Annotated in this window: 58 protein-coding genes and 3 pseudogenes (1 of these 61 only partly in view); 24 read left to right on the top strand and 37 right to left on the bottom strand. The window is 70.0% G+C overall.

Annotated elements, in window-relative coordinates; translation table 11 throughout:
• The first annotated feature begins 576 nt into the window (after positions 1–576).
• Positions 577–1362, top strand: coding sequence for a hypothetical protein (locus AC069T_RS08710; protein WP_478782034.1), 786 nt, complete (start codon positions 577–579; stop codon positions 1360–1362).
• On the opposite strand, the gene AC069T_RS08705 is transcribed toward AC069T_RS08710, so the two are convergent.
• Positions 1359–5180 (bottom strand): nSTAND1 domain-containing NTPase, encoded by a 3822-nt coding sequence (locus tag AC069T_RS08705; RefSeq protein WP_478782033.1) that lies wholly within the window; start codon positions 5178–5180, stop codon positions 1359–1361. The genes AC069T_RS08710 and AC069T_RS08705 overlap by 4 nt on opposite strands.
• Before the next feature lie 271 nt (positions 5181–5451).
• Between AC069T_RS08705 and AC069T_RS08700 the strand changes: the two genes are divergently transcribed.
• From AC069T_RS08700 to AC069T_RS08690, 3 genes are read left to right on the top strand one after another with little or no spacing between them, the layout of a single operon-like run.
• Complete coding sequence (locus tag AC069T_RS08700; protein WP_478782032.1) at positions 5452–5574, top strand: hypothetical protein; 123 nt, start codon at positions 5452–5454, stop codon at positions 5572–5574.
• Positions 5575–5579: 5 nt separating this feature from the next.
• On the top strand, positions 5580–6032 hold the full coding sequence (locus AC069T_RS08695; protein WP_478782031.1) for a hypothetical protein: 453 nt from the start codon (positions 5580–5582) through the stop codon (positions 6030–6032).
• Complete coding sequence (locus tag AC069T_RS08690; RefSeq protein ID WP_478782030.1) at positions 6029–7456, top strand: hypothetical protein; 1428 nt, start codon at positions 6029–6031, stop codon at positions 7454–7456. The genes AC069T_RS08695 and AC069T_RS08690 overlap by 4 nt, the downstream gene beginning before the upstream one ends.
• A gap of 307 nt (positions 7457–7763) precedes the next feature.
• On the opposite strand, the gene AC069T_RS08685 is transcribed toward AC069T_RS08690, so the two are convergent.
• Positions 7764–8546 carry an MBL fold metallo-hydrolase gene (locus AC069T_RS08685; protein WP_478782029.1) on the bottom strand — a complete coding sequence of 261 codons (783 nt, stop codon included), beginning with the start codon at positions 8544–8546 and terminating at the stop codon, positions 7764–7766.
• Positions 8547–8616: 70 nt separating this feature from the next.
• On the opposite strand from AC069T_RS08685, the gene AC069T_RS08680 reads away from it, so the two are divergent.
• The gene (locus AC069T_RS08680) at positions 8617–9267 is read left to right on the top strand and encodes a TetR/AcrR family transcriptional regulator (protein ID WP_478782028.1); all 651 of its coding nucleotides are present in this window, start codon (positions 8617–8619) and stop codon (positions 9265–9267) included.
• A 74-nt stretch (positions 9268–9341) separates the two neighbouring features.
• Here AC069T_RS08680 and AC069T_RS08675 read toward each other — a convergent pair whose 3' ends face one another.
• Entirely contained in the window at positions 9342–10199 is an 858-nt protein-coding gene (locus AC069T_RS08675; protein ID WP_478782027.1) for an oxidoreductase, read from the bottom strand.
• Positions 10196–10489, bottom strand: a complete 294-nt coding sequence (locus tag AC069T_RS08670) for an Atu4866 domain-containing protein (protein ID WP_478782094.1) — start codon at positions 10487–10489, stop codon at positions 10196–10198. Before AC069T_RS08670 ends, AC069T_RS08675 begins: the two co-directional genes overlap by 4 nt.
• Positions 10490–10614: 125 nt before the next feature.
• Between AC069T_RS08670 and AC069T_RS08665 the strand changes: the two genes are divergently transcribed.
• The gene (locus AC069T_RS08665) at positions 10615–11457 is read left to right on the top strand and encodes a helix-turn-helix transcriptional regulator (protein ID WP_478782026.1); all 843 of its coding nucleotides are present in this window, start codon (positions 10615–10617) and stop codon (positions 11455–11457) included.
• A 55-nt stretch (positions 11458–11512) separates the two neighbouring features.
• Here the strand turns inward: AC069T_RS08665 and AC069T_RS08660 are convergent, their stop codons facing one another.
• The 5 genes from AC069T_RS08660 to AC069T_RS08640 form a co-directional block, all read right to left on the bottom strand.
• Positions 11513–11929, bottom strand: coding sequence for a MerR family transcriptional regulator (locus tag AC069T_RS08660; protein WP_478782025.1), 417 nt, complete (start codon positions 11927–11929; stop codon positions 11513–11515).
• Between the two features lie 52 nt (positions 11930–11981).
• Positions 11982–12848: a helix-turn-helix domain-containing protein gene (locus AC069T_RS08655; RefSeq protein WP_478782024.1), complete on the bottom strand. Its 867-nt coding sequence runs from the start codon at positions 12846–12848 to the stop codon at positions 11982–11984.
• A 116-nt stretch (positions 12849–12964) separates the two neighbouring features.
• Positions 12965–13813, bottom strand: a complete 849-nt coding sequence (locus AC069T_RS08650; protein ID WP_478782023.1) for an oxidoreductase — start codon at positions 13811–13813, stop codon at positions 12965–12967.
• Between the two features lie 129 nt (positions 13814–13942).
• Positions 13943–15370, bottom strand: coding sequence for an aldehyde dehydrogenase family protein (locus tag AC069T_RS08645; protein WP_478782022.1), 1428 nt, complete (start codon positions 15368–15370; stop codon positions 13943–13945).
• Positions 15371–16087: 717 nt separating this feature from the next.
• Complete coding sequence (locus tag AC069T_RS08640; RefSeq protein ID WP_478782021.1) at positions 16088–16738, bottom strand: TetR/AcrR family transcriptional regulator; 651 nt, start codon at positions 16736–16738, stop codon at positions 16088–16090.
• A gap of 118 nt (positions 16739–16856) precedes the next feature.
• Between AC069T_RS08640 and AC069T_RS08635 the strand changes: the two genes are divergently transcribed.
• Both AC069T_RS08635 and AC069T_RS08630 read left to right on the top strand, forming a co-directional pair.
• Positions 16857–17552: a hypothetical protein gene (locus AC069T_RS08635; RefSeq protein ID WP_478782020.1), complete on the top strand. Its 696-nt coding sequence runs from the start codon at positions 16857–16859 to the stop codon at positions 17550–17552.
• Between the two features lie 167 nt (positions 17553–17719).
• Positions 17720–18073, top strand: a complete 354-nt coding sequence (locus tag AC069T_RS08630) for a hypothetical protein (protein ID WP_478782019.1) — start codon at positions 17720–17722, stop codon at positions 18071–18073.
• A gap of 64 nt (positions 18074–18137) precedes the next feature.
• Here AC069T_RS08630 and AC069T_RS08625 read toward each other — a convergent pair whose 3' ends face one another.
• Complete coding sequence (locus AC069T_RS08625; RefSeq protein WP_478782018.1) at positions 18138–18950, bottom strand: S1 family peptidase; 813 nt, start codon at positions 18948–18950, stop codon at positions 18138–18140.
• Positions 18951–19617: 667 nt separating this feature from the next.
• Here AC069T_RS08625 and AC069T_RS08620 point away from each other — a divergent pair.
• The 3 genes and pseudogenes from AC069T_RS08620 (at position 19618) to AC069T_RS08610 (ending at position 21976) form a co-directional block, all read left to right on the top strand.
• Positions 19618–19812 carry a hypothetical protein gene (locus tag AC069T_RS08620; protein WP_478782017.1) on the top strand — a complete coding sequence of 65 codons (195 nt, stop codon included), beginning with the start codon at positions 19618–19620 and terminating at the stop codon, positions 19810–19812.
• A 163-nt stretch (positions 19813–19975) separates the two neighbouring features.
• Positions 19976–20574: pseudogene (locus AC069T_RS08615) on the top strand (restriction endonuclease).
• A 193-nt stretch (positions 20575–20767) separates the two neighbouring features.
• Positions 20768–21976, top strand: a complete 1209-nt coding sequence (locus AC069T_RS08610; protein ID WP_478782016.1) for an IS701 family transposase — start codon at positions 20768–20770, stop codon at positions 21974–21976.
• A gap of 318 nt (positions 21977–22294) precedes the next feature.
• Here AC069T_RS08610 and AC069T_RS08605 read toward each other — a convergent pair whose 3' ends face one another.
• Positions 22295–23311 (bottom strand): hypothetical protein, encoded by a 1017-nt coding sequence (locus tag AC069T_RS08605; protein ID WP_478782015.1) that lies wholly within the window; start codon positions 23309–23311, stop codon positions 22295–22297.
• Between the two features lie 84 nt (positions 23312–23395).
• Positions 23396–23716, bottom strand: a complete 321-nt coding sequence (locus tag AC069T_RS08600) for a hypothetical protein (RefSeq protein WP_478782014.1) — start codon at positions 23714–23716, stop codon at positions 23396–23398.
• Positions 23717–24414: 698 nt separating this feature from the next.
• On the opposite strand from AC069T_RS08600, the gene AC069T_RS08595 reads away from it, so the two are divergent.
• Positions 24415–24654: an XRE family transcriptional regulator gene (locus AC069T_RS08595; protein WP_478782013.1), complete on the top strand. Its 240-nt coding sequence runs from the start codon at positions 24415–24417 to the stop codon at positions 24652–24654.
• 516 nt (positions 24655–25170) lie between these two features.
• On the opposite strand, the pseudogene AC069T_RS08590 reads toward AC069T_RS08595, so the two are convergent.
• The 7 genes and pseudogenes from AC069T_RS08590 to dnaK all read right to left on the bottom strand — a co-directional run.
• Positions 25171–25695, bottom strand: a pseudogene (locus tag AC069T_RS08590) (PP2C family protein-serine/threonine phosphatase); the annotation flags it as partial.
• A 57-nt stretch (positions 25696–25752) separates the two neighbouring features.
• Positions 25753–26193 (bottom strand): thioredoxin, encoded by a 441-nt coding sequence (gene trxA, locus AC069T_RS08585; RefSeq protein ID WP_478782012.1) that lies wholly within the window; start codon positions 26191–26193, stop codon positions 25753–25755.
• On the bottom strand, positions 26190–28838 hold the full coding sequence (clpB, locus tag AC069T_RS08580) for an ATP-dependent chaperone ClpB (RefSeq protein WP_478782011.1): 2649 nt from the start codon (positions 28836–28838) through the stop codon (positions 26190–26192). Before clpB ends, trxA begins: the two co-directional genes overlap by 4 nt.
• 15 nt (positions 28839–28853) lie before the next feature.
• The gene (locus tag AC069T_RS08575; RefSeq protein ID WP_478782010.1) at positions 28854–29207 is read right to left on the bottom strand and encodes a chaperone modulator CbpM; all 354 of its coding nucleotides are present in this window, start codon (positions 29205–29207) and stop codon (positions 28854–28856) included.
• Positions 29208–29213: 6 nt separating this feature from the next.
• A complete protein-coding gene (locus tag AC069T_RS08570; RefSeq protein WP_478782009.1) occupies positions 29214–30197 on the bottom strand; it encodes a DnaJ C-terminal domain-containing protein in 984 nt (327 codons plus the stop codon).
• Between the two features lie 36 nt (positions 30198–30233).
• Positions 30234–30845: a nucleotide exchange factor GrpE gene (locus AC069T_RS08565; RefSeq protein ID WP_478782008.1), complete on the bottom strand. Its 612-nt coding sequence runs from the start codon at positions 30843–30845 to the stop codon at positions 30234–30236.
• Between the two features lie 50 nt (positions 30846–30895).
• Positions 30896–32803, bottom strand: a complete 1908-nt coding sequence (gene dnaK, locus AC069T_RS08560) for a molecular chaperone DnaK (RefSeq protein ID WP_478782007.1) — start codon at positions 32801–32803, stop codon at positions 30896–30898.
• Positions 32804–33398: 595 nt separating this feature from the next.
• On the opposite strand from dnaK, the gene AC069T_RS08555 reads away from it, so the two are divergent.
• The gene (locus AC069T_RS08555; RefSeq protein ID WP_478782006.1) at positions 33399–33599 is read left to right on the top strand and encodes a cold-shock protein; all 201 of its coding nucleotides are present in this window, start codon (positions 33399–33401) and stop codon (positions 33597–33599) included.
• Between the two features lie 122 nt (positions 33600–33721).
• Positions 33722–33919, top strand: a pseudogene (locus tag AC069T_RS08550) (transposase); the annotation flags it as partial.
• A 192-nt stretch (positions 33920–34111) separates the two neighbouring features.
• Here the strand turns inward: AC069T_RS08550 and AC069T_RS08545 are convergent.
• The 6 genes from AC069T_RS08545 to AC069T_RS08520 all read right to left on the bottom strand — a co-directional run bounded on the left by AC069T_RS08545 (position 34112) and on the right by AC069T_RS08520 (position 39114).
• On the bottom strand, positions 34112–34375 hold the full coding sequence (locus AC069T_RS08545) for a hypothetical protein (RefSeq protein ID WP_478782005.1): 264 nt from the start codon (positions 34373–34375) through the stop codon (positions 34112–34114).
• A 66-nt stretch (positions 34376–34441) separates the two neighbouring features.
• Positions 34442–34903 (bottom strand): OB-fold protein, encoded by a 462-nt coding sequence (locus tag AC069T_RS08540; RefSeq protein ID WP_478782004.1) that lies wholly within the window; start codon positions 34901–34903, stop codon positions 34442–34444.
• A gap of 378 nt (positions 34904–35281) precedes the next feature.
• Entirely contained in the window at positions 35282–36151 is an 870-nt protein-coding gene (locus AC069T_RS08535) for an SDR family oxidoreductase (protein WP_478782003.1), read from the bottom strand.
• A 32-nt stretch (positions 36152–36183) separates the two neighbouring features.
• Positions 36184–36711 carry a hypothetical protein gene (locus AC069T_RS08530; protein ID WP_478782002.1) on the bottom strand — a complete coding sequence of 176 codons (528 nt, stop codon included), beginning with the start codon at positions 36709–36711 and terminating at the stop codon, positions 36184–36186.
• A 143-nt stretch (positions 36712–36854) separates the two neighbouring features.
• Positions 36855–37556: an SDR family NAD(P)-dependent oxidoreductase gene (locus AC069T_RS08525; protein WP_478782001.1), complete on the bottom strand. Its 702-nt coding sequence runs from the start codon at positions 37554–37556 to the stop codon at positions 36855–36857.
• Positions 37557–37743: 187 nt separating this feature from the next.
• Entirely contained in the window at positions 37744–39114 is a 1371-nt protein-coding gene (locus AC069T_RS08520; RefSeq protein ID WP_478782093.1) for a metallophosphoesterase, read from the bottom strand.
• Between the two features lie 210 nt (positions 39115–39324).
• Between AC069T_RS08520 and AC069T_RS08515 the strand changes: the two genes are divergently transcribed.
• Positions 39325–40176 carry a helix-turn-helix transcriptional regulator gene (locus AC069T_RS08515; protein WP_478782000.1) on the top strand — a complete coding sequence of 284 codons (852 nt, stop codon included), beginning with the start codon at positions 39325–39327 and terminating at the stop codon, positions 40174–40176.
• Between the two features lie 247 nt (positions 40177–40423).
• The gene (locus AC069T_RS08510) at positions 40424–40735 is read left to right on the top strand and encodes a hypothetical protein (RefSeq protein WP_478781999.1); all 312 of its coding nucleotides are present in this window, start codon (positions 40424–40426) and stop codon (positions 40733–40735) included.
• A gap of 428 nt (positions 40736–41163) precedes the next feature.
• Here AC069T_RS08510 and AC069T_RS08505 read toward each other — a convergent pair whose 3' ends face one another.
• The 7 genes from AC069T_RS08505 to AC069T_RS08475 all read right to left on the bottom strand — a co-directional run bounded on the left by AC069T_RS08505 (position 41164) and on the right by AC069T_RS08475 (position 44789).
• The gene (locus AC069T_RS08505) at positions 41164–41397 is read right to left on the bottom strand and encodes a hypothetical protein (RefSeq protein WP_478781998.1); all 234 of its coding nucleotides are present in this window, start codon (positions 41395–41397) and stop codon (positions 41164–41166) included.
• Complete coding sequence (locus AC069T_RS08500; RefSeq protein WP_478781997.1) at positions 41394–41558, bottom strand: hypothetical protein; 165 nt, start codon at positions 41556–41558, stop codon at positions 41394–41396. The genes AC069T_RS08505 and AC069T_RS08500 overlap by 4 nt, the downstream gene beginning before the upstream one ends.
• A 173-nt stretch (positions 41559–41731) precedes the next feature.
• Positions 41732–41998 carry a DUF4235 domain-containing protein gene (locus tag AC069T_RS08495; RefSeq protein ID WP_478782092.1) on the bottom strand — a complete coding sequence of 89 codons (267 nt, stop codon included), beginning with the start codon at positions 41996–41998 and terminating at the stop codon, positions 41732–41734.
• A 5-nt stretch (positions 41999–42003) separates the two neighbouring features.
• The gene (locus AC069T_RS08490; protein ID WP_478781996.1) at positions 42004–42453 is read right to left on the bottom strand and encodes a DUF3618 domain-containing protein; all 450 of its coding nucleotides are present in this window, start codon (positions 42451–42453) and stop codon (positions 42004–42006) included.
• Positions 42450–42869 (bottom strand): phage holin family protein, encoded by a 420-nt coding sequence (locus tag AC069T_RS08485; RefSeq protein WP_478782091.1) that lies wholly within the window; start codon positions 42867–42869, stop codon positions 42450–42452. The genes AC069T_RS08490 and AC069T_RS08485 overlap by 4 nt, the downstream gene beginning before the upstream one ends.
• Positions 42870–43132: 263 nt before the next feature.
• Positions 43133–43681, bottom strand: coding sequence for a phosphatase PAP2 family protein (locus tag AC069T_RS08480; protein WP_478781995.1), 549 nt, complete (start codon positions 43679–43681; stop codon positions 43133–43135).
• A gap of 58 nt (positions 43682–43739) precedes the next feature.
• On the bottom strand, positions 43740–44789 hold the full coding sequence (locus AC069T_RS08475) for a YihY/virulence factor BrkB family protein (RefSeq protein ID WP_478781994.1): 1050 nt from the start codon (positions 44787–44789) through the stop codon (positions 43740–43742).
• Positions 44790–44936: 147 nt separating this feature from the next.
• Here AC069T_RS08475 and AC069T_RS08470 point away from each other — a divergent pair, with 147 nt between their 5' ends.
• Positions 44937–45416, top strand: coding sequence for a hypothetical protein (locus AC069T_RS08470; RefSeq protein WP_478781993.1), 480 nt, complete (start codon positions 44937–44939; stop codon positions 45414–45416).
• Positions 45417–45548: 132 nt separating this feature from the next.
• Here AC069T_RS08470 and AC069T_RS08465 read toward each other — a convergent pair whose 3' ends face one another.
• The gene (locus AC069T_RS08465) at positions 45549–45710 is read right to left on the bottom strand and encodes a hypothetical protein (RefSeq protein ID WP_478781992.1); all 162 of its coding nucleotides are present in this window, start codon (positions 45708–45710) and stop codon (positions 45549–45551) included.
• Positions 45711–45745: 35 nt separating this feature from the next.
• Positions 45746–46159: an Hsp20/alpha crystallin family protein gene (locus AC069T_RS08460; RefSeq protein WP_478781991.1), complete on the bottom strand. Its 414-nt coding sequence runs from the start codon at positions 46157–46159 to the stop codon at positions 45746–45748.
• Between the two features lie 226 nt (positions 46160–46385).
• Here AC069T_RS08460 and AC069T_RS08455 point away from each other — a divergent pair, with 226 nt between their 5' ends.
• Positions 46386–46973 (top strand): HdeD family acid-resistance protein, encoded by a 588-nt coding sequence (locus AC069T_RS08455; protein WP_478781990.1) that lies wholly within the window; start codon positions 46386–46388, stop codon positions 46971–46973.
• 565 nt (positions 46974–47538) lie between these two features.
• Positions 47539–47961: an Hsp20/alpha crystallin family protein gene (locus AC069T_RS08450; protein ID WP_478781989.1), complete on the top strand. Its 423-nt coding sequence runs from the start codon at positions 47539–47541 to the stop codon at positions 47959–47961.
• 793 nt (positions 47962–48754) lie between these two features.
• Here AC069T_RS08450 and AC069T_RS08445 read toward each other — a convergent pair.
• On the bottom strand, positions 48755–50056 hold the full coding sequence (locus AC069T_RS08445) for a PP2C family protein-serine/threonine phosphatase (protein ID WP_478781988.1): 1302 nt from the start codon (positions 50054–50056) through the stop codon (positions 48755–48757).
• Between the two features lie 226 nt (positions 50057–50282).
• On the opposite strand from AC069T_RS08445, the gene AC069T_RS08440 reads away from it, so the two are divergent.
• From AC069T_RS08440 to AC069T_RS08420, 5 genes are all read left to right on the top strand, one after another.
• Positions 50283–50822, top strand: a complete 540-nt coding sequence (locus tag AC069T_RS08440; RefSeq protein ID WP_478781987.1) for a TerD family protein — start codon at positions 50283–50285, stop codon at positions 50820–50822.
• A 209-nt stretch (positions 50823–51031) separates the two neighbouring features.
• Positions 51032–51388 carry a PRC-barrel domain-containing protein gene (locus tag AC069T_RS08435; protein WP_478781986.1) on the top strand — a complete coding sequence of 119 codons (357 nt, stop codon included), beginning with the start codon at positions 51032–51034 and terminating at the stop codon, positions 51386–51388.
• 27 nt (positions 51389–51415) lie between these two features.
• On the top strand, positions 51416–51589 hold the full coding sequence (locus AC069T_RS08430) for a hypothetical protein (RefSeq protein ID WP_478781985.1): 174 nt from the start codon (positions 51416–51418) through the stop codon (positions 51587–51589).
• Between the two features lie 222 nt (positions 51590–51811).
• The gene (locus AC069T_RS08425; RefSeq protein ID WP_478781984.1) at positions 51812–52084 is read left to right on the top strand and encodes a hypothetical protein; all 273 of its coding nucleotides are present in this window, start codon (positions 51812–51814) and stop codon (positions 52082–52084) included.
• A gap of 153 nt (positions 52085–52237) precedes the next feature.
• Positions 52238–52600, top strand: a complete 363-nt coding sequence (locus AC069T_RS08420; protein ID WP_478781983.1) for an STAS domain-containing protein — start codon at positions 52238–52240, stop codon at positions 52598–52600.
• A gap of 88 nt (positions 52601–52688) precedes the next feature.
• On the opposite strand, the gene AC069T_RS08415 is transcribed toward AC069T_RS08420, so the two are convergent.
• On the bottom strand, positions 52689–54215 hold the full coding sequence (locus tag AC069T_RS08415; RefSeq protein ID WP_478781982.1) for an ISL3 family transposase: 1527 nt from the start codon (positions 54213–54215) through the stop codon (positions 52689–52691).
• 122 nt (positions 54216–54337) lie between these two features.
• Positions 54338–54465 carry the 3' end of an IS110 family RNA-guided transposase gene (locus AC069T_RS08410; protein ID WP_478781981.1) on the bottom strand. The gene runs 946 nt beyond the window's last position, so 128 of the gene's 1074 nt are visible here — the last part of the coding sequence; its start codon lies off the right edge, out of view; the stop codon is at positions 54338–54340.

Below are 54465 nucleotides of genomic sequence, written 5' to 3'. Positions count from 1 at the left end.
TTCGGATCCCCGTTGATGGTCCGGAGGTTGACCTGGGCCGGGACGGGGCGCTCCGTCACGCCGTCCAAACGCCCGGCTTCCGACCCGCCGCGCCGTCGCGTTCGGTGTCCCGCGGACATCGTCTAACGCCCACCTCCGCCTGATCGAAGACGCGGCAGGGCTTCACCGTGTTCAACCACCGCAAACGCCCCGTACCCACAACCCGGAAGGGCTAGCAGCTCCTCACCGAGGCCCGCTGGCTCCTGCAGCTCCTCGATGAGTGGCAGCGCGAAGGCGGCCCAGCCGATCCGTTACCGGGTGACGGAAAGGCTTGTGCCGGTTGCGTGAAAGGGAAGCGGATCGGGCGCGTTTCGATCCGGGATTGTTCGGGTCGCAGAACGGGTGGCCGAACAACCCGCCCGCGGGTTGGACTGGAGCCTCGCGGTACCGGTTGGTCGCGGCACGGAGAGGGGTCGTCGGATGGGCGGGAGTGGGGGCGTCGTGGTGGTGGTCGCCGGGTTGGTGCTGGCCGTTGCAGGATGCACAAGTGCGGCGGACGAGACGAAGCAGGCGCACGGGCCAGCCGGAAAGGGGACGATGTCCCCGGCGCCAGCGTGGTCGCCGTCCGGGAAGTTGGTGACATGGGTCGGCGGCCTGTGCGAGTCCACGGTCGCGCTGAAGCACGTGCGGGCGAAAAGCGCCGCCAACGTGAAGGAGATCCGGGACGCAGGCAAGGGGGATCTCGCCGCCCGGGCCGACGCCATCAGCTATCTTTCTTCGACCCCGTCGGCGGTCGACAGTGTGCGCAGCAACTTGGACGAACTCGGCTCGTCGGGTGTTCCCGCGGCCGACCGGCTGCTCGGCGCCCTGCGGAAGAAGGTCAGCGAGGTCGCCGCGGAACTCGACGATGTGTCACCGGCCACGGCTCTCGGCGACGCGGTGAGCGGTACTGAGGACGTCGACAAGCTCGTCCAGTCCCTCACCCCGCCGAAACCGGACCTGCCCGAGCTCGCCGCGAAGGACCCCCGGCTTAAGGCCGCGTACGAGCGGGCCGAGCAGTGCGCCCCGGGCTGGCAGCCCTCCAGCGGGGAGACGTCTTCGTCCGCGCCGGGCGGTCCCCTGCCGAAGACGGCGGACGGCAAGGACTACCGGGCTTGTGCGGACGGTGCGTGCGAGGTGCTGGTGACGTCCAGGGCCGACATCACCGCGCACGGCACACGCGTGCACATCCTTGTGGCGGACGACTACGTCACCTTCCAGTCGGACGGCACCCTGATGCAGCTCGGCGGCGTGGGCGGCGAGGCCGGTTTCGGCGACGCCCTGAAGGCGACCATCGTGGCGCACACCAAGGACGGCGCCGTACTGAAGTTCGCCCCGCCCTAACGTTCCTGACAGGCTTCCCGGTAGGCGAGCTGGGGCAGGTGCTCCCGCCAGTTCGACCGGGTCAGCATGTTGCCGGTGTGCGCACAGACGTACTGCGCCGCGCGGTCCGCGTCCAGTGTCCACACCCGGGCCGTGAGGTCGTAGCCGGCGGAGGCGAGGGTGTCGCCGCGCGGGCTGAACGCGACGGTCGTGACGGTGTCGAGGTGGCCGGTGAGTTCCTGTCCGGTCGGCTCGGCCCTGGCCGGGTCGGACACGTCCCAAAGGCGGACCGTGTGGTCGCCGCTGCCGGTCGCCAGCGTGCGGCCGTCCGGGGCGAAGGACAGGGCCCGCACCGCGGCGCGGTGTCCGGTCAGCTCCTTTCCCAACAGGCGTGCGGGGCCGCCTCGTTCGACGTTGCGCACGTCCCACAGGCGCACCGTACGGTCGTCGCTGCCGGTTGCCAGGGTCCTGCCGTCCGGGGTGAACGCCACCGTCTCGACCGATTCGTCGTGTCCGGTGAGGGCGGCGTCCGCGGGCCGGGCCCGCGCCTCGCCGCTGTCCACGTGCCACAGGCGGGCCGTGGCGTCCTCCGCGCCGCTGGCCAGGAGGCGGCCGTCGGGGGTGAAAGCTACGGAGGTGACGGTGTCCGTGTGGCCGCGCAAGGCTGCACCGAGCCTCCGTGGGCGGCCTGGTCGCCGTACGTCCCACAGTCGGACCGTGTCGTCCGCGCCGCCGGTGGCCAGGGTGCGGCCGTTAGGCGCGAAGGCGGCGGCGTGGACTTCCCCGTCGTGGGCGCGCCAGGGTGCGCCGAGCGGGGCCGGGTGGCCGGGCGTGGAGAGGTCCCACAGGCGTACGGTGCCGTCCGCCGAGCCGCTGGCCGCTGTACGGCCGTCCGGTGCGAAGGCGACGGCCAGCACTTGGTCCTTGTGGACGAGCGGGCGCGGCAGCCGGTGAGGGTGGTCGGGTTGGCGTACGTCCCATAGGCGGACCAGCCCGTCGTCGGTGCTGGCGGCGGCGAGCAGGCGGCCGTCGGGGCTGTAGGCGACGGCGGTCACCGGGTTGGTGAAGTCGGTGAGGACGGTTGGTGGCCGGTGCCAGAGCAGCACGTCGCCGTCGGCGGCGGTGCTGGCCAGCGCGTGGCCGTCGGGGCTGAAGGCCACCTCCCGCACGGGCTCGGTGTGCCCGGTCAGCGGCTCGGCGAGCCGCTGCGGATAGGCCGGGTTGGCCACGTTCCACAGCAGCGGCGCGTCGTCCTCGCCGGCGCTCGCCAGGGTCTTTCCGTCGGGGCTGAAGGTGACCGACAGGACGGGCGCGGTGTGCCCGGTGAGCGGTTCGCCCAGGGATGTGAGCTGGCCCGCGCCGGACACTTTCCACAGCCGGACGGTCTCGTCGAAGCCGGCGGTGGCCAGCGTGCGGCCGTCGGGCGAGAAGGCCAGGGTCCAGACCGGCTCGGTGTGGGCGCGCAGGGGCTTGCCCAGGGGTGCGATCCCGCCGCTCCTGTCGTTCCCGCCGTAGCGCCACATCCGGACGGTGCCGTCGTAGGCGGCCGTCGCCAGGGTGTTTCCGTCCGGGGCGAAGGCGACCGCGCGGACGCTGCGGTGCTGCGAGTCGTCGGCTATGGCGGGCTTGCCGAGGGGTGTGGGGTGGGCCGGGTCGGCCAGGTCCCACATCCGGACGGTGCCGTCGTCGCCGGCCGTGGCCAGGGTGCGGCCGTTGGGGGCGAAGGCGGCGGAGACGATGTTCTGCCCGCCGTGGCTCACCAGCGGGCGGCTAAGGGCGCGGGGGTGTTCCCGGTTGCGTACGTCCCACAGGCGGATGAGGCCGCCCTCGCCGGTGGCGGCCAGCAGGTCGCGGCCCGCCGGGGCGAAGGCGACCGCGCCGACCTGGTCCGTCCCCAGTCGCAGCGGTTGGCCCGGCGCCCTGCTGCCGCCGGTGTCCCACAGCCGTACGGTGCCGTCGTCGCCGCCACTGGCCAGGGTGCGGCCGTCAGGGGCGTACGCCACACAGCTGCCGACCCCGCCGTGGCCGGGCAGCCGCGTGGCCAGGACCCGGCCCGCGTCCGAGACCAGACGGGTCCGTAGGTCCGCCGTGGCGCGCATGCGGTGGGCGGCCACGTCGAGTCGGGCGGCCAGCCCGGCGTCGGTGCCGCGGGCCCGGTCGGCCTCGGAGGTGAGAGCACCGAACACGGCGTCGTCCCGTTCGGCTTGGGCGGTGGCGCGGGCCTGGAGGGCCACGACGGCGGTGCCGGTGGCGAGCAGGGCGAGCGCGGCGAGTAGGGCCACGACCGTGCGGCGCAGGAGCACGGCTCGCTGCCGGCGGCGCAGCGAGGCGGTGACAAACTGCCTCTCCAGCACGGTCAGTTCGTCACTGCCGGGCGCGGCGCCGGCCGCCGGGAAGGCGTCGCGGGCGGCGGACAGCCGGGAGCCGGCGTAGAGCGCGGCGTTCTCCTGGCCGAGGTCCTGCCAGGTGCGGGCCGCCTGGGACAGTGCGCGGTGGACGCGCAGCCGGTCGCGTTCGGCGTCGATCCAGGCGCGCAGCCGGGGCCAGGCGGTGATGAGCGCCTCGTGGGCAAGGTCGGCGGTGCCGTCGTCGAAGGTGATCAGGCGAGCCCGGGCCAGCCGTTCCAGCACCAGCCGGGTGCCGGCCCGGTCGCCGAAGTCCAGCTCCGCGTGGTCGGCGGGGCGGCGGGTGTCGGCACTCCCGTCACCGGGCGCGATGAGGCGCAGCAGAATCCGGCGCGCCAACTCCGCCTGCTCCGGTGTCAGTTTTCCGTACGCCTGCTCGGCCGTCCGTACGACGGCGCCGTGCAGTGCGCCGGCCGCCTCGTACGCCGCCTCGGTCAGGGTCCGGCCGCTGCGGTGGCGCCAGGTCTCCAGCAGGGCGTGAGACATCAGCGGCAGTCCGCCGGGGGCGCCCTCGACCTCGTCCAGGAGCCGGTCGGTCAGGGCGCGTTCGACGATCAGCCCGGCCGCGGCGGCCGGGCGGACGATGGCCTCCCGCAGTTCCGCCCGGCTCATCGGCCCGGCAAGCAGCGTGGCGTCCTGCAACGCGGCGGTGAGAGCTGGGTGTTCGGCGCACCGGCCGAGGAAGTCGGCCCGTACGGCGATGACGACGCGCAGCCCGCTGTCGGCGGCGGTGGCGGCGACGAGCCGGTCGATGAAGGCGTCGCGGTCGGCCGGGTCGGCGCCGAGGGTGTACAGCTCCTCGAACTGGTCGACGATCACCCAGGTGTCGGCGTCGGTGCCTGGTACGGGCTTCAGCCGCTCGGCGTGCGTGCGCAGCGGGTCCGCGCCCGGGGTGAGGATCCGTACGGCCGCGGGCGGCGCCTCATCACCGCCGGCCGCCCGCAGCCGGGGGATCAGGCCCGCCCTCAGCAGCGACGACTTGCCGCTGCCGGAGGGACCGAAGACGGCGGTGAAGCGGTGCTTGCGGTTCAGCTCGACGAGCCGCTCCACGAGCCGGCCGCGGCCGAAGAACAGATCGGCGTCACCCGGTTCGAACCGGGTCAGACCGCGGTACGGCGGACGGGCAGTATCCTCGGCGGCACTCTCGGCGGCCACTTCCTCAAACGCCTCGCGCCAGCGCCGCTCCCACTCGGCGACGTCGCCCCCGCACGCCGTGACGTAGGCGAGCGTCACCGCCCGGGTGGGCAGCTGCTTGCCCGCCGCCGCCTGCGACAGCGTGGTCACCCCGTACCCCGCGCGCCGGGCCATCTCCCGGTAGGTGGGCCTGCCCGCGGACTCGCGCAGCGCGCGCAGCCCGGCCGCGAACCGCTGCACCGGCCCGCCCTGCGGATCCAGCTCGCCCTCGGCGCGCCCCGGCCCTGCCTGTCCCAGCACGTGCCCGCCCCCTCACCTCGTACGCCCTCCCCCGACTTTCGGCCGTATCGGCGTGCGTGACACGGGCGTTCACGTGATCCTCACGTTTGCAGGCCACACGGCCCGGTTCACGCCCCCCGGGTTGTTCGGTGCTGGTGAGGGGCCAGCCGAACAACCGGGCACGGCGGTCGAATGACCGAAGGACGGCCCTGGGCGGCGGTCGGAGCCCTGCGAGGGGAGGGTTCGGGCTGCCCCGCGTCCACACATACCCGCGACATGCCGGAGGAGAGCCATGCACCAAATGCACCAGAGCATCCACCCCGACCACTTCCACGGCGACGGCCTGCCAAGCGCGGCCCTCGAAGTGGACTGGGCGCGGGTCCACGACCTGCTGGACGAGCAGGGCGCGAGGTGAGCGTCATGCCGGACTTCACGACGACGCGTATGCCGAAGTCTCTGATCTTCGTCCTGGTCCTGGCCGGCGGACACGCGCTCGGCTACGTCTTCGGCGGCTGGGCGGTCATCGACGAGAACCAGAGCAAACTGGACCACGGGCAGGACCTGCTGATGCCGATGACCATGGCCTGGGTCCTGGCGCTGATCTGCTGGGGCCTGGCAGCACTCCAGGCCGCCTGCGTCATCCTGGCGCGAGGCCGCCGACGCTGGGTCCGTGTGACGCTCATCGTGTGCCTGTCCATCGCGGCCCTGGCGATGGCTTTCGCCTCCCTCGGCTCGCTGGCCGCCGGGGCACCCAGCCTCGCCGCCTTCCTGATCACCTTCGCGGACGTGGCGGCCCTGTGGACCGTGAGCGGCCAGGCGGGCCGCCGGTACTTCTCGGCACACGCCCCGGCTGCGGGGGTAGCCACGACATGACCCACCCCGCGTATGACCCGCCACGGCCCCCGGCCCCCGCCGAGCCGCCCCAGTCCCCGGCCGACCCGTGGGCGATGGCCCTCGGCAACGCCACGCTGCTCGGCATCGGCTACCTGCTGCTGCGCCAGTGGCGGCTCGCGGCCGTCGCCGCGCTCGGCACAGCCGTGCTCCTCGACCTCACCGCCTCCACCGCCGAGACCTGGTACGAGATCCTGCTGCTGCTGTGGTGGGCGGCCGGCATCGCCCACGGCTGGTTCCTGGCGCGTCGCCGCCCGGAGCGGGCCGTACGACGAGGGCAGCGCGCGGGCGCACTCGCCCTGGTGCTCGCGGTCGTGCTGACCGCCGCACTGCTGCGCGCCGACGCGTACGGCATCGAGGAGCGGGTGACCGAGGCCCGCGAGGACGGCGACTGCGAGACGGCCGTCGCCGCGCAGGGCGAGGTGGGGTGGGGCCACCGCCTGGCGGGCGCGCCGGTGGTGGAGCCCGGCGACGCGGTGGTGGAGGCGTGTCACCGGTTGGACGCGGCGGCGGCCACCCTGGCCCGCGCCGCGCACACGGGCAGCACCGAAACTCTGGGGCGCGGCTTCAACACGCTCGCCGGCGTCCTCAACGAACCCGGAAACGAACAGACCGTCAGGACGGTCCTGGACGCCTTCCTCGACGGCCTGCCCACCGACGATGCCTGCGACACCGCCGCCCTCACCGCCTGGCTGCGCGACCGCAGCCCCACCCACGACGTCCTGGACCGCTCCACCAGCCCGGCGGCACGCACGGAACCCGCCGCCCTGGTGGGCTGCGGCGACCACCTGATGACCGGGGACGCCTGGCAGCGGGCGCGGACCCACTACCAGCGGCTCCTCGACACTTACCCCGACGACGCCCGCGCCGGCAAAGCCCGGGACGGCGTCCGCAAGGCCACCCTGGCGATCGAACTGGACCACGTCCGCAGCCTGGTCGACACCACCCACGGCGCCGACGCTGGCTACTGCTCCAACCCGGCGAAGTACAGTGGAGCCCCGCCCTACCGCAAGGGCACCCACCGCGCCCTGTTCCTCGGCGACGCCGAGTACACCGGCAAACTCCCCGGCTCCTGGCGCACCGGCGACCCGGCCAAGGCCGCGCTCATAATCTGCGCTGGCGCGGCGGAGCACGGAACCGCCGTGCAAACCTGCTCCTACGAGAACAAAACGTCGAAGTACCTGCCCCACCAAGTGACCTTCTACAAGGTCAAGATCCCCCTGAAGGTCTACGAACTGCGCACCGGCAAACGCCTCGACCCGCACTCGGTCCAGATCGGCGGCGGCAGCTGCCCGAGCGTGCTCCACTACGAGTACTACATGTATGACCTCGGTCCGGGCGACCAGTTCGTCTCGACCACCAAGTTCGGGATACGGGAGGCGTTCGGGCCGGTCGTCCGACGATGACCATCCAGGCTCCTGTGGGCCGTCACTGTGTACGGCCCATGGGCCGTACACGGGGGCATGCGGGAGTGCGGGGAACTCGGGCGGTGGGCCGCCCACCGCTGAGCGGCCGCGAGGTTCTTGTGGGACGTAGGGGCCTCCAGGCTGGCCTGTCGTGGAGGCTGACGTTTTCGCCTAGCTCCGTAGCGGCGAACTGCCAGACCGCGCAAATCGAGGCACACCACCCGCAGACCTCCCTTGGCCCGCTGACCTTGGCCGCGCGCACCAGGGCAGACGAATCGCTTCGCTGAGGGCCGCGCCCCTTCACGGTTCACTTCAGGCCGGCCTGTCGTGCCTGACGCGTGGCGCCGCAAGGGGCACCGGTGAGGGGCCGGCCGTGGCCGGGTAGGAGCATGGTCGCGCCGGTCAGCTCATCCAGCCGGTCGAGGGAGGCCAGGGCCGTGCGGCTGTCGTGAGTGAAGCCGCCGCAGACCAGCGTTGGGCCGCTGTGTCCGGTCAGGCCGTCGTAGGTGACCAGGGCGTCGCCCGTGAACAGCAGCCCGCGCTCGGGAAACAGGTATCCGGCGCTGCCCGGGGTGTGGCCGGGCAGGAGGATGGCCCGTGGTGTGCCGGGGACCTCTTCCAGCGGCCGGTCGGTGTCGAAGACGCGCACCTCGGCGGTGGCGGGGGCGGTGAAGGCCCGGTTGCGGGCGAGGTGCAGCGGGGTGGCGATCGCGGCGGGCCTGCGCAGCAGGTAGGGCAGCATGGAGCGTTCCGGTTTGGCGTGGCGCAGGGCGCTGCGCGGGCCGTCGCGCAGGATCGCGGCGTCCTGCCGGTGGACCCAGATATCGGCGCCGGCCCGGTGAAGAACATGGGCCAGGCCGGTGTGGTCGGGGTGGCCGTGGGTCAGGAGTACGGCCCGGATGTCGGCCGGGGAGCGGCCGGAGCCGGCCAGGTGTTCGCGCAGCTGTCCGAGGTGGCCCGGCAGCCCGGCGTCGATCAGGACCAGGCCGTCGGGCTCCTCGACCAGGTAGAAGTTGACGATGTCGTCTCCGAGGCGGTCCACGCCGTCAGCGATACGCCGGTCGGGGCGGGGGTGGGTGGAGCGGGGCATGCGTTCCTCCGGCATCGGCACAGGCAAATATTCGATACAGTCGACTGTAATGGATGGGGAGGTAACCGGGATGTCCGAAGGAGTTTCACGTCGGCCGTATGACTCGGTGCGCCGGCAGCAGGCCGCGCGCCGTAACCGCGCTGCGGTGCTGGAGGCGTGCCGGGAGCTGCTGTTCCGCGACGGCTATCAGGCCACCACCGTCCGCGCGGTGGCGGAGCGCGCGGGAGTCTCTCCCGAGACCGTCTACAAGGTGTTCGGCGGTAAGCCGGGGCTGGTCAAGGCGCTCTGGGACGTCACGCTGGCCGGAGACGACGAACCCGTGGCCATGGCCCAGCGGCCCCAGTTGCAACAGGTGTGGGAGACCCGCGACGTGCAGGCCAAGCTGCGCTTGTACGCCGCGTTCGTCCGCGGTGTCCACGAACGGCTCGCCGCCCTGTTCACCCTCCTCATCCAGGCCGGTCCCGATGTTGGGCAGGTCCTCGCCGTCAGCGAGGAGGAACGGAGGGTCGGCGTGACCGCCTTTGTCGCCCACCTCGCCGCCCAAGGCGCCTTGCCCGCGAGCGTCAACACCGCCCGCCTAGCGGACTCCTGCTGGGCCCTGACCGGGCCGCACCTGTTCACCCAGCTGACCGCCGGCCGCGGCTGGAGCGGGGAAGCCTACGAGAACTGGCTGGCCGGCATGCTCGCTGCGGACCTGTTGGGCGGCGGCCACGCTGGGTGAAGCACGCCCGGCCGGCGTCGGCTGGCCCCAGCTGCTGGACCTGGAACTCGGCCGACCCTCCGGTGTGCCGCCAACTACGGCGCGTCGTCGGATGAGGTGAAGTCGGTGGAGAGGGTGAGGTCTTCCCAGGTGTTCAGATCATGGTCGACGGCGTCGCGTCCGGCGCGGATTAGACGCAGCGCGTCGGAGCCGAGGGCGAGGTGAGCGGGCGGGTTCGGTGCGTCGAGGATGTGCAGGACAGCCGCAGCTGCCCTGTCCGGATCGCCGAGTTGCCGGCCGCTGGCCTGCTGGCGGGCGGCGCGGATGGGCTCGAACAGATCGTCGTAGTCGGAGATGCCGCGCGGTGCGCGGATCATCGAGCGTCCCGCCCAGTCGGTGCGGAAGGATCCGGGCTCGATGGCGGTGACGTGGATGTTGAAGGGGGCGACTTCCTTGCCGATGGCTTCGAGGATGCCTTCGAGGGCGTATTTGCTGCCGCAGTAGGCGGAGACGCCGGGGAAGGAAGCCAGGCCGCCCATGGAGGTGACGGCCAGGATGTGCCCGCGGCGGCGTGCGCGCATGAAGGGCAGGACGGCCTGGATGGTGGCGGCGGCGCCGAAGACGTTGACGTCGAACTGGGCGCGCAGGTCGGCCAGGGAAGTTTCCTCGAAGGTGCCTTCCAGGCCGTAGCCGGCGTTCGCGATCAGCACGTCGATGGGGCCGACGGCCCTCTCCACCTCGCCCACCACGGCGAATACTGCTTCGTCGTCGGTGACGTCGAGGATGCGGGCGTAAGCGCGTTCCGGGTGCAGGGCGGTGAAGGCGGTCGCGTCGGTGTCCTTGCGGACGGTGCCGACGACGGTGTGGCCGGCGTCCAGCGCGGCGGTGGCGAAGGCGCGGCCCAGGCCGCTGCTGACGCCGGTGACCAGGAAGGTCTGGGCCGTGTCGGTCATGCCTGATGCTCCTTGTGCAGGACGAGGTGCTCGTGGAAGAGCACGCCGTCGCGGATGTCGCCGGTGGCGGTGAAGCCGGTGTCGTCGACGTAGTCGAGGTGGCTGCCGGCCACGGTGTAGCGGCCGGTGTAGGCGCTGGGGCGGGTGCCGCGCGATTCGTCGTAGCGGCCGTCGGCGCGCAGTTCCTGGCGGATGTGTCCGTCTGCGGTCACCCACATCCCGACCACGTCCACGTCACCCGTCCTGCGTCCGGCAGATCCCGGCGGCAGGCCCGACTGGTTTTTCACCATGCGCTCCTTCTCGATCGGGGGTGTGGCCACCAGCCTGTTCGGTACCGGGGACGGGTGCCAGGACGAGTCGTGCCTGGTTACGGCGCACCCAGGCACGCGCCTGAGCAGCGGCTTAGCCTGGTGGGGTGACCAGCAACGAGCTCGGAGATTTCCTGCGTGCCCACCGTGCCCGCCTACGGCCGGACGACGTGGGGCTGGCCTCCTACGGTGCTCGGCGGGTGGCGGGGCTGCGACGGGAGGAGGTTGCCGTCCTGGCCGGCATGAACAGCGACTACTACGCCCGCTTGGAGCAGGGCCGCGAGCGCAGCCCTTCACCGCAGATCCTCGAAGCGATCAGCAGCGCGCTGTTGATGGACGATGCGGCACGGGAGCACATGTTCCGTCTGGCGGGTACCGCGCCGGAAGGTGAGCGGCCGCAGCCGAGGGAGGCGGTGAGTAACGCGCTGCGGCAGATGCTGGACGGATACGCGAACGCCGCGGCGTTCGTCCTGAACCCGGCCAACGACTTCCTGGCCTCCAACGCGCTGGCCGACGCCCTGTTCGCACCGTTCGAGACCATGGACAACATGGCCCGCATGACCTTCCTCGACCCCGCTGCCCGCACCTTCTTCACCCAGTGGGAGCGGGCAGCGAAGGCAGTGGTCGCCGGACTGCGCCACGCCACGGGCCTCGACCCGCACTATGCGCGCCTGCACGACCTCGTCGGCACCTTGACCGAGGAGAGCGAGGAGTTCGCCGCTCTGTGGTCCTCGCACACCGTCCACGGCAAGTCCCGGGACGGCAAGGAACTCCTCCACCCCGACGTCGGACACCTCGATCTCACCTACCAGACCTTTGACGTCCGCGGAGCGCCGGGACAGCAGCTGGTGATCTACCACGCCGCACCGGGAAGCCCCAGCGCCCAGGCGCTGTCCCTGCTCGGCAGTCTCCACGCCACCCGGAACCGGGAGCCCCCGCCCGAGCGGTAGCACAGCTGTCGGACTGGTGTTCATCGTCCGCTCCGGGGCGCTGGACGGGAGTTTCTCAGCGCAGGTGTTCCTGGGCGAAGGCGACGGCGTCGGCGAGGGCCTTGTCCGCGGCCGGGAGGCGGCCGGTGAAGAGGTGCCAGACACGGGCCATGTCGGGGGCGATGTCGAGGCGGGTGGCAACGGCGGTTTCCGCGAGCCGGGCCGCGAGGCGGATCGCGTCGCTGAGCATGACCTCGCGTTCCCCGATCTGGATCCCGGTTCCGTGCGGACACGGCATGACATCACGGATGACCCGGGTCGGCAGGCCGGAACGCAGCAGGTCACGTATACGCAGCACGTCCTCGACCGCCCGGTCCGGATAGTCGCGGTAGCCGTTCGCCAGGCGCTCGGGATGGATCAGTCCCTGTTCCTCGTAATACCGGAGCAAACGGGGCGTGACTCCCGTGCGCCGGGAGAGTTCACCGATCCTCATGTTCCTGCCGCCTCTCCGCACCAGCGGACGCACACACATCTTCCGGAGAAAGTCAGATGGACGGATCTGCCGGAGGGCCGTGCTCGGTGGTGGCCCAGCCGGCCAGGAAGGCCAGGGCCTGTACGGAGCGGGAATAGGGTTCAGCCGTGTAGACGAGGAGGGTCTGATCCCCGGTGCCGCGGACGTCCATCACCTGGAAGTCCAGACTGATATCACCCACCAGGGGGTGGAGGAAGTCCTTGCGGCCCGAGCGCTGGGCGCGGACGCGGTGGGTGGACCACCACTGGCGGAAGTCGGCGTCCTTCATCGACAGCTCCCCGATGAGGCGGGCCAGGGCCGCGTCCTCGGGGTAGCGGCCGGCATCCATCCGGAGGTAGGACACGCACTCGCGGGCCACCTTCTCCCAGTCCGTGTACAGGGCGCGGACCTGAGGGTCGAGGAAGGACAGCCAGATGTGGTTGCGGCGCGGGGCCGGCACCTGGCCGAAGTCGGTGATCAGGGCGGCGCCAAGGGTGTTCCACGCGAGGATGTCCATCCGCCGGCCCAGTACGAGCGCGGGCACTCCCGGCATGCTGTCCAGCAGCACCCGGGTGGCCTGTGACACCCGCTGCGCGCGGGGCGCGTGGGAGCCGGCTTTGACGGTGAGGCCGGTGGAGTCGGCCGCGCAGCGCAGCAGGTACTCCTGTTCATCCGCGTTCAGGTCCAGGGCCTGTGCGAGCGCTACGAGGATTTCTGGCGAAGCCGACTTCGCCCGGCCCTGCTCCAGGCGGACGATGTAGTCCACACTGACACCGGCCAGCGTGGCGAGCTCCTCGCGGCGCAGGCCCGGTACCCGGCGATGGCCGGAAGAGGGGATCCCGGCCTGCTCCGCGCTCACCCGGGCCCGGCAGGCACGCAGGTACTCACCCAGTTCGGTCACAGCCGTCCTCGTCTCATGGTTATCTCTCCGCCATCAACACGGGCAGACCCCTGCACCTTCCCCCGGTGGGCGGCCGGACGGCCGCACCACCAGGGGAAAGAACCGCGGGGCACCGGTCAGGCCGGGGCGAGGGTGTCGTCGTGGTCGGTGGACAGGGCCAGACCACGCCAGGTGGCGGACTCCTGTTGGAGCTGTCCGATCTTCCGGTCGAGCTCGGCCAGACAGTCGCTGCCCAGCTGCGCACGCACCGGCGGCTTCTCGGCATCAGCGAGCGCCAGAACGGCCGCGGCGCCCTTCTCCGGGTCGCCGGGCTGGGCCTGGTTGAGACCGGGCACCACGTCGCGCACGGCGCCGGCGGTGGCGGCGTAGTCGGCGATGACGGTGGTCTCGGTGTGCAGGCTGGTGGCGTCGAGGAAGTCGGTACGGAAGTAGCCCGGCTCCACCAGCGTCACTCCGACACCCAGGGGTGCCAGCTCGGCGTGCATCGCCTCGGAGATCCCCTCCACGGCGAACTTCGTCGAGCAGTAGATCCCGAACCCCGCCGAACTGCTGAACCCGCCCAGCGAACTGAAGTTCAACACCCGGCCCGACCGCTGCCGGCGCATCACCGGCAGCACCGCACGCGAGACGTTGAGCAGACCGAAGACATTGGTGTCGTAGATCGCCCGAACTGCGGCATCCGTGGACTCCTCCACCGCCCCGAGCAGGCCGCGCCCGGCGTTGTTGACCAGCACATCGATTCCCCCGAACGCCTCCACCGCAGCCGCGGCCGCAGCATGGGCTTGCGCCTCGTCGGTGACGTCGAGCGACAGCGCGAGCAGCCGGCCCCCGTACCCGGGCAGTGCGGCCTGGATGGCTTGGGGCTTGCGGGCGGTGGCGACGACGTTGTCGCCGCGGTCGAGCGCCTGGCGGGCGATCTGCAGGCCGAAACCGCGGGACGCGCCGGTGATGAACCACGTGGTCATGCTGACTCCTCGAAACGCGGGGACGCCGTGTCCCCGAAGGTGATGTCCATGCTGGCCGGGGCGCGCGGCGTCATCCAGGGAAGGATTTCCATAGGAACAACCGCCCCACGCCCGCGCGCCCGGTCCTCTTCAGCTGCTGCGGATGACCTTGGTCTCCAGGTACTCCGTCATACCGTCGGCACCGAACTCGCGGCCGTTGCCGGACTGCTTGTAGCCCCCCCACGGCGCCGACCAGTCGAACTCCGCATCGTTGATCAGCACGTACCCGGCCCGCATCTGCTCCGCGACCGCACGCGCCGCCTGCGGGTCTGCGCTGGTCACGTACGCGGCGAGACCGAACGGGGTGTCATTGGCGATCGCGACGGCTTCCTCGACACTGTCGTAGGCGATCACCGACATCACCGGGCCGAAGATCTCCTCCCGGGCGATGGCCATGGAGTTGTCGACATCGGCGAACACCGTCGGCCTCACGAAGTGCCCCGCCTCCAGACCGACCGGCTTCCCCAGCCCGCCCGTCACCAGGCGCGCCCCCGCATCCAGGCCCTGGCGGATGTAGCCCTGCACGGTGTTCCACTGCTCGGCCGAGATCAGCGGACCCATCGTCGTGTCCTCAGCGCTCGGATCCCCCAGCTTCAGCGCTTCCACCGCCGGGACTAGGACCGACAGAAACTCCTCCAGCCGCTCCCGGGGCACCAGAGTGCGGGACGGGGCACTGCACAGCTGACCGGTCATCGACATCAGCCACGTCATGGCCGTACTCACCGCAACGTCCAGATCGGCGTCCGGCAGCAGAATGTGCGGGGACTTCCCGCCGAGCTCAGAGGTGACGCGCTTGACCGCCGGCGCCGCTGCGACCGCGACCTGCTCGGCCGCAGCGGCGGAGCAGGTGAAGGAGACGATCCCGACCCCAGGGTGTGCACTCAGCGTGCCGCCGATGACCGAACCGCAACCATTGACCAGGTTGAACACACCGGCCGGAACGCCTGCGGCGTCCATGATCTCGGCCAGGATGATCGCAGAGTACGGAGTGAGCTGGGCCGGCTTCAGGACCACGGTGCAGCCGGCGGCGAGCGCCGAGATCGTCTTGCCCACAGGCTGCAGGACGGGGAAGTTCCACGGCGTGATCAGACCCGCCACCCCCAGCGCCTCTTTGCGGATCTCGGTCTCTCCGCGCATCTCGGTGAATGCGTACGTCTTCAGGACCTCGATGGCCGTGGCGATCTGCACCCGCCCGGTCGGCACGTGCGCACCGCGGGCCAGTGACAGCGGGGCGGCGAGCTCCGCGGTGACCGCCTGCGCCAGATCCTCGGCCCGGCGGTCGAACTCGACCAGGATCCGCTCCAGCAGTGCGATGCGCTCCTGCGGGGCGGTCCGCGAGTACGCCACGAACGCGCGCTCGGCCGCGGCGACGGCGGCGTCGACGTCGGCCTCACCCCCCAGTGCCACCCGGCCGGTGACCTCCCCCGTCGCCGGGTCCGTCAGCTCCAGGACCGAGCCCTGGAGTGGGGCGCGCCAGGCGCCGTCGATGTACAGGTCGTTGTGCTCGCGCATGATCATCAGCTCTCGGTGAAAGAAACAGGGCCGTACCGTGAACCCGTTGTCCGGCGCTCCGTGCCCTGTTCGTTCCCCCATCGTGGAGCCACACCGCGGAGCCCTCCAGGGACACCTTCTCCCAGGCAATAGGTGGGTAGGAAAGCCCGTACCAGCCGCGGGCGCCCCGTGACGACGATCAGCCTCCGCGTGCACGGCAGTTTGAGCAGGAACCCCGGACGAGGCGGCCGCCACGCGGCGCGGCCCCCTCGTCCGTATGCGTTCGCCGGCCCGGGTGGTGAGGACCGGTGGATCAGGCGGGGTCGCCGCAGTTGTTCTGCCAGGCGTACAGGGCGCCGTCGGGCTTCAGGACGAGGTAGTCGTCCACATGCGGTCGTTGTCGTTCATGTCGCCGAAGCGGGCCTGTTCACCGGGGGCGATCTGTCCTCGCCGGTACCAGCCGGGGTATCGCCGTCCTTGTCGATCCAGGCGAGGACGGAGTTGTCGCGCTGGACCACCGGGTCCCACTGAGGCATCGCCGAGGTGCATAAGAAATGGGATGTCTCTGCAGGGATATCGCCCGGCTCTCTCCCCGAGCACAGGAACTGGACGTGGCGGGGCGCTACCGCTCCTCCCCTTCCGGCCGCCGACGTTCTGCGGCCACTGCGCGCCCCGGACACAGCCGAACTCGCCGAAGAGTGCAGGCGACCTCTGGCGGCGGAGAGCCCTGCGGCAGCGCCTAACTCAGGCCTCGGCGTTACGGCGCCGGATTGGGGTGAGGAGGTAGGCGATCGCCATGTCGCCGAGCTCGTCGGCGTACCGGCGTCTGGCCGCTTCTCCGGTGACGGCGTCGGGGCGTACGGAGTTGTGGAAGCAGGCGCCGAGGATGGCACGGGCCGCCGTGTCGAGTGCCTGCTGGGGCTCGGAGCGCCGGATCTGGTGGACGTAGGGCTCGGCTGCTTCGAGCAGGAGGCGGTGGAGTTCGGTGATGGTGCGGGCCCCGCGCTCCAGTGACCTGGCCTGGCGCGTGCGCAGCAGCTCGGGGAAGAGGCTGCTGCTGTCGGCGAAGGACTGCAGCAGGGCGTGCGCGTAGGCGTCCATGACGCCTGAGAGTGAGGGCTCGGCCGCGCGAAGTTGCTCGGCCACAAACTCCTCGCGGCGTTCCAGCATCCGCTCGGTCAGGGCGCTGATCAGCTGTTCCTTGTCCTTGAAGCGGCGATAGATCGTACCCACGGCGACGCCGGCCCGCTGGGCGACACCGGCGATCGTCATCTCCTCCAGGCCGGCCGTGGAGGCGATCTCCTCGGCCGCCCGCAGCACACGGGCCAGGGTCGCGGCGCTACGGGCCTGCCGGGGCTCGCGGTAGGCCGCCGGGCGCTGCGGCTCCTCGGTCATGCCGGGAATGGTATCCGCGGCGCTCTCGACAGGATCTTTTGACAACTGGCGCACTCCTCGGCGTACCCTCCATGATGCGAACGTGAATTCACATTCGCATTCTATCGGAGGTTCGACCATGACCGAAAACCAGACTTCTCCGCCCGTCACCGTGACGCTCGAGTCCGGGCCCGCCGGTGCCGGGAGCATCGACGACTTCGAGCTCTTCTACGCCCGCCGCGCAGTCGACCGCTTCCGTACGCTGCTGGGCCGCCAGGGGCTCCTCGACCTCCTGGCCGAAGACATCGAGGAGGGCAACGCCTTCCTGCGCGAGAGCGCCCGCACCTCCGGCGGCGCCTTCAAGGGCGGCACCACCGTGCTCGCGGCGACGGGCCTGACCTCGGGTGAGTTCCTGGCCTGGATGGACAAGGCGTTCACCGGCGAGGAGAAACCGCTTCTCGCGGCGCACCCCGAGCACTACGTGATGGGCACCGACGAGACCGGCGCGCGGGTGGTGGAGAACATCGGTCCCCACGTCGCCTCCTTCTACATGGGCGGCTGGGGCACCGACGCGCTGGACTGGGCCAAGGACGCGGCCGAGCTCCTCCCGGAGGCGGATTTCCCGCACAAGATGTCCTCGAACCTCTTCCTGGCCGACGGCACCGTCGTCGGACGGGCCCTGATCCAGTTCGGCGACACCGCCGACGGCTTCACCGCGAACCTGACGGTCTACCTCCCCATCACCTGCCCGGACGAGGTTCTGGAGCACCACCTGCGGCACTACGCCGTCGAGTTCCGGAACTGGATCGTCGCCGCCGCGGCCGCCCGCGCCTGAGACCCCCTGCCGGACGCCGGGCCACCCCGGCGTCCGGCACCCCGAAGCCGTCGGGCCTCCCACCCGCATCCGGCCCGCACAGCCGTACGGCCCGCCTCCAGTGACGCGGCGGACAACGAACAAAGCCCTCTTCGCGCCCTGCGACGAGAAGAAGCGAAAGACCCAGGATGTTCAAGCGCACCCTGTCCGCCACGGGACGCAAGCTGGCTCTGGTTGCACTCGGCCCGGCAGCCCTGATCACCACCATGCTGTGCGCCTTCACGCTGCCCTCGCTCCACAGCGGCCCGCATCGCGTCCCCACCGGCGTCACGGGCCCCGAAGAGGGCACCACAATGTTGCGGCACAGCGCCGACGGCGACACCTGGGACATCCGCCTTTACCCGAACCCCGCCGCCCTCCACGATGCGGTCAAGGACCGGGCCATAGCCGGCGGCCTCGACATCACCGCTCACCGCGTTGGCATCCTGAAGCACAGGTCTGCCGACATGGATGATATATCTGACGCAAATGCAAGTCTGTAATTCTCGGCGGCCCGGCTTCTGGTGCGATTCTGGCAGTGCTCGATGCATGCGGTGGAGTAGCCACCTACCGCAGGTGCTCGGAGGGGATGCAGGACAGCGGAATCGCATGTGTCTCATCAGGCCGAGGCGCTCCGAGACGGGAATTAGCTTCTCCTGACATGAAGGCCAAAATGATCCCCACCACTCTCCCGGTGCTGACATCTGTGACTGCTGCACCGCTGAACCCCCAGGGAGGTGTGTCGCCCACCAGCGTAATCAGGGAATTTTCGGTTGAGCCTTGGACTGTGTAGTCCTGCATCAATCGGATGTCTCTTCCGTGGTCTCCTTCATCCGTCCAACCCACCACTTTCACTGGGGTCCCTGGCTCGGGGGAATCCATGGAGGTTCTGACCAGCCAAGGCCAGTCATCGTCGGTTTCCATGACGGCCAGGTCAAGCCCCTCGTCACGGTAGGTCACTCGCGCCCGGGAGAACGTGTCACCGAGCTTCAGTTTGAACAAAGTCTCGCCTGCAGATGCCAGATCGTGGACGACCTGACGGCGGCGAAGCGGGTGGCCGTCAGGGGGCACCACATGCGACGCTGTCACCCAACGTCTTGGGCCGATCTGAACAGCGTTACCCATCCGTCGGGAGACCTCAGAGGATCCGATGTAGACGCGCGCAACAGAATTATTCGCCGACTTCATGCGCCACGGGACTACAGCCGATCTGTGGATGACTTGAGCTCCACTCAGCATGGCGGCGACCACCGCAGCGATGGCCACCCAAGTTTGAAGCTCGAAGATCGCTGCCGCGGCAGAGGTGATACTCACCAATACCAAAGTGAGGGCCGGCAGAGCCCCCTCGGTTCGTTGTCGGATCTTCTTCAGTTGATTCATGACTTATCCCTCTCTGTTATCGCTTTCCTTGCGGCGGCGATTCACAGACTTGCCACCGGACCCCACTGGCTGGGCCCACCCTCGGCGAGCTCCTCAACCCTCCCCACCCGGGCGCCTACGCCAACCTCCTGCGCGCCAACGCCTTCATCGACGGCTCCGGCGCCGAACGCCCGGACCTCACCCTGGCGCTCTGGACCGGTATCGGCATCACCCTCGCGCTCCTCGCCGACCGGCGCGGCATGCGCCCCGCCACCGCCCCGTTGAAGCAGCAACCGCCTGAGCGCGCACTGCAGCAGCATCCTCACGAGTTCATCCGGGGATGGGCGTCGTAAAGGTAGGGCGATGAGGGCCGGTGCGCATCGCCTGCCAGTGCCACGGGTGTGCGCTGTGCGATGAGACGGCCGCGTTCTTCGTTCGCCCTGTCCGCCGCGCCCCAGGCAATGGCTGCAGCCGCTCAGCGAACGACCGGGGCAGGCAAGTCCGCGGGGGCGGCGCGGGCGTGCGGTATCCGGCCAGGTCCGATGGCTTCGTGCCATTCGTCGGCAACCCACCTCTAACATCACCAACGCCCGGCTACATAAGGAGGTTGGGGTGACGAACTGCCGTCCCCGCGTAGTGATGGCCGGTCGTATAGGGGGAGGTTCGGGACGGTTGATTAACCATCAACGTGACGCTGCTGCTCGCAGTCATCGTCGTCTGGAGGCTGCGGCGGCGTACGGAGGCCCGGAGCCGCTTCGACGAGAAGCTGACGGTCGTCATAGTCCTGGCGCTGGGCGTCCTGATCGCACCCACCCCGGCGGGCCAGGGAATCTTGAACATCTTGGGACAGCTCGCGAGCGGCGTCACCCAGGCCAGCCGTTGAACCCCGGCACCCATTTGGGTCGGACGACGTCTATCGATGCGCACTGTGGGACGGATCTGGGAGCGGGGAACTGATGGCGGCACGTCGACGACGTCGGCGCTTGAAGAAGAAGACGCTCAGGCAACTGCAGGGCTGGGGTGCGCTGGTGGCGGTGGCCGCCGTGATGTGGGGGGCCAGGCACTGGTCGCTGGTGTGGCCCGTCCTGGTGGCCGTGCTCGCCGCGGCCGCGGTGGGTGGCGTCGGCTGGGCGCTGCTGCAGGCGCACCGTCGCGCGGTCGGCCAGGACCGCGCGTGGCGGGCGCAGGAAGAGGCCAGGGCGCGGGAGTTGTCGATGGCAGAGGTCGACGCGTTGTCGTGGCAGGAATTCGAGAAGTACGTCGCCGATCTGTGCCGGCGGGACGGCTGCCGAGACGTCGTCATCAGCGGTAAGAGCGGCGACCTGGGCGCGGATGTCGTCGGCTACCTGGCAGACGGCCGCAAACTGGTCGTCCAGGCGAAAAAGTACGCCCCGCACCGAAGCGTGGGCTCGCGGACATGCAGAAGTTCGTCGGCACCGCCCGCCTCGAACACGGCGCGGACGTCGCCTTGTTCGTCACCACCTGCCGCTCGTTCACGAGGGACGCACTGGGCCTGGCGCTGCGCCAGGACATCGTGGCCCTGCACCGCGACCTGCTGGGATCCTGGGTCAAGGGCGCTCATCTGGAAACCCTGATCCCGCTGAACGGAAGCGGCGGCGGCACCAGGCGGCGCCCTTCTGCCTGACCGTCATGCCCGGTCACGGCAGCACCGTGCAGCCAGCGGCCAGACCGAAGATGAGCCGGTGACGTGATCGGTAGGGCCACAGGCGACCCCGGACCAGAGCCATGAACGGGGGCAGTCCGATCAACCAGGAGGGGACTATTAGGACTTTGTTAGGTGGCTGGTCAGGTTCTGGAGTTGGTAGTTCGCTGGGGGTATGACTCCGGAGGAGCTTGCCGGGTGCCGTGACCGGCTGGAGGATTTTGCGGCGGAGGTGTTCGCGCCGCTGGTGCGGTCGGACCAGCGGGCGAAGGGCGGGCTGTATTTGCGGGGCCTGCTCCTGGACGGGCGGCGTAAGTCGATGCAGCCGATGGCCCGCCGGCTCGGCGTCGATCACCAGCGGCTGCAGCAGTTCGTCACGTCGTCGACCTGGCCCATTGCCGCGGTTGGGCAGTGGCTGGCCCGCCGAGCGGTGGCGGTGGTACGGCCGGAGGTCTGGGTGGTGGACGACACCGGCTTTCCCAAGGACGGTGACCTGTCGCCCGCGGTGGCCGCGCAGTACTGCCCGCCGCTGGGCAAGACCGCCAACTGCCAGGTGGCGGTGAGCGTGCACGCGGCCACCGACACTGCGTCGTGCCCACTGGCCTGGCGGCTGTTCATGCCCGCGAGCTGGGACGGACCTGATGCCGCCGGGCGGCGCCGGCACTGCCGCATCCCGCCCGACATGCATCACCGGCCCAAGTGGCAGCTGGCGTTGGAGATGCTCGATGACCTGGCCGGGCTCGGCCTGCGGCCCCCGGTCGTGGCCGCCGACGCCGCATACGGCAGCAACGCCTCCTTCCGCATCGGGCTGGAGCAGCGGCAGCTGGCCTATGTGCTACAGGTCAAGGGCGAGTTGACGGCCTACCCGGCGGATATCGAACCGGTCACTCTGCCCTACGGCGGGCTGGGCCCGCGGCCGCTGCCGCGCTACCGGGCCCGTCCGGTCAGCCTGCGCGAGCACGTGCTGGCCGCAGGCCATGGACAGGCCGTCACCGTCCCCTGGCGACGGGGCTCGAGGGGCTGGATGCGGGCCCGGTTCGTGTTCCTTCGCGTCCGTCCGGCCGGGCGTCGCCCCAAACCCGACCACGACGGCACCATCGGCCTGCGCTGGCTGATCGCCCAATGGCCGACGGACGCCGAGGAGCCGGTCAAGTACTGGCTCTCCAACCTGCCCGCCGACCTGCCGCCCCGTGTCCTGGTCCGCCTCGCCAAGACCCGGTGGCGCATCGAGCACGACTACCGCGAACTGAAGACCGCCCTTGGACTCGACCATTTCGAAGGCCGGTCCTGGGACGGCTGGCACCGCCACGTCACCCTGGTGACCGCGGCCCACCTGTTCCTGACCGAACAGCGCACCGACCCAAAAGTCCCTGCCGGGGCCTGACCCTCTACCAGGCCCTCACCCAACTCCAGCAGATGCTGGCCACCTGGTCAGGACGCTGCCCGACCTGCCACCAACCCGCACCCTGGCAGCCCTACGACACCACCTAACAAAGTCCTACTATGGCCGCGTCTGGGCCCGACGTGCCGGCCCCCGCGTCAGTCGAAGGCGAACTGGCGGAAGCCGTTGCGGCTGTCGATCAGGGGCTGGCGGTCGCGGGTGTAGGTCTTGGAGCTCACTTCCGGCGCTTCTCTTCCGGGACGTAGTCACCCTGGGCGTGACGCCGATGGCGAGGCCATCGGCGTCAGCCCGTCAAGCCGGTCAGCGGCCGGCGCGCACCGAGGCGACGACGTCCTTGTCCGGGTTGCGGGTGATGAACAGTCCGGACCCGTCCGGTGTGGTCAGGTAGGGGAGCTCCGTGCCGACGCCGAGCACCTTCGGGTCCCCGGTGACGGTCCGGAGGTTGACCTGGGCCGGGACGGGTTCGGTGTCGCTGCCGATCGAGTCGTCGCGGACTGCGCCGTACGCGGTGCCGTCGTCGCGGATGGAGGCCAGGACGACGGTCTTGCGGTTCCCGTCTCCCTGCAGGCAGATGCCCCGCTTGGTCTCCAGGTCGAAGGCGAGGGGACCTGCGGCCAGGTAGCGCCCGTCGGGCGAGGTGATGACGGGGAAGTCGCGGCTGGAGCTGGTCTCGTCGGGGATGTCGTAGTCGCAGACGACCTGGGCGGTGAGCGTGCCGGTGCGCAGATCGTGCACGGACCACACAGCGTCGTCGTCCCGGCCGTACCGGCCGCCGGTGTTCCAGCCGGCCAGCACGTGACCGCGGGCGGCGGCGTAGACGGTGCCGTTCCACGAGTCGAGGATGCCGGTGGTGGCGTTCACCTGCTTGGGCCGGATGGAGTCGCTGAACCACTTCCCCGGGATGCCGAAGCCTCCGCCGCCCATGCCGACCAGCGGCCCGTCGCCGGTGGCGGCCATGACGCGGCTGCTGTTACAGGCGGCCGCCTTCTCGCACTGCGGCAGGAGCTTGTTGGCGTCCTCGTAGACAGTGCTCTTGCCCGTGGCGGCATCCACCGCGGCCGACCAGCGCGGGAACGCACCGTCCTCTCCCCAGGCCACGAGCAGCCTGCCGCCCGATGCCTGCACGCTGATCTCGCCGGGGTCTGCGGAGACGGGGACGTCGATCTCCCGCACCGGCTTGACCGAGGACCCCGAAGCGTCGGCCGGGTAGAGGGCCAGGCGTACCACCTCGACGCCCTCGTGGAGATCGTCCTTGTCGCGCATGCCATGCGCGTACGCGACGACGTAACGCTGGCCGTCCTGCTCGAAGCCCATCACATCGGGAATCTCGGCGGCCTCGCCGGTCGAGCTGTCGCCCTGGGCGCCATCGACGGGTGTGGGCGGGTTCCACGGCGCGGAACGCTAGGCAACCTTGCCGCTGCTGCCCGACCGCGCGGTGACCGTGTAGCCATTGGACGCCACCTGCATCACCGCCACCGTCTGCGTGCCCGGAACGGCCGTCACCGGCAGGGTCGTCACCGACTGCGGAACCCACGACAGCTTCTCGTCCCAGCCCTTCGCCGCGTCATAGGCGGCCGGCACGCTCAGCTTGACCAGCGGTTCCGAGCGATCAAGCGGCCCCGCACCGCCATTCTTGGACGAGCCGGAGTCCGACCCTGAGCCCGAACAGCCCGTCAGCACCGTCAGCACCAGTGCCCCGGCCACCGCCGTACGCGCTCGCATGATCCGCCGCCCCCTCGTGATTGCCATGATCCAGTCAGGACCGAACCCTACAAGCAACGCGCCTCGGGCATTCGGGCCCTCCAGCCCCGACCGGGCGTTTGATCAGGCCAGCTTCTGCCCAGGCTGGCCGAATACACGACGTTCCCCTCTCGGACAGCCGGTGGAAAGGTGTTGTGGCCGGGCAGAGCGCCCGAAAGGCGACGTCGCGTGCCCGCCGTCTCACGGCGTGCCTTCGCCCGTCCCCTTGCGCCATCGGAGGGACCGTTGATCGTGTCTTGCGCCGGCGGTACGTCGGCTGCCCTCATCCTGTCCATGGCGCGCCAGCAGGGCTTCGGGCCCGAATCGTCACACTGGTGCGCCAGCCGGTCACCCCGACGGGACGGTGTGCACAGGTCAGCGTCGGCGAAGCGCAAGCGCGACAAGCGCGGCCTTCCCACGGCGTATCCGTCGGGGTGCTCACAGCCAGGCGCTGTACGCCAAGAATGCCCTGAGCCGCGCCGAGCGGGTAGGGTACGGCGGCGTCGGAAACTGGTGGCACGCCCGCCCAGTTCAGCAGGCTGGTTTCCGCCTCCGCGCTGTGGCTGGGCACGCTGGAGGTGCAACGGGCGACAGCGGCCAGGCACCCGGTCCGCTGGCGGATCGCGGTCGTGACGGGGGACATAAAGCATCTCTCGTCGACCTGCGGGCACCAGATTCCCATGGCCGACCTTTCGCAGCTCATGCAGCAGACGATGCGGTGCCGCCGTCTGACGCCCCAGACACTCGCCGACAAAACCGGCATCCGTACCCCGCGTATCCGGGCGTTCCTCGAAGACGGAGCCACTGGACCGGTGCGTCCCACGCAGGAAGAACTCGCCGAGCTCGCTGCCGCGCTCGCTGTTCCGCTAGCGAACGTCCTGAGCGCTGCCGGCGCCGGTCACCACCTTGCGGGCGTTTAGTGCGACCGCCCGTTCTCAGCGGCGTTCTGAAGCGGTGCTGCGGCGAGGGCTGGCGCCCTCCACGGACACCAGGGCGCGGCGCGAACGCGCTCTGACCGAGGAGTCCTCCTTGCGGTGGGCAGGCAGCGTCACAAGGTGATGCCGCATGGCCAGTGGGCGCTGTCGAGCGTGCAACTGGCGCACATCCAGGGCTTGGAAGCCGGGACGGTATTCAGTCCGCGGTTCAGAATGCGCCCTCTGGCGCCGGGGCGCCGTCAGCTCCCCGGCATACGAAGGTCCTGATCACCGCGAGCTATCCCTGAGCGGCAGGGCCTTGGTGCTGCCGGGCTTCGTTGCGTGCATCCCAACGGCCAGCGCAGTAGCCGCGTTGCGGCCGTGTCCATGGAGGCCGGGGATGGCGGTTTCTCACCATTGGTGAGCGTCGTACGTCATGCTTCCGGGCCTCTTCCGAGGACCGCTGGGACACCTCTGGCCAGCACATCACGAACGCCACCGTGTTGGGAGCGCGGCGGTCGGTCATTCGGGGAGGCCGACGCGGGCCTCGGCCTGGCCTGGCGCGTAGGGGCGGGGGCCGTGCCACTCGAGGAGGAGGACGGTGGCATCGTCGCGGAGGGCACCGTGGTGGTGGTCGAGGATGCTGCGGATCAGGCGGCGCAGGGTTTCGGGGACGGGCAGGTCCTCGGCGTGGTGGCGCAGGAGGAAATGCACGAAGCCGTCGAGGCCGAATTCCTGGCCGGAGGGGTTGCGGGCTTCGGTGATGCCGTCGGTGTAGAGGATGACGCGGTCGCCGGGCTGGAGCTGTTCACGGCACACGGTACGTGGCAGTCCGAGATCCGTGCCCAGGGGGTGGGCGGGTGAGTAGTGCGGGCGGGTGGTCCAGCGTCCGCCACGGATGATCAGCGGTGGAGGGTGGCCGTGGCTGAGCCAGGAAAGCAGGCCCGTGCGCGTGTCGAGCCTGGCCAGGACGGCGGTGACGTACGCGCGGTCGAACTGCTCCAGCAGGACCCGCTCGATGGCCCGGCTGGTTTCGGTCAGATCAGCGCCCTGCGCAGCTGGAAGGGGAGCCGCGCCGAGCCGGTCCTGGCCAGGGCGGGACGATCATCTGTGGCCCAGGGTGTCTTCCACCCAGGCACGCAGCATGGGGGCCGGGGCGGCACCTGTCTTGCGGGCGAGGGTCTTACCCCGGTCGCAGATCAGCAGTGTGGGTACGGCCTGGACGCCGAAACGGGCTGCGAGGCGGGGGCTTCGGTCGATGTCGACCTTGACCAGCTTGATGCGTCCTGCCAGGTCGGCGGCTACTTGTTCCAGGGCGGGGCTGACCTGTCGGCAGGGGCCGCACCAGGCGGCCCACAGGTCGACCAGGACCGGGGTCGCGGCGTTCTCGGCGATGTCCGCGAAGTCGGCGTCGGTGGCGTCGGCGATCCAGGGCAGCGGTCCCTGGCAGTGGCCGCACCGGGGACGCCCTGCCGCGACGGCGGGCACCCTGTTGCGGCGCCCGCACGCCAGGCAGGCGACGGCATGGCCGCGTGGTTCGCTCATGCTGCCTCCGCTGGCGTCACGTCCGGCCCGGCTTCGGGGGACTGCCAGGTGACGGTGAGGTGATCGTCGGCGACATCGAGCGTGACCGTGGAGCCGTCGGCGACGTTGCCGGCGAGCAGGGCGCGGCCGATGCGGGTCTCGGCCTCGCGCTGGATGAACCGGCGCAGTGGCCGGGCGCCGTAGACGGGGTCGAAGCCCTCGGCCGCGATGTGGCGGCGGGCGGTCTCGGTCAGGCGCAGGTTGAGGCGGCGGTCGGCGAGCCGGTGGCGCAGGTCCTCGGTGAGCAGGTCGACGACCCGCTCGATCTCCGGCAGCGTCAGCGGCTTGAACAGGACGATGTCGTCGACGCGGTTGAGGAATTCGGGCCGGAAGTGGGCGCGCAGCTCCGCCATGACGGCGGCCCGCGCCTCCTCCTTGATCTCGCCGTCCGGGGTGACACCCTCCAGCAGGTACTGCGAGCCGATGTTGCTGGTCATCACCACCACGGTGTTGCGGAAGTCGACGGTGTGGCCCTGGGCGTCGGTGAGGCGGCCGTCGTCCAGCAGCTGGAGCAGGGTGTTGAAGACGTCCGCGTGGGCCTTCTCGACTTCGTCCAGCAGGACCACGGAGTACGGCTTGCGGCGCACGGCCTCGGTGAGCTGGCCACCCTCCTCGTAGCCGACGTAGCCGGGTGGGGCGCCCATCAGGCGGCTGACCGTGTGCCGTTCCTGGTACTCGCTCATGTCCAGGCGGATCATGTTGTCCTCGGTGTCGAACAGCGCGGCCGCGAGCGTGCGCGCCAGCTCGGTCTTGCCGACACCGGTCGGGCCGAGGAACAGAAACGACCCGATGGGCCTGCGCGGGTCCTTGACCCCGGACCGCGCCCGGATGACCGCGTCCGCCACCAGCTGCACCGCCTCGTCCTGGCCGATGACCCGCTCATGGAGGATCTCGTCCAGCCGCAGCAGCTTCTGCCGCTCGCCCTCCAGCAGGCGGCTGACGGGGATGGATGTCCAGCGGGCGACGATGGAGGCGATCTCCTCCTCCGTCACCACCTCGCGCAGCAGCCGACGCCCGCCCTGCTTGGTCGCGAGCTGTTCCTCCTCGGCCGTAAGACGCCGCTCCAGCTCGGGCAGCCGGCCGTGGCGCAGTTCGGCGGCGCGGTTGAGGTCGTAGGACCGCTCGGCCTCCTCCGCTTCGAACCGCACGTGTTCGAGCTCCTCGCGCAGCGCCTGGACCTTGCGCAGCGCCTGCCGCTCGGCCTCCCACTGGGCGCGCAGCGCGTCAGCCTCGGCGCGGGCGTCGGCCAGTTCCTTGCGCAGCTCGCCCAGCCGACCGTGGCTGGCCGGGTCGTCCTCCTTGGCGAGGGCGGCCTCCTCGATCTCCAGGCGCCGTACGCGCCGGGTAAGTTCGTCCAGCTCGGCGGGCATCGAGTCGATCTCGGTGCGCAGCATGGCGCACGCCTCGTCGACGAGGTCAATGGCCTTGTCGGGCAGGAACCGGTCGGAGATGTAGCGGTGGGAGAGGGTGACCGCGGCGACCAGGGCACTGTCCTGGATCTTCACGCCGTGGAAGACCTCCAGGCGTTCACGCAGGCCGCGCAGGATGGAGACGGCGTCCTCCTCGCTCGGCTCGTCGATGAGGACGGGCTGGAAGCGGCGTTCGAGGGCGGCGTCCTTCTCGACGTGCTTGCGGTACTCGTCCAGGGTAGTGGCGCCGATCATGTGGAGCTCGCCGCGGGCGAGGAGCGGCTTGAGCATGTTCCCGGCGTCCATGGCCCCTTCGGCGGCCCCGGCGCCGACGACGGTGTGCATCTCGTCGACGAACAGCAGGATGCGGCCCTCGGCGGCGGTGACCTCGTGCAGGACGGCCTTGAGCCGTTCCTCGAACTCGCCGCGGTACTTGGCGCCCGCGACCAGTGAGCCCATGTCGAGGGCGAAGACGGTCTTGTCGCGCAAGCCCTCAGGGACGTCGCCGTGCGCGATGCGCTGCGCGAGCCCTTCAGCGATGGCGGTCTTGCCGACGCCGGGGTCGCCGATCAGGACGGGATTGTTCTTGGTCTTGCGGGACAGGATCTGCACCACGCGGCGGATTTCGGTGTCCCGCCCGATGACGGGGTCGAGCTTGCCGGCGCGGGCCTCGGTCACGAGGTCGCGGCCGTACTTCTCCAGCGCCTCGTAGGTGACCTCAGGCATGGCGGAGGTCACCCGCTGGTTGCCGCGCACCGAGGTGAGCGCGTTCAGGAACTTCTCCCGGTTCAGGCCCTGCTCGTGCAGGATCCGGGCTGCCTGGCTGCCGGAGCCCTCCTCGATCAGGGCCAGCAGGAGGTGCTCGACGGAGACGTACTCGTCCTTGAGCCGCTTCGCCTCCTGCTCGGCCGTATCCAGCAGCCGGGCCAGCCGCTGCGTGACGTACACCTGCCCGGGCCCGGCTCCCGGGCCGGACACGCTCGGGCGGCGGCCCAGCCCGGTCTCCACGGCGGCACGGGCCTGATCCGGGTCGGCGTCGGCCGCCGAGAGCAGCCGCGGGATCAGTCCCTCGGCTTGGTCGAGCAGGGCCAGCAACAGGTGCTCGCCGTCCACCTCGACGTGGCCGAAGCGCAACGCCTTGGTCTGGGCATCCTGCAGCGCCTCCTGGGACTTCAGCGTCAGACGGTTCATGTCCACTTCGTTCACCTCCTGTCAGCTAGGTCCGCGCCGCCCGGCGAGGGCGGCTTCGAGGTCCTCGATGCGGTCCAGCAGGTCGAGTACGACGCCGAGTGCGGCGTAGTTCAGTCCCAGGCCGGCCCGGAGCCGCTGGATGCGGGCCACCCGCATCAGATGGTCGGTGCCGAACCAGAAGTGCCCGGTGCGGGGGTCGGTGTCGGGCTCGAGAAGCCCGAGGGTGACGTAGCGGCGTACCAGCTCGGGGTGCAGGCCGCTCGCGCTGGCGAACTCCTCCAGCGTGACCTCCGCCCGGTAGGTGCCATACCTGCTGTACGTGCCGTACGTAGCGGCCACGCGGGCGAGGGGGTAACGGCTCGGGTTGTGCGCCACGTGTGCTCATCCCCTTCCGCTGGGGTTGCGGGGGTCGAACCGGGATTCCTTGGCCAGGCGCTCAAGCAGGTCTCGCTCGGCGGGTGTCACGGCGGCGGGGACCATGATCTTCACCTCGGCGTAGAGGTCACCGGTCGCTCCGCGCGGGTTGGGCATACCGCGCCCGCGCAGCCGCAGCTTGCGGCCGCTGGAGGAGCCGGGCGGCAGGTCCACCCTGGCTGTTCCGCCGGGGGTGTCCACGGGGACCGACGCGCCGAGCGCGGCCTCCCAGGGGGTCACCGGGAGGTCGACGGTGATGTCGCGGCCGTCGACCCGGTAGCGCGAGTGCGGGGCGAGCCGCACGACCAGGTACAGGTCACCGGCCCGGCCGCCGCCGCTTCCCGAACCACCCTGTCCCGCGAGGCGAATGCGCTGCCCGTCGGTCACGCCGGGCGGGATGTTCACCTCATAACTGCGGGGCCCGGCAGCGGTGTCCAACGTGATGCGCCGCCGGCCGCCGGTGTACGCGTCCTCCACGCTCAGGGTGATCTCGGCCTCCTGGTCCGCGCCCGGCATGCGGCCGAAGCCGCCCCGGCCCGCCCCGCCGCCGAAGAGGCCGCCGAACAGGTCCTCGAAGCCGCCACCGCCCATCCCGCCGAGGTCACCGAAATCGGCCTGCCCGAAGCCGCCGAAGCCCGGACCGCCGCCGGTGTTGACATACACCCGTCGGCCGCCGCCCGCCCCGAAGGGGCCGCCCGCCCCGCCCGCCCGCTCCTCGCGGGCCTGCCGCCAGGCCGGGCCGAACCGGTCGTAGCGCTTGCGGCTGTCGGGGTCGGAGAGGACTTCGTACGCCTCGCTGATCTCCTTGAACCGCTCCTCGGCACCCGGGTCCTTGTTCAGGTCGGGGTGCCAGCGGCGGGCCAGGTTGCGGTAGGCACGCTGGATCTCCTCGGTGCTCGCGTTCCGGGCGACGCCGAGTACGTCGTAGTAGTCACGGTTCGCGCTCGCCATCGACTACTCCACCGATCCTGTCGTGTCCTGCCTGTCTCACTCCTCGGGTTTGGCGGCCACCGCCACCACCGCCGGGCGCAGCAGCCCGTCGTTGCTGCCGTAGCCGGCGCGCAGCACCTGCACGACGCTGCCCGGCGCGGCCCCCGGCTCCTCGCGTACCTGCGCGGCCTCGTGCGCGGCCGGGTCGAACGGTTCACCGGTCTTGGCGATCCGCCGGTAGCCGAGCTGTCCCAGGACGGCGAACGCCTGCTGGCACACCGCCTCCACCCCGGCGATGATCGCCTTCGGGTCGGCCGCCGCGTGCTGGAGGGCGAGCTCCAAGTGGTCCACGACCGGCAGCCAGGCGGCGGTCACGCGGTCCCGCTCATCCCTGCGTACCTCTTCGAGCTGCCGCTCGTAGCGTTTGCGGAGGTTTTCCCTCTCCGCCACCGCACGCTGCCAGCGGTCCCGCAGCTCCTCGGCATCGAGCTCGGGAAGCACCGGGGCACCCCGGGGGACCGACAGCTCCTCGGCGCCCGCGGCCTCGTCGGCGGCTTGCGGGGCACCGGTGGGCTCGGCGGCGACGGCTGCGTCGGCGGCGGCCCACCGCTCTTCATCTGCCCGGTCCTGCGCCGGGCGTCGCTCGGCCTCGCGCCTCTCGTCGTTCATGGGTCACCTCACCCCCGCTTGCCTTGCGTCACCTGTTCGGCTCGCACCGTTCACTCCGGCCGGAACTCGGCGTCGATCACGTCGTCCCCGCCCGCGGTGCCCTGACCGCCGGGCCCGCCCTGCGGGCCGGGTCCCGGTCCGGCCGGCCCAGCACCCGGTGCGCCACCGGCGGTAGCGGCGAGCCCGTGTAGCATCTGCTGCAGGTCCGCGGTCAGGGACCGCACCCGGTCGAGCGGGGCCTCCTCCTTGACGGCCTGCCGGGCGTCCGCGATCAGCTGTTCGGCGCGGGCCTTGTCGTGTACGGCGACGGCGTCGCCGAGCTCTCCCAGCCGCCGCTCCAGGTGGTAGGCGGCGCTGTCGAGCTCGTTGCGCGCCTCCACCTGCTCGCGGATGCGGGCGTCCTCGGCCCGGTTGCGCTCGGCCTCCTGGACCATCTTCTGCACTTCGGACTCGTCCAGGGTGCCGCTGCCGGAGACGGTGATGCTCTGCTCGGCGCCGGTGTCCTTGTCCTTCGCGGACACGTTCAGGATGCCGTTGGCGTCGATGTCGAAGGTCACCTCGATCTGCGGCACGCCCCGGGGCGCGGGGCGGATGTTCTCCAGCCGCACCCGGCCGAGCACCCGGTTGTCCGCGGCCCGTTCCCGCTCGCCCTGCAGGACGACGACGTCGACGGCGGGCTGGTTGTCCTCGGCGGTGGTGAACGTCTCGCTGCGCCGGGTGGGGATCGTGGTGTTGCGCTCGATCAGCTTGGTCATCAGCCCGCCGAGCGTCTCCACGCCCAGGGACAGCGGGGTCACGTCCAGCAGCAGGACGTCCTTGACCTCACCCTGGAGCACGGCCGCTTGGACGGCCGCACCGAGGGCGACCACCTCATCGGGGTTGACGGACATGTTCGGGTCCTTGCCGCCGGTCAGCCGCCGCACCAGCGCCTGCACCGCCGGGATGCGCGTCGAACCGCCGACGAGGATCACTTCGTCCAGGTCGTCGGCGGTCACCTTGCCGTCGGCCATCGCCTGCCGTACCGGGCCCATGCACCGTTCGACCAGGTCGGCCGTGAGCTGCTCGAACGTCGCCCGCGTCACGGTGGTGGTCAGGTGCTTCGGGCCGGAGGCATCCGCGGTGACGAAGGGCAGGCTGATCTGCGTCTGTGCGGCGCTGGACAGCTCCACCTTCGCCTTCTCCGCCGCCTCGTACAGCCGCTGCAGCGCCTGCGGGTCACGGCGCAGATCGATGCCGTTCTCACGCTCGAACTGCTCCGCCAGATGATCCACCAAGCGCCGGTCGAAGTCGTCACCGCCCAGGTGCGTGTCACCGGCGGTCGAGCGCACCTCCACCACTCCGTCGCCCACATCCAGGATGCTGACGTCGAACGTGCCGCCGCCCAGGTCGAAGACCAGCACCGTCTCGTGCTTCTTCTTGTCCAGCCCATACGCGAGGGCCGCCGCGGTCGGCTCGTTGACGATCCGCAGGACCTCCAGCCCCGCGATCCGCCCCGCGTCCTTCGTCGCCTGCCGCTGCGCGTCGTTGAAGTACGCCGGAACCGTGATCACCGCCTGGGTGACCTTCTCCCCGAGCTGCTTGGCGGCGTCGTCCACGAGCTTGCGCAGCACGGCGGCGGAGATCTCCTCCGGCGCGTAGGACTTGCCCCGCACCGAGAAGCGCGCCGCGTCCTCAGGGCCGGCGACGACTTCGTAGGACACCTGCTCAGCCTCCGTGCCGACCTCGTTGAAGCGCCGGCCGACGAACCGCTTCGCCGAGTACACCGTGCCCTTGGGATTCAGTACGGCCTGCCGGCGCGCCATCTGCCCCACCAGCCGCTCGCCGGTGTCGGTGAACGCCACCACCGACGGCGTCGTGCGACCGCCCTCGGCGTTGGTGATCACGCGAGGCTGCCCGCCCTCATAGACGGCGATCACGGAGTTCGTCGTGCCCAGATCGATACCCACAGCCTTAGCCATCACCATGCCTCCACGCTGATAGATACGACCGCTGTCTCGGCTAGCCCGTCCTGCTCACCGCTTCCGGCCAGCTGGCGGTCATGCCCCGCGACCGCGGGAGACAGGACATCCTCGATCACCCCTGAAGGGGACTACTGCGACACATCACGCAATCCACAACTGGCCTCCACGTCATCGTGCGACTGCAACATCCGCCACGGGCAACGCTCCTTGGCCGGGCCGCCGCGTGCGCCACGCCCGGACAGCCAGGGCGGCACATCAGCAGGCCGGGCACGGAGTACCGCCTCCGTGGCGCCGCCAAGCCTGACCGGCCACGACGACTCATCCACTAACCGTAATAAAAGTTGAGCCTTGTCTTGTCAAGAATGGTGCAGTCACGCCAGAAGCCGTCGAAGTGAAGGGCTCAAGACGGCGCCGATCTCTCACGGAAGGCGATGAAGGGCTGACCGAACGCACGCCGACCATCAAGGAAGGCGCTGCGCTACTCACCTCCAAGCGGCCCACCGGCACCTTCACCAGGCAGCTGTTCCCCAGCCGGTGCGGTCGGTGCCGTACCGCCCCGGCACCGCCACACCCTCAGGCGAAGGAGAAGACCATGGCTACCGGCACGGTGAAGTGGTTCGCGGAAAAGGGCTTTGGCTTCATCGAGCAGGACGGTGGAGGACCGGACGTGTTCGTCCACTACTCGGCCATCGCCGGCGGCGGCTACCGGGAGCTTAGCGAGGGCCAGGAGGTCCGCTTCGACGTCACTCAGGGCAACAAGGGTCCGCAGGCCGAGAACGTCACCCCGGCCTGATCACACCGGCGGCCCGCGGGCCGCCATCACCATCCCGCCTCGGCGGTCAGGGGCACACGACGCTGCCAGAAACGGAAGACGCCCCCGCGCGCGACACGCCTGCCCAGCGAACTTTGCCGGAGTGGAGCAGATCCCTCCCACTGACCGGCAAGGCCAGACTCTGGGAACCTCGCCTCCTGCGGCTTCGCCTGTTCACCGCGGCAGGACAGCTCGTCACCACCAGCCGCCGGTGAATCCTCCGCCTGGCCCGGCACTGGCCCTGGACCAGCCACATCACCACCATGCTCGACCAGCTCGCACTCCTGCCGAACCCCGGCTGACCAGCAACTCTCCTGCCCCTACGACAGCAGCCCGACACCGGAGCAGTGGAACCCGGCGCCTCCCCGAAGCGACACTGGGCCCTCGATCTGCCCATTCGCAGCCCACGGCACGAAAACGGTCCACCGACTCCGTCGGCGGACCGTCACGAAACGTCGAGGCTTGGGGAAGGAAGGGATGAACCCGGGGCTCATTCACAATCTCTTCAGGACGAGCGCGGCGCCGAACATGCTTGCTGCCAGCGGAACACCGATCTCCGCAATGGCCGAGATCAGGTAGTGCGCGGTCGAGTACACGCCATACGGAATCGTATACCCGGAGCCGGCGTCGATCGCCCTCAGGGCGCTTTCACCGAAGAGGGCGCTGAAGACCCCGATGAAGGCGAGGGCGTACGACGCGACACACGCGCGCTTTGCGGCAGCCGCGTTGGATTTTGGCTCCCTTTTCAAAGTTTCCAATCCCTTCCATGATGGGACCCGCCAGCCATCCGCTCGCCGTCCCCGTGATTGTCTTCGCTGGGTTAGTCATTCGATGATTTCGGCGTTTTTGAAGATCAGGACGTTGTTGTGGTCGGCGAAGACGTCACAGGTTGCCGTCGCGGTGATTCCTTGTCCGCTCTTGAAGCTCTCCAGCCGACGGAAGGATTCTGCGCGGCGGTCATCGTGAGGGAGGACAATGCTGGCGAGATGGGTGCCGTTCTTCACATCCGATGCTTCAATCGTGGGCGTCCCGTACTCGCTGGCGCCTGTCTTCAACACGACGGCCCGGACGGTTACGGACCGGCCGTAGCACTCTTTCTCCGCGCGGGACCGGTCGGTCATGAACTGGTCGTGAAGGTCCCGGATCCGAACCGGCTCATGAGCAGCAGAAGCGTCATCGGATGCGGGGGACGTATTCTCGTTACCCGCACCCGCGCAGCCCGCCAGGACGACGAGAAGCGCCAGGGCGCCTGTGAGAATCCTGCCGTGCCTCATCGCGTCATCCACCTATTTCTTTCTTCCTGTTTCTCAAGTCCAAAGAGCATGGAAAGAAGGGATCCAGCTGGGCTCTCCACACAATGGCCCGGTGGCCCAGGGGGCCGCATTTGACGTCCCAGACTTCGGTGAGCGCGGCGGTGTACCGACGTGCGTTCCGGAAGCCGGGGCCGTTGTTCGCTCGGCGGCAGGGTCGTGGTCATGCCGTCACGCTGCTCCCTTCCCGGGTGATCAACCAGGCACTGCGTTTCCTGGTACCGCCGGTACCAGTTCGGTTGAGCCGGTACACGGTGAGGCCCTCTCGATGACGGGCTGGTCCGCAGGATCACCCTGGAGCGCTCCATGACCACGGCATCGTGCGGCAGCCGCAGGCGGTGGCCATGATGGAGGTCAGGCTGGTCGGGCGGTCAGTGTCCGGGCGACGACTGTGGCCAGCGGCGTGGTGGGCCGTCCGAGGATCTGGCTGAGGTCGCCGGTGATGTGGGTCAGTGCGCCGTGGGAGATGTACAGGTCGGCGTCGACGATGAGGTCGGCGGTGTGGGAGGGCAGACCAGCCTGGGTGAGGATCTGCCAGTACTGTTCGGCTGGCAAGTCCGTGTAGGTGACCGGCCTGCCGGTGTGCGCGGCGCACGCCGCGGCGAGTTCTGACAGCGACCAAGCGGTGTCACCGGTGAAGTCGTAGATCTTTCCGGCCTGGTCGTCAAGGGTGAGGATCACGGCCGCGGCCTCGGCGAGGTCGGATCGGGTCGCGGAGGCGATCCGCCCCTGACCCGCACTGCCGACCAGGGTGCCGCGTGCGACGGCGTCGGGCAGGGTGGCGGTGTGGTTCTCGGTGTACCAGCCGTTGCGCAGCAGGACGGTGGGCAGGCCGGAGTCGGTGAGGGCCTGCTCGGTGTCGCGGTGCACCCGCGCCAAGGTCATCGGGTTGGTGGGGGCTCTGGTGACCGAGGTGTAGGCGACCAGGCCGACGTCGGCCTTGGCCGCGGCGTCGACGGCCGCGCGGTGCTGGGCGATGCGGACGGGATCGGAACCGGTCGAGGAAACGAGCAGCAGCTTGTCGGCGCCCGCGAAGGCGGCCGGCAGGGTTTCCGGCCGGTCGTAGTCGGCGTGGCGGACCTCGACGCCCAGGGCGGCGAGAGCAGTTGCCTTGGCGGGGGTGCGGACGGCCGCGACGATCTCGGCGGCGGGGACGCCACGTCGGAGGAGGTGCTCGATGACCTCGCTGCCGTAACGTCCGGTGGCACCGGTAACGACGATCATGAGAAGCAGGGGTCTCTTCCTGTGCGTGCGCTCTATGCGGTGAGAGGGGCGGGAGCCGGAGCGCCGGAGTGGGTGGGCTGGTGCTTCCAGGCCAGGAGGAGGAACCAGACGGGCACCAGGATGCCGCCGGGGAACAGGAATTCCTGGGGCAGGACGTTGCCGAGGAAGCTGTAGAGGGCGAGCCAGGAGCCCAGGATCACGCCGACGACGCGGATGCTCTTCGACGGGGCGAGCAGGGAGGTGGTGATGAACCACATGCCGGCCATGACGTGTCCGCCCAGCCGTACGGCCCAGGCGATGTCGTGCGGTATCTCGTTGATCGTCATGATGGCTGACAGGACGTCGAGGGTGAGCCATCCGAAGCCGGCCGCTTTCGCCCACACGGGGGCGGGCATGCGCGAGACGATGAACATGATGGCCAGGTGGAACAGAACGCCGGTGTACTCGACGGCGACGGCTCCCGGGGCGACGGCGAAGGAGACCAGCGAGGGCGTGAAGAGGACGGGAGGAAGGAGGGCGAGGGTGCGGAAGCTGAGGATGTCGCGGTCAGGCGTGAGCACGTCGTGTCGTTCCTATGGCTGGCTGAGAAGGTGTTCCGGAGAGGGCGCAAGGACTCTGCGGTGGCGTCACAGGCGGCTTGCGCCCTGCGTGGCCGGGAGACAGGGAGGGGCGCCGGGACGGTGGCTGGTTGCTGCGGCCTGCTTCACCAGGGGCTGATGCCGTCGTTGTCGAGGAAGGTGCCGGTGGGGCCTTCGGGGCCGAGCAGTGCGGCCCGGACGATGGGAGCGGCGCCCTGCTCGACGGTCTGGAAGCCCTGGCGGTTGTTGAGGTCGGTGGCGGTGGGGCCGGGGTCGACGACGTTGATGCGCAGGCCGGGGTAGGCGCGGGCGTACTGGACGGTCAGCATGGACACCGCCGCCTTGGAGACCGGGTACGGCAGGAGGTTGGGCACTCGGGACTCGGCGCGTTCGCGGTCGTGGACGCGGGCGAAGGAGCCCAGCCCGCTGCCGACGTTGACGACGACGCCGTTGCTGCTGCGTTCCAGGAGGGGGAGGAAGGCGTGCAGCATGCGGACGATGCCGACGACGTTGGTGTCCAGGACGGCGGCCATGTCGGCTCCGGTGCACTGACCGAGCGGTTTGGGGCCGCCGCCGTTGATACCGGCATTGTTGACCAGGACATCGAGCCGGCCGTGCTCGCCGGCGATGCGCGTGGCGGCGGCCCGGACCGAGTCCTCGTCGGTGACGTCCAGGACGAGCGGCAGGGCGCCGAGTTCGTTCGCGGCGCGCTGGGCGTCGTCGCCGTTGCGGGCGGCGGTGTAGACGGTGTGGCCGGCGGCGATGAGCTGGCGGGCGGTCTCGTAGCCCAAGCCCTTGTTGGCTCCGGTGATCAGCGTGATGGTCATGCAAGCGAGTGTGCGCCGCACCGCTGAGAGCGGCCAGAGACGCTTCTTCCTGGTACTGGCAGTACCAGCCGAATCCACCCCCGCGTCACGAGAGGAGCCGACGGCCGGCCCGGTGAGCGCAGCGGTACCGCAGCGTGCGAAAGCCCCCCGGTTGTCTGCCGCCGGCTGTACGGTGCGTCCCTGCTGGTCATGCCTGTCGGGAGGCCAGTTCCACGATGGTGATGTCCCAAGGGGCGCCTACCCGGACGGGTGGCCCCCAGGCTCCCGCGCCGCGGGTGACGTACAGCTGGGTGTCGCCGTAGCGCTCCAGTCCGGCGACGGTCGGGTTGTCCAGGTGGGCGATGAGGCTGCCGGGCCAGAGCTGGCCGCCGTGGGTGTGCCCGGACAGCTGGAGGTCCACGCCGTGCTCGACGGCTTGGTGGATCATCAGCGGCTGGTGCGCCATCAGCACGGCCGCGCGGGCCGTGTCACGGTCGCCGAGCGCCCGGGCGTAGTCGGGGGCGTCGGCGTGGTCCTCGCCGGAGATGTCGTTGACGCCGGCGAGGTCGAAGCCGGGCATCTCGACGCGGGCGTTGCGCAAGGGGTGCACGCCCAGCTCGCGTACCCGCTCCACCCACTCCTGGACACCGGAGTAGTACTCGTGGTTGCCGGTGACGAAGTACGAGCCGTGCCGGGCCCGCAGCCGGGCAAGTGGGTCCACCGCGGTGCCGAGGTCGGCGACCGATCCGTCGACGAGGTCGCCGACGATGGCCACCAGGTCCGGCTGGGCAGCGTTGATGGTGTCGACGATCCGCTGGGTATGGGCCCGTCCCAGGATGGGGCCGAGGTGGATGTCACTGACGACGGCGATCCGGTAGCCGTGCGCGGAGCGTGGGAGCTTGGCGAGCGGCACGGTGATCCGTTTGACGCCTGGCCCGGAGAACACGTCGGCCATGCCGTAGCCGACGGTAGCGACGGCCGCCGCGGTGGCTGCTCCGCCGACGATCCGGGAGACGAAGAGCCGACGAGTCACCCCGGGGGCCTGCGGAACTGTCTGCTCCGTGTCTTCTTCCCTCGCGTTCTGGTCAGATCCGCGCCCAGGAGTGCCGGGCATGTCGGGGGCACCGATTCTGGCGGACGCCAGGGCGCCCGGGTCCATGGAGGTGATCGTGCGCCCGTCGCTCTCGGCGGGTAGTGAAGGCGCGGCCGTCTCCGGGCGGGTGGCGACTGCTGCCGGGAACGTGCGGCACCGACCGGTCACCTTCCGCCGGCGGTGGGCGCGCAGCAGCAGCGGCCGGACCACCTCACCCACAGCCAGGGCAAGCAGCAGATACAGCAGCAAGGCCAGCCACAGGAAGCCCGGCCAGGCCAGCACCCGCTGGAGCCAGAACGGGGCGCCCGCCTGGCCCGCGCCCAGCGCGCCGAGCGAGAGCAGCGGCAGGACGACCGCGGCGACCGTACCCGCACGCCGTACCGCACCTCCGCGAGCCGTCACATCGCGCACCAACCGGCGCCACACATACCAGTGAGCCCCGGCGAGCAGAACGACGATCACCGCCATGACCAGCAGCACGACCAGCACGATCCATTTTCTCCTGTCAGCTCTGTGCACGGCCATGCGAGGCGCGAGGCATAGCCCGGTGACACGCGCCGTCGTGTCCGGAAGACGACCAGAGGGCATGCCATGACCTGCGACTCTGCTGCACACCGCCGACAGGACACCAGGGACGCATCTTCCTGGGAACGCCGGTACCAGGCTGTTCACCTGCCGGTCTGCAACGATGGGCTCATGAATACGTCCGGTGAGCTGGGCACCATCCTGCGGATATGGCGTGAACGGCTGACACCGCAGATGGCCGGCCTGCCGGCGAACACCGCCCGGCGCACCAGGGGGCTGCGGCGCGAGGAGCTGGCCGTGCTCGCCGGGGTGTCGGTGGACTACATCGTGCGCCTGGAACAGGGGCGGGCCTCGGCACCGTCCGCGCAGGTGTGCGCCGCTCTCGCCCGCGCGCTGCAGCTGGGCGACACCGAGCAGGAGCACCTGTTCCACCTGGCCGGTCATGCCACCGGTACGGGCCGTATCAGCCGCCTGGTGCCGGGAAGCATCCGGCGGCTGGTGGACCGCACCAGCGACCGGCCTGTCGCCGTCTTCGACGCGATGTGGACCCTCCTGATATGGAACCCGATGTGGGCCGCCCTCATGGGGGACCCCTCCCAGTTGCGGGAAGCAGAGCGCAACGTCCTGTGGCTGCACTTCGTCGGGTTCTCCACCTGTCACGTCCGCAAGTCCGCCGGCACCGAGGCGTTCGACGCCTCCATGGTCGCCGACCTGCGCCGCAGCGCCGGCCGCTACCCCGACGACCCTCAGTTGCACCAGCTCGTCACACGGCTGGGCGAGGAGAGCGAGCGGTTCAGCGAACTCTGGCAGCGCCACGAGATCGCCGAACACGGCCCGACCGTCAAGAGCATCGCCCACCCCGATGTGGGACATCTCGACCTGGACTGTGACGTCCTCACCACCCAGCGCGGCGACCTGCGCATCGTCATGTACACCGCCGAACCCGGCAGCGAATCCGACAGCAAACTCGCCCTGCTCGCCACCATCGGCATCCAGCACATGATCACCGACGCCGCCCGATAACCGCCGGAAATCGGTCCATCGCTTAACGGCGGATGGACACCATGCAGGGGCCTCACTGACGGCGTGCTAACCGTCAAGGTCCCCAAGGCCCAGAAGGCCAAGCTCCGGCGCATCGAGATCACCTCCTGACTACGCCCATACATACCGCCGGGGCGCGTCTGTTCAGGCGGGGCCCGTGCGCCTGCCCTGCGCCTGGCGCACGGGCGGATAAAGGCATGGCCGTGCCGGATCGGGGCAGGCGGCCTGGGTGTCCTCCTCACCGTCCGACCTGCTGGAGCAGGTGCGCTATGCCTTGGTCCAGGCCGGCTTCCACCTCGCGAGCGAAGACGCGCACGCCAGTGAGCCGGGGCTGGCGGTCACAAAAGTGCCGGCTGGTGTGCTGGTGAGATGGACGGCCTCGGATGGGTTCACCTCGCTGGCGAACGACCAGCCTGGAGCCTCGGGCGACAGCATGCACGCGATAGTGCGGGCCGCGGTGTCGGGCCTGCTGGTGCAGCTGGGACACACCGTCACGGAACCGCCGGACGGTGGGGACTTGCTGGTCCTGGCCGGTCAGTAGCCCGAAGGCCGCCCCGACCGGGCGGGGCGGGATCGCGTACCCAGCAACACCGCACCGGCGATCTGGTTGATGGGGTTGTTGCTGCCGGGCGCCGTTGCGTCCGCTCCTGGCCGGTTGGTGGACTGATGGGGCTGCCGGACCGGGCCCGACCATGGGTGCGGTGGGAGTGGCGGTGGAGGCCGTGTCCGCACCGCGCGGTCAGCGCCCGTGCCCGGGGGTGACGGCGGGAGCGGGCCATCCACTCCTCGTCCGGGTGGCCGGGCACGGTCGGCCATCGGTCTCCCCCTGCCGTGCGAGCTGGGCGAAGATCGGCTCCAGCTCGGGGCGCGGAACCGTTCACTTCCGCGCACTGGGCGCTGATGACGGGCGCGGGCCGCATCGTCGTCGTGGTCATCACACCGGGTGCAATGCCTCTTCGGCCGTCCGGCCTATCCACGCAGTCGGTCGACTTGGCATAGAGCGGCGCGGGCCTGATCACCATCGAGAAGCAGAGCAAACTCGTTGAATGCGACCGCCATGACGTCATCGGCAGTGGGCTGCTGGCCCTCGGGTGCACGGCGGGCGGCGAGTTCGGCGGCGCCGCGGGCCACGATCTTCTCGCGTGTCGCGTCGTCGAGGGTGTCATCGGTGAGCGCGGCCAGCACCTGCCGCCACAGCGTCACCGCTCGCTCCCACCACGGGGTGGGGGCAGAGCTGTGTCCGGCGTCGGGGCGTCGTCGGCCTCGTCATCCTGCGGCCAGCGCCCGAAGGGACCCTCGGGCTGTTCGGGCGTGGCACCCAGGACGCCGGGGCCCTTGGTGCGGTGCGGCGGCAACACAATCACGTGAGTCACTTTATGCGGCTGCGGGCCGGTACAGGGACGAATCGGCTGCAGCTGTCAGGCGGGCATCGCGCGGATGGGGACCCACGGGGGACCTTTTTCGTGTGTGCAGGGAAACCTGTAAGCGGGGGTGCCGGTATCCACGTCACACCGGCACCCCCGCTTGTCACCTGCGGTCAGCCGGGCCAGGTGCCGGTCAAACGGCGTGTGGCCGCGGCACCGGCGCGGTCGACGGCAGCCTTGACCCCGGCGAAGATCGCGCCCTGCACGGTGGCAGCGAGCAGGACCTCTGTCCAGGCGCGGTCCTCGTCGGTGGCGTCGGGGGCGTCCTCGTCGTGGCCGAGCATCTTCCACGCCTGCTTGAACAGGGCGCCGGCGAGCATGCCGCTGACGGCTCCCAGGGCGAGACCGACCGGCTTGTAGGCGATCTTCGAGGCTTTCAATTCGCTCACCCCTTCCTGCGGCGGCAGGCCAGCCACATCAGGACGGCGCCCGCGGCCGCGGCGAACAGCAGGGAGCGGTTGTCCCGCACCGCCTGCGCCCCCTGGGCTGCCTTCTGCCGCACGGGTTCGGGTGTCTTCTCCTGGAGCAGCTGGGCCGCTTGCGCAGCCTTGGCCCGGGCCTGCCCGGCGGCGGATGCGGCCTTGTCCTTCACCGGCTCAGGGATCTTGTGCTGCACCTGGGTGGCGGTCTGGGCGGCCTTGGCCTTCAGCTCGCCGGCCTTGGCGGCGGCCTGCTGCTTGACCTCGGCTGCCTTCTCCTGGGCGCGGGCCTTGACGTCGGCCTTGGCCGCCAGCGCCTCGACCGTCTGCCCGAGCTCCTCGCGGGTGTGCTCGACCTGCTCGCGCAGCTGATCGGGGCTGGAGGCGGTGGGCTCGTCGTGGGGTGGCTGGGTCATCGCTTGGCACTCTCCTTGATCTCGGCCACGTCGGCCTTCACGCTCTCGACGGTCTGCTCGGGCGCGGGCGGCGCGGCCTGGTCGACCTGCTTCTTTCCACTCATGGCCATCACCGCGGCGATCACACCCAGCACTGCGGTAACGATCAAAGCGGCGGCCCACACCGGAAGCGGCACCGCGAGGGCGGCGATGACGGTGGCCACCAGGGCCTGTGCCATCAGGAAGCCGACCACCCCGGCGCCGCCGAACAGGCCGCCGCCTTTGCCGTAGCGCTTGCCCTTCTCCTTCATCTCCGCCTGCGCCAGCCTCAGCTCACCGCGCACCAGCTCCGTCAGCTGCTGCGAGGCACGCTGCACCAGCTCGCTCACCGGCTCGTCGCCGCCCTGGGTATTGCCGCGGCCAGAGGGTGGCTGCATGGTCGACACGACGATCACCTCCTGATCTTTTCGTCCTGATCATGACGGCAGGCCCTGCAGTGGCCTGTCGCGTGAGTACGCGTACCCCTAACGGCCCGGATCAGGACATCAGCTCGACGCGGTATCCGAGCCAGGGGTTGAACCGTGGTGCGGGGTTACCCGCCTGGCTGCGGCCCTGGTTGCGTCGCGGCGGCGACCCCGGGCGCCTGCCATCGGCGATGCCCGCCCGTCTCGTGGCCCGGCATCACAGCAATGAGCGACAGCTAGAGCCAGTGGCGCAGGATCAGGGAGGGCGCTCGGCGGGTGAACCAGGCGGCAGCCAAGCCCATGGCGGCGCCGGCGGCGACGTCGCTGGGGTAGTGGGCGCCGCTTTGCACGCGTTCGATGGCCACCATGGCGGCCGGCACCGCGCACAGGGCACCGGCCATCGGCCATGTGGGGGCGACGGCGGCGGTGAAGGCGATGGCGGCGGCGGTGTGCCCGGAGGGGAAGGAAGAGGAGTCCGGACGGTCCTCGGCCTCGTCGTGCGGGAACCACTCCTTCGGCGGCCGGGGGCGGTCGGCCAGCGGCTTGCACACGGCGTTCGACACCAGCTGCGCCACCGCCACAGCGGCCAGGCCCGCAGCGGCGGCCCGGCGGCCCCGGCCGCCGCCCGCCCAGGCCATCACCGCGGCCGCGCCGCACCACAGCTTGGTCCCCTCCGCCGCCTCCTCCACCGCCGACAGCGTCCGGTGAAGGCCGGGCGAGGCACCGGCGGCGAGCCGCTTGGTCAGATGCCGGTCTGTCTCACGAATCCTTGCCAGCAAGCTCATAGCCTGCTCATATCCCGCAGATCACCGACCCATGCCCGACCGTCGCCAGCGGTGCGTTTCAGGTCTCGTCCAGGCGGCGCCGGTCTTCCTCGTCCCATGTGCGGGTGTCGCGGGGCTGGGTGTAGGGCTCGGCCTCGGGCGGATGGCCGCCTGCGATGGCCCGCTGCCGGACGGTCTCCGCGTCGAACTCCAGGCCCAGCAGGATCGCCAGGTTGGAGATCCACAGCCAGATCAGGAAGACGATGACGCCGGCCATGGTGCCGTAGGTCTTGTTGTAGGAGGCGAAGTTGGCGACGTAGAAGGCGAAGCCGGCGGAGGCAATCATCCAGATGACCAGGGCCAGGAAGCTGCCTGGGGTGACCCACCTGAAGCCCTTCACCTTCGCATTCGGGCTCGCCCAGTACAGGATCGCGATCATCACGGTGACCAGGAGTACCAGGACCGGCCACTTGGCGATCGACCACACCGTCAAAGCGGTGTCCCCGATCCCGATCGCCTGCCCCGCCTGGCGGGCCAGGGGGCCGGTGAAGACGACGATCAGGGCGCTGATGACGGCCAGGATCATCAGCACGACCGTGACCGCGACCCGCAGGGGCAGGACTTTCCACACCGGGCGGCCTTCGGGCATGTCGTAGACGGCGTTGGAGGTGCGGATGAACGCCGCCACGTAGCCGGATGCCGACCAGATCGCCAGCGCAAGGCCGACGATGGCCATGATCGACCCGATGCCGGCGTTGCCCTGCAACTGCTCCACGGCCCCGGTGATGATGGTGCGGGCCGAGCCGGGAGCGAACTGCTTGAGGTTGTCCAGCACCGCGTTGGTGGCCGACTTCCCGGCGATGCCCAGCAGGGAGACCAGCGCCAGCAGCGCCGGGAACAGCGACAGCACCCCGTAGTACGTCAAGGCCGCCGCGCGGTCGGCGAGCTCGTCGTCCTTGAACTCTTTCAGCGTGCCTTTGAGGACCTTGCCCCACGACCCTTTGGGCAGCTTGGTCGGGGCGTTGGGTGCCCGCCGTTCGACCTCCGGTCCCGGCCCGGCCTCCTCCGGTGCGACTCCTTGGTCCTCACGGTGGTGATCTTTTCGCCCTGGAAGATGCAGCTTCGCCATACGATGCGGGTAACCCGGCGCCATGCCCTTAACACCCCCACCGTGCCATAAACGTCGCCCAGTTGGCGGTTAGAGAGCCCCGGCTGCCGACGCCCGCCCGGTACGGTGCCGGAAGACACAACAACAGCAGCAGCGGGGTGGAGCGTGATGGCAGAGCCGGTTCGACGGCGCGGAGATGTGCTCGGTTTCGGACTTGCGGCCGCGTTCTTTTTGCCCGGGGTCGCCTACCTCGGCATCACCAACGGCCACGACTTCATCGACAACGATTTCTTCGCTTTCATGTACTGCGTGGCCAGCGTGAGCTTCGTGTCGGTCCCGCTGCTGTCGTGGCGCCGAAGCGGCCGCTGGTACGCGGACCCGGGCTTCGGCCGCACGACCTGGTTCCCGTGGCTGTTCACGACCGCGCAGGGCATCGCCTACAGCGCCCAGCGCACCGACTCCAACCTCTTCGTCCTGGCCGGGGGCTGGGGCACGTTCATCGGCGCTGGCATCATCGCCATGTACTGCCTCGGCAACGCCTTCTGGCTGAACGAGCAAGACCGCGCCGCGCACGAAACCACCAAGGCCGCGGCCAGCAAGAAAGCCGGACAACCGGATCCCCACGAGCCCCAGGCCGACAGCACCTGAAACGGCGCTCCGTTCAGCATGGAGAGGGGACTTCGTCGTCCAGGCGGGCCATCATCGTCGGGCAACCCTCCCTCGGTGACCTCGACGGGAAACCGAACACCCCGGCGCTGACCGGGCTGCTGGTTGCGGAGATCAGTTGTTCCCAAGGACGGTCCGCATCCGCTGGTAGCGGTCCAGGTCCTCCCAGGTGTCGCGGTCGGGCGGGCTGGGATTGCGCCGTCCGGTGCCCCAGGCCCAGACGCTGGCGGCGAGGCCGGCGGTCAGCGGTATGAGCAGCCACAGCAGGGCCTCCACGGTTCGAACCTCCTTCGGCATGGCGGGACGGCTTGTCAGGCGGTGAGCTGCTTGGGTGTGCCGCCAGAGATGGCGATCTGTCTGGGCTTGGCGTGGGCGGCCAGCGGGATACGCAAGGTGAGGACTCCGTTGTCGTAGGCCGCCTCGGCGGCTGCGGTGTCCAGGGTGTCGGACAGCGCCAGACACCGGGTGAACCGGCCGGCGGGGCGTTCGGTGAGCACGGCCCGGGAGTCCGACGGGATGGGCGAGGGGCGCTCGGCGTTCAGGATGAGGATGCCGCGTTCGGTGGTCAGTTCGATGCTGGAGCGGTCCATGCCCGGCAGATCGAACAGCAGGTACAGCGCGTCGTCATTCCGCCAGGCATCCACCGCAATGACGGCCGCGCTCGGGTCGGCGGCGCGCGCTATGAGCCGGTCAAGATCACCCAGAGCGCCGGTACGCGCAAGCATCCCCTTCTTCTCCCTTCACAACCTTGCCCCGCCCACAGCTACGGGTTGCCGGATTCCTGCCGCTCATCCATATAGCCGACCGCAGCATCCTTGACAAACTGGCACTACGTGAAGTTGACAACACCCGACTCAGTTTCGTATCACGTGCAGTGAATGTTCGGTTGCGCCGACACCTTGCCCTGAGGGCGGGGCAGTTGGCGCGGACAGCCGGAAGGAGGTTTTGACGGTGACGGAGAGCAGGAAGACTGGCTGGCTGCTGGGGGCCCGGGGCGCGGCTGCGGTCGCCTTCGGCGCGGTGACGCTGATGTGGCCGCAAGCGACGGTGCTGGCCCTGGCCCTGGTGTTCGGTGCGTACGCGCTGGCCGATGGCGCGATGCTCCTGACGACGGCGTGGTGCCACCGGCGGGAGCGCTGGTGTGCTGCGGCCTGCGCGGGCGCTGGTGTGCTGAGCGTGGTGGCCGCTGTGGGGACGGCACTGTGGCCGGGGCTGACGGCCCTGGCGCTGGTGGTCATGGCGGGTGCTTGGGCGATCATCACGGGCTGTCTGGAGCTGTGGGCGGCTACCCGGATACGGCATGAGCTGCGGCACGCGTGGCTGTGGCGCATCTCCGCCGCCGTGTCGGTGGCGGCAGGTGCGCTGCTGTGGCTGCGTCCAGATATCGGCGCGGTGGCCATCGCCCTGGTCCTGGGCCTCTACGCGCTGGCCGTGGGCAGTATCTGGCTGGTCGCGGCCTGGCGCGAGTACCGCTCGCACGCCGGGCGCGCCTCCCGGTCGTGGAGGGGTCCGGCGTCCGGTGCCCGCATGGCCCACTGACAGCCGGAACCTGTTCATTCGCCCTCGGGTGCCATCGCAGGCCACAGGCCCGCGATGGCACGCGAGAGCACGGCTGGAAGGCTGGTGAGCATCGTGACGCTGACGCGGCTGTACCTCGAGGACGGCGATCTGGTGGTGCGTCTGCCCTGGTGGTGGGCGCTCGCGGCGCGGCGCCGCACCGTGCGCCTGCCCCTTCGATTCGTGGACGAGGTCCGCGTGGAGCCGCACTGGTGGCGCGCGGTGCGCCCCCGACCGGCTCCCGGGTACCGCTTCCGTCCGGGCCGCTGGTGCGTGGGCGAGCTGCAGCACACGCGCGGGCGGGACTTCGTCGCCGTGCGCGCACAAGGGGCCGGTGCTCGTGGTGTCGACCCTCGGCCGCGACGCTCCCTATCCCCGGCTGGCCCTGTCCGCGCGCGACCCGGAAACGGACGCCGCCTGGCTGCGGCAGACCGCCGTCACGAACGACCCAAAAGGTTGAGCCGATGAGTGTCAACTTTCTCGCGGTGTGGTATATCAGAACTAGAGGCAACGGAGTACGGAACGACCTCTGAAGGAGGGATGGAAGATGCTGATGCGTACGGATCCCTTCCGCGAGCTGGACCGGCTCGTCGACCGGGTCTGGGGCACGGCCGCGCACCCGGCCGGCATGCCGATGGATGCCTGGCGTGAGGGTGAGACGTTCGTCGTGGAGCTGGACCTGCCGGGTGTGAACCCGGAGTCCATCGACCTCGACGTCGAGCGCAACGTCCTGACCGTGAAGGCCGAACGCAAGCCGACGTACGGCGAGAACACTGAGACGGTGGTCACCGAGCGGCCCGCGGGGACGTTCAGCCGGCAGCTGTTCCTCGGCGAGACCCTCGACACCGAGAAGATCGAAGCCTCCTACGAAGCGGGCGTGCTGAGGCTGCGGATCCCGGTCGCCGAGCAGGCCAAGCCGCGCAAGATCGCCATCAGCGGCGGCGACAGCCGCAAGGAACTGAGCGGCTGACGACCTGGAGGGTCCGGTCAATTCCCGGGTCTCACGTGACGTCGGCCTTCAAGACCACAACCGGGTCTTGAAGGCCGACGTTGTCGTGTGGAGTGGGTGCGGATGCCGGTGCAGCCGAAGGGGTGTGGGGGAGATCCCGGTGGTGGAGACGGTGTGGGTGGCTCGGGCCGTGTTCCCGAAGGGGAGCTGGGGATCCTGCTGCGCGATGAGCTGGGGCCGCTCTTCCGTGACGAGGCAGTTCGCGGATCTCCCCGCCCAGGTGCCGTTCTGCCTTCTCCCCGGCGGGGCCAGCGCTGGTGTCGGTGTTGCTTTCCGGAACCCGGTCCGGCTGACGCCCGTGCAGGGGGCACCAGGGCCAGTAGGACACCTTGTAGGCTCTCGCCCTTGCGGAGCAGTGCCCGCACGAAGGACGCTCACAGGCATGTCCGATCAGCACGCGGCTGCCGCGATGACCGCCGCAGCCGTCATCGCCCCGATACTGCTCGCCCGGGCAGCGGTCATACACCAAAGCAGCCGGACACGACGTGCCCGCGCCGCTCACCCGCCGCGCCGCCCCTGCGCACCGAGAGCCCGTGAGACCCCGCCGGCTGCGGCCGCATTAGCTGAGGACGCCTTCGCCGCGTGCGTGCGGGAGGCTGAAGAGCATGTCCACCGTTGCTGGCAGCAGCTCAAAGCACGGGTGGACCCGCCCGAGTGACCTGCGCAGAAAGAGGCGGAATCGGGGGCTGGCGTGTGCCCACGCTCTGCTGCTTGCGCTCCGAAAGGTGAACTGTCCTGTCCCGGCGGGCCGGGCTCACCGGGGTGTGCCCGGCAGGCGTGCGGCCAAAAGGGCGACGTCGTCGGCGTAGTCGGAGGCCAAACCGGTCAGGAGTTCGTCGCAGAAGGTGTCCACGGGTTCGCGGGCGAGGGCGGCTGCGTGCTGGCGCAGACGCGTCATGCTCTGGTCGAGGCTTTCACCGCGTCGTTCGATGAGACCGTCGGTGTAGAGCAGCACGGTGGAGCGGGCGGGCAGAGTCTCGGTGGCGTGGGTGCGGGCCAAGGTGGGTTCCACGCCGAGCAGGAGCCCGTGGCCGCCGGTGAGGTAGCGGGTGTCGCCGTCGTGGGTGATCAGCAGAGGTAGCGGATGTCCGGCGCTGGAGTACTCGAAGGTCCAGCTTCCGTCGTCGGCTTCGCCGAGCAGGGCGTAGATGCAGGTGGCGGTCGTGTGGGGGTAGAGGGTGTGGTGGGCCAAATCGAGGCGGCGCAGGATGTCGCCCGGTGGTTCCTGGCGGTCGCAGGAGATGCCGCGCAGCATGTTGCGCAGCTGGCTCATGGTGATGGCGGCGCGCAGGTCGTGACCGGTGACGTCCCCGATGATCAGCGTGGTGTGTCCGGTGGGCAGGGGGAAGCTGTCGTACCAGTCGCCGCCGACCTCGGCGGTGGTGGCGGCCGGGGCGTAGCGGGCGGCCATCTGCAGCCGGCCGCCCTGGGGCAGGGTGGGAAGCAGCGAGCGCTGCAGGCGTTCAGCGATCTGCTGGGTCTCACCGTAGAGGCGGGCGTTGTCCACGCCCAGGGCCACGCGGTGGGCGAGGTCCTCCACCATGGCCAGGTCGTCTGAGGTCAGCGGAGCGCGCTGTGGGCCGCGGCCCACAGTGAGCGCACCGAGCACCTGGCGGCGGGCGCGCAGCGGTGCGACGACCGCGGTGTGGGTGCCCAGCTGCTGGAACAGCTCCAGCTGCCGGGCGTGCAACGGGTCCGCCGGCCTTGTGGCGGGGTTCGCCTCATCGGCGGTGACCAGCAGCGGACCCGCCCCGGCCAGCACCCGCGCGAGCGGGCCGACCGGCACCTCCGGTACCTCGGGCAGCAGGCCGGCCAGGCCCCCCACGGGCATCACGTCGGGGTCGTGGTGCACGACCCAGACGCGACGCGGCCGGCCGTCGTCCTCGAGGAGATCCACCGCGCACCAGTCGGCCAGCTGCGGCACCGCGATCCGGCACACGCGTCTGAGCCCTTCGTGCGGGTCCAGCGTGCTGGACAACGCCGTGGTCGCCTCGGCCAGCAGGGTCAGCCGGTTCAGCGCCCGCTGCACCACATCGTCCACGTCGAAGTCATCCATCACGTTCCTCTTCCCCGCCTCGCCCGCCCTACGACGCGTCGCATCATGGCAGCGCCCCTTCTGCCGCCGCCCGCGAATTGCTGCCTGGACTGACTCAGCCGTTACGAGTCCCAAGGACCCGCGACGACAAAGGGTCCTGGACTGCCTGTCGTTCACAGCGGCCTTAACCGTGTGATTGCGTGGCGGTCAGCTCCTGCATGGCCCGAGGGAAGGACGAGGGAAAACCATGAGCAGTCTCCACAAGGGCCTCAAGAAGGTCCAGGTGTCCATCGCTTGGGACCCCAGTGTCCGCGGCGATGTCGCGCACGACCTGGACATCGTCGCGGCCCCCTACACCGAGCCCGCGCCTGGCACCGGGCGGCCGGAGTACCTGGTGCACCTCGGCAGCCGGTCGCCGGACGGCACGATCACGCTCGACCGCCACAGCAAGACCGGCCAGGGCTTCGGCTTCGACGAGATCATGACCCTGGAACTCGACCGGCTCGCCACCCGCTACACGCGCGTGGTGGTCGGCGTCGCCATCCAGCAGACGGAAGGCCCGCTCACGTTCGGCGACATTCCCCACGCACGGGTCCGCATCGGCGAGGGCCACCACGACCTGCTCGTACACACCTTCGCCGGCGTACCGGCCGCCCGGGCCGCCACGGTCGCCGAGTTCCTCCGTGACGGCGCGGACACCTGGGAACTGCGCGTGGCCCATCAGGGCTTCGACACCGACCCGATCACGTTCGCCGCCCTCATGGGCACGGTCAACGGTTCTGGATGAACCCCCCACCGAACCACCCGCGCGGTCGAGCGCCACGGCGGCCGCGCCGGCAGCAGCGTCGGCCGGCGAACGGCCCGCAGAGGACCCGCCCCGCCCAGGCTTCACGGGAAAAGTCTCGGCACCTGCGAATGCGCGGCCCGTCCAGAGCGGTACCGATAGGCTTCGCGGGGCACTTTGCGGGTACACCGCTGGGCGAAAGGAACCCCAGAATGATTCGATGCGCGGATATCCGTGAGTGGCGCACCCACGACGTCGTGGATGCGGGCGGTCACAAGATCGGCACACTGGAGTCCGTCTATGTGGACACCAGCACCGACGAGCCGGCCATGGCCACCATCCAAGTGGGGCTGCCCACCCGCCGGCGTCTGGTCTTCGTCCCGCTGGCCGGCGCGACCGTGGGTCCGGGCTACGTCAAGGTCGACTACGACCGGTCTTTGGTGAAGAAGTGCCCGGCGATCGGCACGGACGACGTCCTGCCCGCCGAGAACGAGGCGGCCCTCTTCGCCCACTATGGCCTGCCCTACCAGTCCGGCGCGGACGGTGAGCGGCAGCTCGCCCGCCGCTGACCGCTCTCATCGAGGAGATACCCAGTCGTGACGCTCTTCCTGGTCCTTGTCATCGCAGCCATCGTGCTGGGCATCATCGGCGCCGTCGCAAAGGGACTGTTCTACCTGCTTATCATCGGCATCGTGGTGTTCGTCGCGGCTCTGGTCCACCTGGGGCTGCACCTGCGGCGCTCGGGCCGCCGCAGCCGTAAACTGCGCTGAGACCACATGAGCCTGCCGGGCAGCGCGGGCACAACCAGAAGCAGATGCCGAGTCTTAAGAAGCGGCAAGCGCCCCGGTCTTGTTGATGGTCGGCTCCGGCGTCACCGTCGATCGTGCAGGACGCACGCCGCGGGCTGTTGATGTCACGGTGGCTGTTGGCAGTCGAAGGTGGATCAGCAACCGCAGCCGTGCCGGACCGGCGCCAGATACAGGATGGCGGTCATGGCAGACCACCTGCGGTGCGACGACGCCTGGCTCCTCCTCGGCGGTCAGGAATGCGCCGTGGAGGTGGACCTCGTTCTGCTCCTTCCCGATCTGGGCCTGTGGGGTGGCGTTCTGCGCCACGTTCCCGCATGGCTGGCATGCGCGATGCGAGATGCTGAGCTGCGGCTGCGTCTGTCCACCGGCCAGGAGCGCCTGATCTGCCCGCTCGATGTTTCCGGCGACAGAACATCAGTACCCTTCATCGGTCAGGGGCCGCCACCTTTCGCGTGACGCCCCCGAGGTCAGAGGCCCTGCCGGCTCCCTGCGGGGCGGCCACCGCCCCCTCAGCACCCGAAGCGGGTCCAAGGCCCGCCGGGAACCGGGCCGGTAGGCTCATCCTCACGATCGGTTACGTCTCCCGATGAGGCGGTTGGGGAGAACGTCATGACCGAAGATCCGTATGTTGACGTGAGCATGTCGCAAAAGTCGGTGACGGTGCGATTGCACGGCGACATGGACTATCAGAGTGTGCCCTTCTTCCGCGGCCGGCTCCAGGAGGAGATCACACGCGGTCAGCGGTGTGTGGTACTGGACCTCTCCGCCGTGACGTTCTGCGACTCGGCCGGGCTGAACGTGCTGCTGTGGGCCTGGCGGCAGGCGGAAGGTGCCGGAGTCGGCCTGGTGCTGGCATGTGTGCCGCCCATGCTGCAGCGGGTGGTCAGCATGACGGGAGTCGACACTGTTTTGCGGGTGTACGCCACCGTCACCGAGGCCGGAGGCGCAGTGGCGATCGGCGGCGAAGCCTGACCTCCACGCCGGGTGGCCGGAGGCGCCGCTGCCCTGCGTCCTCTGACTGGGGAGAACTTCGGCTCTTCTGCACTTTCCGTGAAGCCGGTCAACTGGCGAGGAGAATGCGGCGCTTGAGGAGATCGAACCCGGCGCGTCCGTAGTGCTGGCGCTTGAGCATCTTGATCCGGTTGACGTGTCCTTCGACGGCGCCGGAATTCCAGGGGACGGTCAGGCCAGCGGTGACGGCCGCGAGGTCCTTGCGCACGCCGTTGGCGAAGACGTGCAGTTCTTTGAGTTCGCTCTGTTCGACTTCCTCGAGCCAACCAACGAGACGGTGGCCATCGCGGCGCCGCAGGATCGTGGCGAAGCTGCGAGCGAGACGGTTCGTTGCAGCGACATACTCACAGCGGTCACAGAGGTCCTTGAGGTGCTGCCGGGCGGTCTCGCTCTGGTTCTCCGGCCGTCCGATGATCCAGCGCACCACGTCGGCCACAGATAGCGGCGACGTCGGCGTAGGCGACGGCTTCGCGCTGTCTCCGAGGGAGTTGAGGAAGCGGCGGACGGTCTTGCGGGAGCCGGTGTAGCCGCGGCCAGCGATCTCGTCGCGCAGGATCTGTGCGTTGTCGCAGCCTTCCGTCCAGCGAGCCAGCAGGTAGGGCTTGTGCATGTCCAGGTTGGAGCGACGGCGAGGCCGGGGCCGGATGAGTTCGTCCGGCGAGGCGGCCCGCGCGTAACGGCGCACGGTGGTGCGGTCGTAGCCGGTGATCTGGCTGATCGTGTCGATCTTCATGCCCTTCGCGTAGAGGGGGTGGATCTGTTGCCACCGGGCTCGGGCGTTCTCCTCGGAGCGGGTGACCGCGGGCTGCTCGCGCTCGGCGTCAGGGTCCGGATCGGGCTGAGGTTCGGGCGGCTGGAGGCAGGGGCGATGACGGCGGACCGCCTTCTCGACGGCGGTGGCCAGGTTGTGCAGGACGTGCCACCGGTCGGCCACTTGCGGGATGCCTGGCAGGGCGCGTTGGGCGCCTTCGGCGAACGATCCGCCGCGGTCCCGGCAGACGGTGCGGACGTGGTCACGGCCCTGGAGCCAGGCGGCGAAGGTGTCCGCCGTGTGGTCGGGCAGCACGTCCACGGGACGGCGCGAGTGCATGTCGACCAGGATCGTGCCGAACTTCCGGCCTCGCCGGAAAGCGAACTCGTCGACGCCCAGGACCTCGACCGGCGGGACCGCCGGCAACTCCAGGCGCCGGATCAGCCGCAGCAGGGTGGAGCCACTGACCGGCATCGACAACCGGGCGGCGAGGCGTTCACCGGCCCGCCCTCCCAGTGCCAAAGCGACTTGCTCCAGGGCCCGTTGAAGGAGCACGGTTCGCCGCCCGTAGCGGAAGGTGAGGCCCTCGAGCTGTTCGGCGAACGTCTTCTTCCCGCAGTCGCTGTTGTCGCAGAAGAAACGACGGACCTGCAGGTCGATCACCGTGGGTTGTCCGCCGACCGCCGTGCCGGCAGGTCTTCGCACGTACCGGCTGTGGACCCGCCCTGCAGACGTTCCGCAACCAGGACACCGTGCAGTCGGTGCCGTACATCGCGCGACGAAGCGTACGGAACTGCCGCTCCTGACCAACTCGTCGATGGCCACATCGGATAGGCACGGGAACAGAACTTTCAGCAGGCCACAAGCACGATCCCCCACTGGAGAGGGCTACCCAAGATCAACGGCTTCACGGAAAGTGCAGAAGAGCCAGAACTTCATGGACTCTCCTATGACGCGCAAGTCGATGCGGGTGGGCGATCAGCGGAGTTGAGGTGACGGTAGATCTGGCGTGCGAGATAGCGCTTGAGGCTTCGGCGAATCTCTTTGGTGGTGCGGCCTTCAGCGCGTCGGCGTT

The organism is Streptomyces sp. NPDC043867, from assembly GCF_056435845.1.
Note: the sequence above shows the minus strand (reverse complement) of the source record. Positions and strands in the feature narration are given on the sequence as shown.

What these genes read in the sequence shown, in the direction of transcription:
- AC069T_RS08710 (WP_478782034.1), top strand. Translation starts at nt 577, where the DNA reads ATGTCCCCGGCGCCAGCGTGGTCGCCGTCCGGGAAGTTGGTGACATGG.
- AC069T_RS08700 (WP_478782032.1), top strand. Translation starts at nt 5,452, where the DNA reads ATGCACCAAATGCACCAGAGCATCCACCCCGACCACTTCCACGGCGAC.
- AC069T_RS08695 (WP_478782031.1), top strand. Translation starts at nt 5,580, where the DNA reads ATGCCGGACTTCACGACGACGCGTATGCCGAAGTCTCTGATCTTCGTC.
- AC069T_RS08690 (WP_478782030.1), top strand. Translation starts at nt 6,029, where the DNA reads ATGACCCACCCCGCGTATGACCCGCCACGGCCCCCGGCCCCCGCCGAG.
- AC069T_RS08685 (WP_478782029.1), bottom strand. Translation starts at nt 8,546, where the DNA reads ATGCCCCGCTCCACCCACCCCCGCCCCGACCGGCGTATCGCTGACGGC.
- AC069T_RS08680 (WP_478782028.1), top strand. Translation starts at nt 8,617, where the DNA reads ATGTCCGAAGGAGTTTCACGTCGGCCGTATGACTCGGTGCGCCGGCAG.
- AC069T_RS08675 (WP_478782027.1), bottom strand. Translation starts at nt 10,199, where the DNA reads ATGACCGACACGGCCCAGACCTTCCTGGTCACCGGCGTCAGCAGCGGC.
- AC069T_RS08670 (WP_478782094.1), bottom strand. Translation starts at nt 10,489, where the DNA reads ATGGTGAAAAACCAGTCGGGCCTGCCGCCGGGATCTGCCGGACGCAGG.
- AC069T_RS08660 (WP_478782025.1), bottom strand. Translation starts at nt 11,929, where the DNA reads ATGAGGATCGGTGAACTCTCCCGGCGCACGGGAGTCACGCCCCGTTTG.
- AC069T_RS08650 (WP_478782023.1), bottom strand. Translation starts at nt 13,813, where the DNA reads ATGACCACGTGGTTCATCACCGGCGCGTCCCGCGGTTTCGGCCTGCAG.
- AC069T_RS08645 (WP_478782022.1), bottom strand. Translation starts at nt 15,370, where the DNA reads ATGATCATGCGCGAGCACAACGACCTGTACATCGACGGCGCCTGGCGC.
- AC069T_RS08640 (WP_478782021.1), bottom strand. Translation starts at nt 16,738, where the DNA reads ATGACCGAGGAGCCGCAGCGCCCGGCGGCCTACCGCGAGCCCCGGCAG.
- AC069T_RS08635 (WP_478782020.1), top strand. Translation starts at nt 16,857, where the DNA reads ATGACCGAAAACCAGACTTCTCCGCCCGTCACCGTGACGCTCGAGTCC.
- AC069T_RS08630 (WP_478782019.1), top strand. Translation starts at nt 17,720, where the DNA reads ATGTTCAAGCGCACCCTGTCCGCCACGGGACGCAAGCTGGCTCTGGTT.
- AC069T_RS08625 (WP_478782018.1), bottom strand. Translation starts at nt 18,950, where the DNA reads ATGAATCAACTGAAGAAGATCCGACAACGAACCGAGGGGGCTCTGCCG.
- AC069T_RS08610 (WP_478782016.1), top strand. Translation starts at nt 20,768, where the DNA reads ATGACTCCGGAGGAGCTTGCCGGGTGCCGTGACCGGCTGGAGGATTTT.
- AC069T_RS08600 (WP_478782014.1), bottom strand. Translation starts at nt 23,716, where the DNA reads ATGCGAGCGCGTACGGCGGTGGCCGGGGCACTGGTGCTGACGGTGCTG.
- AC069T_RS08595 (WP_478782013.1), top strand. Translation starts at nt 24,415, where the DNA reads ATGGCCGACCTTTCGCAGCTCATGCAGCAGACGATGCGGTGCCGCCGT.
- trxA (WP_478782012.1), bottom strand. Translation starts at nt 26,193, where the DNA reads ATGAGCGAACCACGCGGCCATGCCGTCGCCTGCCTGGCGTGCGGGCGC.
- AC069T_RS08570 (WP_478782009.1), bottom strand. Translation starts at nt 30,197, where the DNA reads ATGGCGAGCGCGAACCGTGACTACTACGACGTACTCGGCGTCGCCCGG.
- AC069T_RS08565 (WP_478782008.1), bottom strand. Translation starts at nt 30,845, where the DNA reads ATGAACGACGAGAGGCGCGAGGCCGAGCGACGCCCGGCGCAGGACCGG.
- dnaK (WP_478782007.1), bottom strand. Translation starts at nt 32,803, where the DNA reads ATGGCTAAGGCTGTGGGTATCGATCTGGGCACGACGAACTCCGTGATC.
- AC069T_RS08555 (WP_478782006.1), top strand. Translation starts at nt 33,399, where the DNA reads ATGGCTACCGGCACGGTGAAGTGGTTCGCGGAAAAGGGCTTTGGCTTC.
- AC069T_RS08535 (WP_478782003.1), bottom strand. Translation starts at nt 36,151, where the DNA reads ATGATCGTCGTTACCGGTGCCACCGGACGTTACGGCAGCGAGGTCATC.
- AC069T_RS08525 (WP_478782001.1), bottom strand. Translation starts at nt 37,556, where the DNA reads ATGACCATCACGCTGATCACCGGAGCCAACAAGGGCTTGGGCTACGAG.
- AC069T_RS08515 (WP_478782000.1), top strand. Translation starts at nt 39,325, where the DNA reads ATGAATACGTCCGGTGAGCTGGGCACCATCCTGCGGATATGGCGTGAA.
- AC069T_RS08490 (WP_478781996.1), bottom strand. Translation starts at nt 42,453, where the DNA reads ATGACCCAGCCACCCCACGACGAGCCCACCGCCTCCAGCCCCGATCAG.
- AC069T_RS08485 (WP_478782091.1), bottom strand. Translation starts at nt 42,869, where the DNA reads ATGCAGCCACCCTCTGGCCGCGGCAATACCCAGGGCGGCGACGAGCCG.
- AC069T_RS08480 (WP_478781995.1), bottom strand. Translation starts at nt 43,681, where the DNA reads ATGAGCTTGCTGGCAAGGATTCGTGAGACAGACCGGCATCTGACCAAG.
- AC069T_RS08475 (WP_478781994.1), bottom strand. Translation starts at nt 44,789, where the DNA reads ATGGCGAAGCTGCATCTTCCAGGGCGAAAAGATCACCACCGTGAGGAC.
- AC069T_RS08470 (WP_478781993.1), top strand. Translation starts at nt 44,937, where the DNA reads ATGGCAGAGCCGGTTCGACGGCGCGGAGATGTGCTCGGTTTCGGACTT.
- AC069T_RS08460 (WP_478781991.1), bottom strand. Translation starts at nt 46,159, where the DNA reads ATGCTTGCGCGTACCGGCGCTCTGGGTGATCTTGACCGGCTCATAGCG.
- AC069T_RS08450 (WP_478781989.1), top strand. Translation starts at nt 47,539, where the DNA reads ATGCTGATGCGTACGGATCCCTTCCGCGAGCTGGACCGGCTCGTCGAC.
- AC069T_RS08445 (WP_478781988.1), bottom strand. Translation starts at nt 50,056, where the DNA reads ATGGATGACTTCGACGTGGACGATGTGGTGCAGCGGGCGCTGAACCGG.
- AC069T_RS08440 (WP_478781987.1), top strand. Translation starts at nt 50,283, where the DNA reads ATGAGCAGTCTCCACAAGGGCCTCAAGAAGGTCCAGGTGTCCATCGCT.
- AC069T_RS08435 (WP_478781986.1), top strand. Translation starts at nt 51,032, where the DNA reads ATGATTCGATGCGCGGATATCCGTGAGTGGCGCACCCACGACGTCGTG.
- AC069T_RS08425 (WP_478781984.1), top strand. Translation starts at nt 51,812, where the DNA reads ATGGCAGACCACCTGCGGTGCGACGACGCCTGGCTCCTCCTCGGCGGT.
- AC069T_RS08420 (WP_478781983.1), top strand. Translation starts at nt 52,238, where the DNA reads ATGACCGAAGATCCGTATGTTGACGTGAGCATGTCGCAAAAGTCGGTG.